Annotated in this window: 50 protein-coding genes and 1 riboswitch (2 of these 51 cut by a window edge); of the genes, 21 read left to right on the top strand and 29 right to left on the bottom strand. The window is 37.0% G+C overall.

All coding sequences use genetic code 11. From position 1 onward, the window contains the following. A protein-coding gene (locus ACP6L2_RS01715) for a hypothetical protein (protein ID WP_440507585.1) crosses the window boundary here: on the bottom strand, nucleotides 1-237 show its 5' portion. The gene continues 204 nt to the left of window position 1, outside the view; the window shows 237 of its 441 coding nt (coding positions 1-237); the start codon lies at nucleotides 235-237; the stop codon falls past the left edge of the window. 266 nt (nucleotides 238-503) lie between these two features. Here ACP6L2_RS01715 and ACP6L2_RS01710 point away from each other — a divergent pair, with 266 nt between their 5' ends. From ACP6L2_RS01710 to ACP6L2_RS01700, 3 genes are all read left to right on the top strand, one after another. Next, on the top strand, nucleotides 504-788 hold the full coding sequence (locus ACP6L2_RS01710) for a DUF7218 family protein (protein WP_440507584.1): 285 nt from the start codon (nucleotides 504-506) through the stop codon (nucleotides 786-788). Nucleotides 789-799: 11 nt separating this feature from the next. Further along, nucleotides 800-1828 carry a DNA topoisomerase IB gene (locus ACP6L2_RS01705; protein WP_440507583.1) on the top strand — a complete coding sequence of 343 codons (1029 nt, stop codon included), beginning with the start codon at nucleotides 800-802 and terminating at the stop codon, nucleotides 1826-1828. A 122-nt stretch (nucleotides 1829-1950) separates the two neighbouring features. After that, a complete protein-coding gene (locus tag ACP6L2_RS01700) occupies nucleotides 1951-2406 on the top strand; it encodes a PA2169 family four-helix-bundle protein (protein ID WP_440507582.1) in 456 nt (151 codons plus the stop codon). Nucleotides 2407-2796: 390 nt separating this feature from the next. Here ACP6L2_RS01700 and ACP6L2_RS01695 read toward each other — a convergent pair whose 3' ends face one another. Then, complete coding sequence (locus ACP6L2_RS01695) at nucleotides 2797-3483, bottom strand: DUF421 domain-containing protein (RefSeq protein WP_440507581.1); 687 nt, start codon at nucleotides 3481-3483, stop codon at nucleotides 2797-2799. Nucleotides 3484-3571: 88 nt separating this feature from the next. Here ACP6L2_RS01695 and ACP6L2_RS01690 point away from each other — a divergent pair, with 88 nt between their 5' ends. Next, the gene (locus ACP6L2_RS01690; RefSeq protein WP_440507580.1) at nucleotides 3572-4462 is read left to right on the top strand and encodes an SDR family oxidoreductase; all 891 of its coding nucleotides are present in this window, start codon (nucleotides 3572-3574) and stop codon (nucleotides 4460-4462) included. On the opposite strand, the gene ACP6L2_RS01685 is transcribed toward ACP6L2_RS01690, so the two are convergent. After that, complete coding sequence (locus tag ACP6L2_RS01685; RefSeq protein WP_440507579.1) at nucleotides 4425-4949, bottom strand: CinA family protein; 525 nt, start codon at nucleotides 4947-4949, stop codon at nucleotides 4425-4427. The two genes, ACP6L2_RS01690 and ACP6L2_RS01685, sit on opposite strands and share 38 nt — an antisense overlap. A 113-nt stretch (nucleotides 4950-5062) precedes the next feature. Here ACP6L2_RS01685 and ku point away from each other — a divergent pair, with 113 nt between their 5' ends. Then, nucleotides 5063-5818, top strand: a complete 756-nt coding sequence (ku, locus tag ACP6L2_RS01680; RefSeq protein WP_440507578.1) for a non-homologous end joining protein Ku — start codon at nucleotides 5063-5065, stop codon at nucleotides 5816-5818. A gap of 19 nt (nucleotides 5819-5837) precedes the next feature. On the opposite strand, the gene ligD is transcribed toward ku, so the two are convergent. The 3 genes from ligD to ACP6L2_RS01665 form a co-directional block, all read right to left on the bottom strand. Then, on the bottom strand, nucleotides 5838-8336 hold the full coding sequence (gene ligD / locus ACP6L2_RS01675; protein ID WP_440507577.1) for a DNA ligase D: 2499 nt from the start codon (nucleotides 8334-8336) through the stop codon (nucleotides 5838-5840). Between the two features lie 169 nt (nucleotides 8337-8505). Next, nucleotides 8506-9165, bottom strand: a complete 660-nt coding sequence (locus tag ACP6L2_RS01670) for a response regulator (protein ID WP_440507576.1) — start codon at nucleotides 9163-9165, stop codon at nucleotides 8506-8508. A gap of 2 nt (nucleotides 9166-9167) precedes the next feature. Beyond that, entirely contained in the window at nucleotides 9168-10247 is a 1080-nt protein-coding gene (locus ACP6L2_RS01665) for a sensor histidine kinase (protein ID WP_440507575.1), read from the bottom strand. 498 nt (nucleotides 10248-10745) lie between these two features. Here ACP6L2_RS01665 and ACP6L2_RS01660 point away from each other — a divergent pair, with 498 nt between their 5' ends. The 3 genes from ACP6L2_RS01660 (at nucleotide 10746) to ACP6L2_RS01650 (ending at nucleotide 12147) form a co-directional block, all read left to right on the top strand. Continuing rightward, nucleotides 10746-11243: an RNA polymerase sigma factor gene (locus tag ACP6L2_RS01660; protein ID WP_440507574.1), complete on the top strand. Its 498-nt coding sequence runs from the start codon at nucleotides 10746-10748 to the stop codon at nucleotides 11241-11243. A gap of 241 nt (nucleotides 11244-11484) precedes the next feature. After that, entirely contained in the window at nucleotides 11485-11703 is a 219-nt protein-coding gene (locus ACP6L2_RS01655) for a hypothetical protein (protein WP_440507573.1), read from the top strand. A 105-nt stretch (nucleotides 11704-11808) separates the two neighbouring features. Continuing rightward, nucleotides 11809-12147 carry a HopJ type III effector protein gene (locus tag ACP6L2_RS01650; RefSeq protein WP_440507572.1) on the top strand — a complete coding sequence of 113 codons (339 nt, stop codon included), beginning with the start codon at nucleotides 11809-11811 and terminating at the stop codon, nucleotides 12145-12147. A gap of 4 nt (nucleotides 12148-12151) precedes the next feature. Here the strand turns inward: ACP6L2_RS01650 and ACP6L2_RS01645 are convergent, their stop codons facing one another. Together ACP6L2_RS01645 and ACP6L2_RS01640 are read right to left on the bottom strand one after the other, a co-directional pair. Continuing rightward, a complete protein-coding gene (locus tag ACP6L2_RS01645) occupies nucleotides 12152-13105 on the bottom strand; it encodes a Dyp-type peroxidase (protein ID WP_440507571.1) in 954 nt (317 codons plus the stop codon). A 66-nt stretch (nucleotides 13106-13171) separates the two neighbouring features. Next, nucleotides 13172-13939 (bottom strand): phosphatase PAP2 family protein, encoded by a 768-nt coding sequence (locus ACP6L2_RS01640; protein WP_440507570.1) that lies wholly within the window; start codon nucleotides 13937-13939, stop codon nucleotides 13172-13174. A 398-nt stretch (nucleotides 13940-14337) separates the two neighbouring features. Here ACP6L2_RS01640 and ACP6L2_RS01635 point away from each other — a divergent pair, with 398 nt between their 5' ends. The 4 genes from ACP6L2_RS01635 to ACP6L2_RS01620 all read left to right on the top strand — a co-directional run bounded on the left by ACP6L2_RS01635 (nucleotide 14338) and on the right by ACP6L2_RS01620 (nucleotide 16407). Then, nucleotides 14338-15144 carry a hypothetical protein gene (locus tag ACP6L2_RS01635; RefSeq protein ID WP_440507569.1) on the top strand — a complete coding sequence of 269 codons (807 nt, stop codon included), beginning with the start codon at nucleotides 14338-14340 and terminating at the stop codon, nucleotides 15142-15144. 20 nt (nucleotides 15145-15164) lie between these two features. Beyond that, nucleotides 15165-15674, top strand: a complete 510-nt coding sequence (locus tag ACP6L2_RS01630) for an STM3941 family protein (protein ID WP_440507568.1) — start codon at nucleotides 15165-15167, stop codon at nucleotides 15672-15674. 173 nt (nucleotides 15675-15847) lie between these two features. Then, nucleotides 15848-16096: an AbrB/MazE/SpoVT family DNA-binding domain-containing protein gene (locus ACP6L2_RS01625; protein WP_440507567.1), complete on the top strand. Its 249-nt coding sequence runs from the start codon at nucleotides 15848-15850 to the stop codon at nucleotides 16094-16096. Then, the gene (locus ACP6L2_RS01620; RefSeq protein ID WP_440507566.1) at nucleotides 16090-16407 is read left to right on the top strand and encodes a type II toxin-antitoxin system PemK/MazF family toxin; all 318 of its coding nucleotides are present in this window, start codon (nucleotides 16090-16092) and stop codon (nucleotides 16405-16407) included. The genes ACP6L2_RS01625 and ACP6L2_RS01620 overlap by 7 nt, the downstream gene beginning before the upstream one ends. Nucleotides 16408-16487: 80 nt before the next feature. On the opposite strand, the gene ACP6L2_RS01615 is transcribed toward ACP6L2_RS01620, so the two are convergent. The 5 genes from ACP6L2_RS01615 to ACP6L2_RS01595 form a co-directional block, all read right to left on the bottom strand. Beyond that, a complete protein-coding gene (locus tag ACP6L2_RS01615; RefSeq protein ID WP_440507565.1) occupies nucleotides 16488-18797 on the bottom strand; it encodes a GH92 family glycosyl hydrolase in 2310 nt (769 codons plus the stop codon). Between the two features lie 1106 nt (nucleotides 18798-19903). Next, nucleotides 19904-20707 carry a sulfite exporter TauE/SafE family protein gene (locus ACP6L2_RS01610; RefSeq protein ID WP_440507564.1) on the bottom strand — a complete coding sequence of 268 codons (804 nt, stop codon included), beginning with the start codon at nucleotides 20705-20707 and terminating at the stop codon, nucleotides 19904-19906. A gap of 138 nt (nucleotides 20708-20845) precedes the next feature. Next, entirely contained in the window at nucleotides 20846-22063 is a 1218-nt protein-coding gene (locus ACP6L2_RS01605) for a carboxypeptidase-like regulatory domain-containing protein (protein WP_440507563.1), read from the bottom strand. Nucleotides 22064-22302: 239 nt separating this feature from the next. Beyond that, entirely contained in the window at nucleotides 22303-23361 is a 1059-nt protein-coding gene (locus ACP6L2_RS01600) for a TolB family protein (protein WP_440507562.1), read from the bottom strand. 57 nt (nucleotides 23362-23418) lie between these two features. Then, nucleotides 23419-24099: a hypothetical protein gene (locus ACP6L2_RS01595; protein ID WP_440507561.1), complete on the bottom strand. Its 681-nt coding sequence runs from the start codon at nucleotides 24097-24099 to the stop codon at nucleotides 23419-23421. A 233-nt stretch (nucleotides 24100-24332) separates the two neighbouring features. Here ACP6L2_RS01595 and ACP6L2_RS01590 point away from each other — a divergent pair, with 233 nt between their 5' ends. Next, nucleotides 24333-26177 (top strand): tetratricopeptide repeat-containing sensor histidine kinase, encoded by a 1845-nt coding sequence (locus tag ACP6L2_RS01590; RefSeq protein WP_440507560.1) that lies wholly within the window; start codon nucleotides 24333-24335, stop codon nucleotides 26175-26177. 4 nt (nucleotides 26178-26181) lie between these two features. Next, on the top strand, nucleotides 26182-26808 hold the full coding sequence (locus ACP6L2_RS01585; RefSeq protein ID WP_440507559.1) for a response regulator transcription factor: 627 nt from the start codon (nucleotides 26182-26184) through the stop codon (nucleotides 26806-26808). 109 nt (nucleotides 26809-26917) lie between these two features. Here ACP6L2_RS01585 and ACP6L2_RS01580 read toward each other — a convergent pair whose 3' ends face one another. After that, nucleotides 26918-27136, bottom strand: coding sequence for a hypothetical protein (locus ACP6L2_RS01580; protein WP_440507558.1), 219 nt, complete (start codon nucleotides 27134-27136; stop codon nucleotides 26918-26920). A gap of 126 nt (nucleotides 27137-27262) precedes the next feature. Between ACP6L2_RS01580 and ACP6L2_RS01575 the strand changes: the two genes are divergently transcribed. From ACP6L2_RS01575 to ACP6L2_RS01560, 4 genes are all read left to right on the top strand, one after another. Then, nucleotides 27263-28093: a helix-turn-helix domain-containing protein gene (locus ACP6L2_RS01575; RefSeq protein ID WP_440507557.1), complete on the top strand. Its 831-nt coding sequence runs from the start codon at nucleotides 27263-27265 to the stop codon at nucleotides 28091-28093. Between the two features lie 102 nt (nucleotides 28094-28195). Then, entirely contained in the window at nucleotides 28196-29080 is an 885-nt protein-coding gene (gene ygiD / locus ACP6L2_RS01570; protein WP_440507556.1) for a 4,5-DOPA dioxygenase extradiol, read from the top strand. A 296-nt stretch (nucleotides 29081-29376) separates the two neighbouring features. Continuing rightward, on the top strand, nucleotides 29377-29817 hold the full coding sequence (locus ACP6L2_RS01565; protein ID WP_440507555.1) for a nuclear transport factor 2 family protein: 441 nt from the start codon (nucleotides 29377-29379) through the stop codon (nucleotides 29815-29817). A 216-nt stretch (nucleotides 29818-30033) separates the two neighbouring features. After that, a complete protein-coding gene (locus ACP6L2_RS01560; protein ID WP_440507554.1) occupies nucleotides 30034-30906 on the top strand; it encodes a DUF72 domain-containing protein in 873 nt (290 codons plus the stop codon). Nucleotides 30907-30938: 32 nt separating this feature from the next. Here the strand turns inward: ACP6L2_RS01560 and ACP6L2_RS01555 are convergent, their stop codons facing one another. From ACP6L2_RS01555 to ACP6L2_RS01530, 6 genes are all read right to left on the bottom strand, one after another. Next, nucleotides 30939-32600 carry a PNGase F N-terminal domain-containing protein gene (locus tag ACP6L2_RS01555; RefSeq protein ID WP_440507553.1) on the bottom strand — a complete coding sequence of 554 codons (1662 nt, stop codon included), beginning with the start codon at nucleotides 32598-32600 and terminating at the stop codon, nucleotides 30939-30941. Between the two features lie 12 nt (nucleotides 32601-32612). Next, nucleotides 32613-33656, bottom strand: a complete 1044-nt coding sequence (locus tag ACP6L2_RS01550; protein WP_440507552.1) for a 2Fe-2S iron-sulfur cluster-binding protein — start codon at nucleotides 33654-33656, stop codon at nucleotides 32613-32615. A gap of 119 nt (nucleotides 33657-33775) precedes the next feature. Continuing rightward, the gene (gene infB / locus ACP6L2_RS01545) at nucleotides 33776-36751 is read right to left on the bottom strand and encodes a translation initiation factor IF-2 (RefSeq protein WP_440507551.1); all 2976 of its coding nucleotides are present in this window, start codon (nucleotides 36749-36751) and stop codon (nucleotides 33776-33778) included. A gap of 100 nt (nucleotides 36752-36851) precedes the next feature. Beyond that, a complete protein-coding gene (nusA, locus tag ACP6L2_RS01540) occupies nucleotides 36852-38090 on the bottom strand; it encodes a transcription termination factor NusA (protein ID WP_344674327.1) in 1239 nt (412 codons plus the stop codon). A 2-nt stretch (nucleotides 38091-38092) separates the two neighbouring features. Next, on the bottom strand, nucleotides 38093-38557 hold the full coding sequence (gene rimP, locus ACP6L2_RS01535; RefSeq protein WP_440507550.1) for a ribosome assembly cofactor RimP: 465 nt from the start codon (nucleotides 38555-38557) through the stop codon (nucleotides 38093-38095). A gap of 206 nt (nucleotides 38558-38763) precedes the next feature. Next, nucleotides 38764-39537: an XRE family transcriptional regulator gene (locus ACP6L2_RS01530; RefSeq protein ID WP_440507549.1), complete on the bottom strand. Its 774-nt coding sequence runs from the start codon at nucleotides 39535-39537 to the stop codon at nucleotides 38764-38766. Between the two features lie 105 nt (nucleotides 39538-39642). Between ACP6L2_RS01530 and ACP6L2_RS01525 the strand changes: the two genes are divergently transcribed. Beyond that, complete coding sequence (locus tag ACP6L2_RS01525; protein ID WP_440507548.1) at nucleotides 39643-39966, top strand: hypothetical protein; 324 nt, start codon at nucleotides 39643-39645, stop codon at nucleotides 39964-39966. 52 nt (nucleotides 39967-40018) lie between these two features. Here the strand turns inward: ACP6L2_RS01525 and ACP6L2_RS01520 are convergent, their stop codons facing one another. Further along, entirely contained in the window at nucleotides 40019-43144 is a 3126-nt protein-coding gene (locus ACP6L2_RS01520) for a DPP IV N-terminal domain-containing protein (RefSeq protein WP_440507547.1), read from the bottom strand. A 48-nt stretch (nucleotides 43145-43192) separates the two neighbouring features. After that, the gene (locus ACP6L2_RS01515; protein ID WP_440507546.1) at nucleotides 43193-45514 is read right to left on the bottom strand and encodes a penicillin-binding protein 1A; all 2322 of its coding nucleotides are present in this window, start codon (nucleotides 45512-45514) and stop codon (nucleotides 43193-43195) included. Nucleotides 45515-45742: 228 nt separating this feature from the next. Between ACP6L2_RS01515 and rpoN the strand changes: the two genes are divergently transcribed. Further along, nucleotides 45743-47206 (top strand): RNA polymerase factor sigma-54, encoded by a 1464-nt coding sequence (rpoN, locus tag ACP6L2_RS01510; RefSeq protein ID WP_344674333.1) that lies wholly within the window; start codon nucleotides 45743-45745, stop codon nucleotides 47204-47206. 826 nt (nucleotides 47207-48032) lie between these two features. On the opposite strand, the gene ACP6L2_RS01505 is transcribed toward rpoN, so the two are convergent. Both ACP6L2_RS01505 and ACP6L2_RS01500 read right to left on the bottom strand, forming a co-directional pair. Then, a complete protein-coding gene (locus ACP6L2_RS01505) occupies nucleotides 48033-49088 on the bottom strand; it encodes a threonine aldolase family protein (protein ID WP_440507545.1) in 1056 nt (351 codons plus the stop codon). Nucleotides 49089-49204: 116 nt separating this feature from the next. Continuing rightward, entirely contained in the window at nucleotides 49205-49882 is a 678-nt protein-coding gene (locus ACP6L2_RS01500; RefSeq protein WP_440507544.1) for a DUF937 domain-containing protein, read from the bottom strand. Between the two features lie 66 nt (nucleotides 49883-49948). On the opposite strand from ACP6L2_RS01500, the gene ACP6L2_RS01495 reads away from it, so the two are divergent. After that, nucleotides 49949-51049 (top strand): DUF2891 domain-containing protein, encoded by a 1101-nt coding sequence (locus ACP6L2_RS01495; RefSeq protein ID WP_440507543.1) that lies wholly within the window; start codon nucleotides 49949-49951, stop codon nucleotides 51047-51049. A 109-nt stretch (nucleotides 51050-51158) separates the two neighbouring features. Here ACP6L2_RS01495 and ACP6L2_RS01490 read toward each other — a convergent pair whose 3' ends face one another. The 5 genes from ACP6L2_RS01490 to ACP6L2_RS01470 form a co-directional block, all read right to left on the bottom strand. Next, on the bottom strand, nucleotides 51159-51419 hold the full coding sequence (locus ACP6L2_RS01490; protein WP_344674337.1) for a 5-oxoprolinase: 261 nt from the start codon (nucleotides 51417-51419) through the stop codon (nucleotides 51159-51161). A gap of 61 nt (nucleotides 51420-51480) precedes the next feature. After that, nucleotides 51481-51575: riboswitch (SAM-I-IV-variant riboswitch) on the bottom strand. Nucleotides 51576-51795: 220 nt separating this feature from the next. Further along, the gene (locus ACP6L2_RS01485) at nucleotides 51796-52260 is read right to left on the bottom strand and encodes a hypothetical protein (RefSeq protein ID WP_440507542.1); all 465 of its coding nucleotides are present in this window, start codon (nucleotides 52258-52260) and stop codon (nucleotides 51796-51798) included. A 108-nt stretch (nucleotides 52261-52368) separates the two neighbouring features. Then, nucleotides 52369-53049, bottom strand: a complete 681-nt coding sequence (locus tag ACP6L2_RS01480) for a hypothetical protein (protein ID WP_440507541.1) — start codon at nucleotides 53047-53049, stop codon at nucleotides 52369-52371. A 169-nt stretch (nucleotides 53050-53218) separates the two neighbouring features. Further along, nucleotides 53219-54961: a helix-turn-helix domain-containing protein gene (locus ACP6L2_RS01475; RefSeq protein WP_440507540.1), complete on the bottom strand. Its 1743-nt coding sequence runs from the start codon at nucleotides 54959-54961 to the stop codon at nucleotides 53219-53221. A gap of 282 nt (nucleotides 54962-55243) precedes the next feature. Further along, nucleotides 55244-57671, bottom strand: the 3' portion of a protein-coding gene (locus ACP6L2_RS01470; RefSeq protein ID WP_440507539.1) for a phosphatidylglycerol lysyltransferase domain-containing protein. Its footprint extends 176 nt past the window's final position; 2428 of the gene's 2604 nt are visible here — the last part of the coding sequence; the start codon falls outside the window, past its right edge; its stop codon occupies nucleotides 55244-55246.

Raw genomic sequence — 57671 nt, 5'->3', positions numbered from 1 at the left:
ATGTTGAGTAAAAATACCCTTCGGAATATATCTTTTTTTGAACTGAAAAAAACCCTCTTTGCGGTCAATTTTCTCAATAAAAAAATCATTTTGCAAAGCAAATTCCCTAAGACCTGCATTCACCTCATCATAGGTAATATTATTGATGATCAGATGTTTTTCACCGGATTGGGCATACGAAGAAATAGTAATGAAGGAGAATAATAAAAAGAGTAACAGTTTTTTACTGAGTTTCATAATTAAGTATTTGTTAGTATATAATATAAGACTTACCCATTAAGGAAATAATAGGGTTGTTCGTAATTATGGACTTCGGATAGAAAGCAAAGTTTAACGGTAGGGAAAATTATTTTTCGAGTACCACAAATCAGATTATTGGACTAAATAGCAACTCTTCCCATAACGAAGTACATCAGTATAAGTTAGCAAAGACCTATATACATATATTTTAAATTCAAAATCAGGTACTTATACGGGTAACAAATAGTAAAATGAACTGTTCAATGCATACATTCACAAATAAAGAATTGGAGGATATGATGACAAAAGATCATGGAAGCAGCATTAAGAATGATGCAAAGTATGAAGCATTAAGAAAAGAAGGCATGTCGAAAGAAAAGGCAGCTAGAATTTCTAATGATCCTAACTCGAGCAAGAAAGGTGGCAAAGCGAGTGATTTAGGAGATCGGTCAAAGACTGAATTATTGGAAGAAGCAAAAAATATCGGCATTAAAGGTAGACACGATATGAATAAAGAAGAATTAATTGATGCCATTAGAAATCATTAAGGAGATTTCATATGATGGATGCTGCAGAGCTTCTTAAAAACAATAAAGCGCTTAATTTAATTTATGTAGATTGTAATGATCCAGGATATAAGCGTAAAGCTCTAAAATCTGGTTTTGTTTATCTCAATAGCCAAAACCAGATCATCAAGAATTCAAAGATCTTGGATCGCATTAAGGCTTTAGTAATTCCACCAAATTGGTCAGAAGTCTGGATATGTCCACATGAAAATGGACATATCCAAGCTACTGGTATGGATCAGAAATCCAGAAAACAATACCTTTATCATAGCTCTTGGTCAACTTTTCGCTCCAGCAGCAAATTCCATCTATTAAGCAATTTTGGCAAAACACTTCCACTGTTTAGAAAGAAGTTGAAAAGAGATATCCAAAGAAAAAATTTAGACTTAACAAAAGTTTGTGCTATTGCGCTTTGGGTAATGGATGAAACATCCATTAGGTCAGGTAATAGTTTCTATTGTAAACAAAATGGCTCTTATGGTTTAACGACCTTACTCAATAAGCAAGTTAAAATAGAAACCGATAAAATATTCTTTAAATATGTTGGAAAAAAAGGTGTACTCCAACAAAAATACCTAAAAGAAAAACGCCTTGCCAAGCTTTTGAAAACTATTAAAGATCTACCTGGTCAACAACTTTTTCAATATTATGATGAGAAAAAGGAGATTCGCCCATTAGAAGCGGTAGACTTGAACAATTACTTGCAAGAAATATTCGATTCTGAGATCACTTGTAAGACCTTTCGTACTTGGAATGCTTGTTTCTATTTTTTAGATTTTGTTGTCAACCATGAAATCCCTTCTCCGGATAAAGAAAGAAAAGAATTACTTATATCAGCAATCGATTATGTCGCTAAGCAATTGGGGAACAGTAGAGCAGTAACCCGAAAACATTATATTGATCCAAAACTAATTCAATCCTATGAAAGTAAAGAACTCGATAAATGGATCTCATCCACATCTTCAAAAACTGCAATAGAACAAGAAAAATCAATCCATCGTAAACTATTACAACTATTATAAGTCGGTTTCTCCATTCTTTGCATATTGAAAATCAACTTACTGAAAACCAATAAATTCCCAAATTCAAAATAGTTTCAACTATTTAAGTCTCCAAGCTGTTCATCCAACAAAAACATCATATCATGGAAAATACAGATAAAAAAGTCAATGTGGTTAATTCAGCAATTGAAATTAATAATGACCGCATTGCAGGTTATGAAAAAGCCATCGAGATTGTAAGTGGAGGCGACATGCAAGATTTAGTACCCATATTTCAAAAGTATAAAGAGCAATCCATAACATTCAAATCAGAGCTAACACCCTATGTACTACAATATGGGGAACAACCAGAAGAAGGCACTAATATGAGTGGTAAATTGTTCCGCATGTGGATGGATATAAAATCATTAGTAGCACCTTATACTGCCCAAACGGTATTAGATAGTTGTGAACGCGGTGAAGATGAATTTAGAGATGCTTATAAAGATATACTAAATGATGCATTAGAAGATTATTCCGGAATCGTGGATTTATTACAAACACAATTAAGCGATCAACAAGTCGCTCATCAACATATTCGTGAATTAAGAGATCGATAAATTACTTGTCCCAAATATCCATATGATTACAGGTAAGCGAAAACCCCAATTTCCTTACCTGTTTTTTATGCGATAAATACGTTTTTTATCATGTCAAATACGTCTTTTCAATATAAAACCCAACTAAAATCAAGGTTGATTGTTCTAAATAATAGGTAACAATAAAATTTTTGACAGCATGTTTTTATCTATATTTTTAGGCGTAATAGTGATTTTAGTCATAGGCTTTACGGTAAATAATATCCGGGCTTCTCATAAGAAAAAAACAAATTCAAATGATTTATAGTCCTACAAATCCATATTTCTAAAAAAATATTTTTTTATACAACCATACACCCCTAATCCCTGACATCGCTTTGTTAGGGATTTCCTTTTTTAGGACAACATAATTTAATGATATAGACTGTTGATGGCATAAGTCCATTTTTCCTTATGGCATTTACAACATTTCTTATCCTGTGGAATTTCTTTTTCAATATTACCGCAGAACATACAGGCAACAGGTCCTTTCCCTTTTTCAATTGTCTTAATTTCCTTATAATGATCAGGAAATAACGGGAGTCCATATTTTACTTCATCATCCGCATAACGTAATACACTTAAAGAACCATCAATTTCTAATACCGCCATCCTTACTTGTCCCAAATGTTCAATAGATGCATTCCTCAATTCCGAGAAGAACTCCATCTTTGTAAATGTTGTTTTATTTTCCGAAGTAACCGCAAATTCACCATCTCGAACGATGATAAATATCTCCCCTTCTAACAGACGATTAACAAAATCAAAACGTGCGGCCAACCATGTGATCAATTTATAAAATAGAATTACGGTGATAAAAACCATTACTGCATGTGCTAAGGGAAAATCATCTTGAAACATGGGATCCCCAGCTGCTGAACCCAATCCTAAAATAATGGCCACTTCAAACAATGTCAATTGCCTAACCCCTCGCCTCCCAGAAATTCGTAACATCACTAAGATTAAAACAAACATAAATAGGGATCGAAGAATGATTTCTAGAAGAAATGAAGGCTCTACACCATCAAATATCATGGTATATAAGGTATTTCCGTCCATAGGTGTTTTTTTTATTATTGAACGATTATCCCCTTAAATTGTTTAGAAGTAAACAAGTTGCATTGAATTTTAAAATAATTCAAATACTATGGAAACTAGAACAGAAGGAAATCCGAAGAATTTATATCCTAAACCACCTTTCAAAAAACAAGATCAAGAACCTCCTGGTGAAACTAAGCGTATGGACCCTCGTCCTGATCATGGTGAACTGAGCTACGAAGGCAATAATCTTCTACGAGGTAAAACAGCCATAATAACTGGTGCAGATTCTGGTATTGGCAAGGCTACTGCCATTGCTATGGCAAGAGAAGGTGCAGACATACTGATTGCCTATAAGGACAGTATCGAAGATGAAGATGCAAATGACACCCTGGATTGGGTAACTAAAGCTGGAAGGAAAGCTGTTCTTTTCAAAGGTGATATCAGGTCTGAAGATACCTGCAAGTCCTTAATAGATCTTGCTGTTCAAGAATTTAAACATATTGATATTTTGGTAAACAATGCTGCTTATCAGATGTCTTACAAAACTATTGAGGAGATTTCGGCGGAGGAATGGAATAAGACTTTCGAAGTTAACCTTTCTGCCATGTTCTATATGGTGAAACATGCTTTACCACACATGCGCGCAGGATCAAGTATCATCAATACTACTTCGGTAAATGCCTATGATCCCAATCCTACCCTCATTCCCTATGCAGCAAGCAAGGCCGCCATTCAAAATTTCACCTCCAACTTGGCGCAAAAATTCCTCGAAGACAACAAGGGAATTCGTGTCAATGCAGTTGCTCCAGGACCTGTATGGACACCTTTGATTCCTAGTACCATTCCTGAACATGAACACTTTGGGGATAATACACCGATAGGAAGACCAGGTCAACCTGCAGAAATTGCTCCTGTATATGTATTTCTAGCCAGTGCAGCTGCCTCATATATCTCTGGTGCTACGATTCCTGCAACGGGTGGTCGTATAACCATTTAAGATGTAATAGCTCCTCTAAAACATTCAAACTGGCATTGAAGGTCTCTATATAAATATCAGCAGCATTTTCATTTGCTATATAGAGCCTTTGTTGAATTATATGTTCTTCACACGAACATATTAAAAAAACCTCACCTTCCGCTGTGTGTGGATTAGGTTCATCTCCTTCATACGCCCTGCCGGTGATAGAAAAATAAATATCAGCATCTATTAATTTCTTCAAACCAGCTAACATTGCCATAGTCACTTCCATGGATTCTGCAGTGAATTGTTCAATTAACGTTTCGGAAACCTTTAATAAATCGGTCTTAACTGATTCATGAAAACATACTATACCACCCTTTAAACACGCTCCTGCATCCACTTGCAAACTCCATACACTGCTCATAAATCCAGCGGTCATACTCTCCACAAATGCTAAACTTAATCCTCTTTCCTGCAATTGATTTCCTAGTTCGTTTAATTGCTTATGATTTATCTGACGCATGATTTCTCCCTTTTTGGTTAAACATTCTTCCGCGTAAATCGTTTTCTATTTGAAGGAACAGCTTGTAAAGAACTTAATGAGCTGACAATTGTTTACTATAAAAAGATAATATTATGAGAGCTATTTGGACAGGTGCTATTGGTTTTGGATTGGTAAATATTCCAATAAAAATTTATTCCGCAACACAAAGTTCTAGCTTAGATTTTGATATGCTTGACCGAAAGGATCAGGCTAATATCAAATATAAACGCGTCAATGAAAATACGGGTAAAGAAGTAGAATGGGATAACATTGTCAAAGGATTCATGCTCAAGGATAAATATATTGTGCTGGAGGATGCTGACTTTGAAGAAGCCATGCCAGAAAAAACAAAAATGATTAGCTTACAATCTTTTGTCAAGTTAGAGGAAATTGATAGTATTTACTTTGATACCCCTTATTATTTAGAACCTCAAAAATCAGGTGAAAAAGCCTACCAATTACTTTTAAAAGCACTTCAGAAAAGTAAAACAGCGGGGCTTGGAACCTTTGTTATGCGAAATGTAGAAAACCTGGCTATTATAAAAGCAAGTGATCAAGTCCTTGTTTTAAATAAATTAAGGTTTGATGAAGAAATTCGAAATCCCGAAGAGTTAAAAATTCCTAGTTCAGCTAAAATCTCCAAAGCAGAGATGGATATGGCTTTACAATTGATAAAAATGAACAGCAATGAATTTGACATATCCCAGTACAAGAATGAATACAGTAAAGAATTACTAAAAATCATCAATCAGAAAAGCAAAGGAAAACGGGCTACTATCCGTAAAATCAATGTTGAAAACACCAAAGCAACCGATTTATTGGAAAAGCTGAAAGCAAGTTTGGCTTAATTGAAAGCTGTCCATTTCATTAAAGCATGGCTAAAGCCTTCTTTAAATCTACGGTATCTTTCCAAATAGTAGACCAGGGGTCATTCACCTTGGCCCGCTCAACCATATTAAATATATCGAAATCTTTGATATCCAATTTATCATTGATTTCCTTCCATGCTAATGGTGCACTTACCGTCGCACCGGGCTTTGGTCTTACTGAATATGGGGCTGCTATAGTCTGACCTTGATTGTTCTGAAGGTAATCCAAATAAATTAATCCCTTCCGCTTCTTAGGATCACGAATTAGACTGGTTGTATTTTCATGTTTTTGCTGTGCCAATTCAGCTATCAACTGTACAAAGTCTCGTACAATATCATAATCGTACTTTTGATTGACATTGAAATAAATGTGAAGACCCGTTGACCCAGAGGTTTTAATATATCCTGGAAGATTAATTTTATCGATAATAGCCTTTACGGTAAGTGCTACCGCTTTAACCTCAGTAAAATCTGCTCCATTAGGATCCAAATCCAATACAGCAAATTGAGGTTTGTCTGGAACTTTATAAGTTGATAACCAAGGATTAATTTCTATTGATCCCAAATTAGCAATATACAATAAGCTTGCTTCATCATTGCATAGCATATAATCAATATGCTTATCGGTACTTTTAGAATAAACTTCAGTGGTCTTTATCCATTCCGGTAATTGATCAGGCTCCACATCCTTCTGAAAGAAACTTTGTTGGTCGATTCCATTTGGAAAACGATGCATGGAAATTGGCTTATCTTTTAAGTAGGGCAAGATATAGGGGGCTATAGTCTCATAATAATTCAACATATCCCCTTTGCTTATCTTTTCTTCTGGCCAATAAATCTTCTGTAAATTCGTAAGACTAACTTTTTTCTTGCCGAAAGTTAATTCTTTTTGTTTTTCCTTTTGCTCATCATTTTCCATAGCCAATTCATTTTTTGTTTCGATTTCAACTTGATCTGCTTTTTTATCTGTTCGGAGGCCTTTAAATACGGGATGCCTTAAGTGTTGATCAGCTGTCCATTCTGAATAATAAACATCACAAACCAATTCAGGTTTGAGCCAAGTAACTTGTGCTTCCTTAGCTACCTTTTCTTCTTTGGGAAATGGTTTTGTTTTACTGACAATTTTTGAAAATTCAGCATGAAGATCCTTTAGCATCCCCTCATTAAATCCGGTACCACAATTTCCAATATAATGTAGGCCATCTGGCTTATTTATCCCTAGGACTAAAGCACCAAACTTTGACCGTCCACCCTGAGGTTCTGTATAACCACAAATAATGGCCTCTTGAGTCTGTCTTAATTTCACCTTAAGCCATGCACTGCTTCTTTTCCCTGCTTGATAGGTACTATCAGCCCGTTTAGCCATAATTCCTTCCCAATGTAATTTTTCCGCATGGGCTATTAATTTATTGGCTTCTAAGCTTAATGGTTCGACTAATTGTATTTGCTCTGACTCTATCTTTTTGAATAATAAGTGAAGTATTTCTTTGCGTTCCAGTAAACTGTAGGATTGTAATTCTACGCCATTCAAAAACAAAGCATCAAATACATAATAGACTAGATTTAACTTCTTATCTATTGGTTCACCTGATGCTAATAATTGAAAATTAGGATTATTCTGTTTATCCTCGATCACGATTTCACCATCCAAAACAACATCTTGAGAAATAGCTTTTAATGCCTTTATTAAACTTGGGTATTTCTTGGTTAGCTTATTCCCATTTCTGGAAATCAATTCTACTTTTCCATTTTTTATGGAACAAATAGCACGAAAACCATCAAACTTCTTTTCATACAACCAGCCCTCCTCTAAGGGTAAATCAGTAGCTAGTTTACTGAGCATGGGTGATTGCACCTCTTGCTCCTGCTCGTCTATTATTTTAGTGTTTTCACTTTTTTTTGTCGGGGCTTTTTTTTTAAAATCTTGTCCCGCTTGCTTCACCCCCTTTGCCACTAAATTTTCTGCATCAAAGGATTGGTCTGTTGCATAGTTATCCTTATGCTTTATGAGCAACCATTGGTTTTCTTCGTCATTTTTCATGCGTACTAAAGCGAATTCCCCTTTGAATATTTTCCCATTTAGTGAAAACTTAATAGAACCAGCTTCCAAGTTTTTCAGAAATTCCTTTTCATCCTTTGCCTCTAGAAAATCGTATGTTCCATGATCAAAGACGATCACTGTCCCTGCTCCGTAATTTCCCTTTGGAATGGTTCCTTCAAAATCAGCATAATCTAAGGGATGATCTTCTACTTGTACAGCCAATCTACGATCTTTGGGATTCAAAGACGGTCCTTTAGGCACAGCCCATGATTTTAAAACGCCATCGACCTCCAACCTAAAATCATAATGTAAGCGCGTGGCATGGTGCCTTTGTATAGTAAATATCAATTTCTTCTTTTTCCCCTTCAAACTTTTGCTTGTCGATTTATCCTCAGCCGAAGGTTCCGATGTTTTAGAGAAATCACGCTTCTTTTGATATGTTCCTAATTTTGCCATTGACCTTTTTCCTAATGAACAAGATTGTCCCGAGAAGGTTTATAGAAAGTCTAAAATAAAAATGCGGAAAAAGTGCTTAAACTTTTTCCGCATCATGATCAACCTAATAATAAGGTTTCACAGGCTTTTATGATGAATATAAATTCATCAACACTATAGATCGAACCATTTATTTTAACAACCCATTCAAAACAGCAAATTTTATTAACGCTGCAGTGTTCTTAGAACCTGTCTTATCGATTAAATTCTGCCTATGCCCTTCCACAGTACGCTTACTTAAAAAGAGCTTCTTTGAAATTTCCAGGTTAGTATAACCTTCACCTAGCAATTCCAAAACTTCCAATTCCCTAGAGGATAAATCAATATCCATTTTACCCTCCTCTTGGTTAGATGCTTTATTCTTTTCAATTAGCTTTTTGACAAAAATCAAAGAGATCTCCTCACATATATATTTCCCACCTGCAACAATATGATTAATGGAAAATATCATCTCGTCAGTTGCCACATTTTTCACTAGATATCCATCCACTCCTGATTCAAAAGCTTTTGCTACATGTTGGTCGCAATTCAACATTGTTAACACGATCTTTTTAATTTCTGGAAATTTCAATGAAACTTCCTCAATTAATTGCAAACCATCCATTACCTCCATATTTAAGTCGGTGAGAATGGCATCGCAATCTAGTCCTGCGTATAATAAATCTAAGGCCTCCTTTCCATTTCCGACATCCGCTACAACCTCAAAATTTTCTTGTGAATTCAACAGTAATTTAATTCCGTTTCTCACGACCGAATGATCTTCGACCAACATTATTTTTATCCTAGTCATATTTATATTGTGCGTAATACGATCTGTATGCTTGTACCTGTCGAGGAACTATTAATGTTCATCTCGCCATTGTATAACTCCGCCATATTTTTGATCGTTTTAAGTCCTGTTCCTTTATCAAAACTTTCTTTAGTATCTTCCTTAAATCCAGTACCATTGTCCATTACAATAACCTGAATTTCTTCCTGATATGTCGTTATGGAAACTTTTATTTCAGAGCCATCCGTATGCTTCATCGAGTTGTTCAATAATTCTTGTACAATCCGATAAATAACCAATTGTATTTCCTTATTTAATTGATTAACCTGGTCTGGAATCTGACATGTAATTTTAAAATCGATGGTAGAAAAGCGTTCAGCCATAGTTATGATAGCAGTTTTCAATCCAAAATCATGTAAAACAGCCGGAACGAGATCAACCGATATATGACGAACTTGATGAATAGCATCATTCAACAACCTTTTTAAAGGCATAACCTCATGATATAAATCCTTATTCTTAATCACCAAGTGCTGAATGTTTAAACGAATGGCATATAATAATTGTGCAACACTATCGTGTAGCTGTTGTCCTATTCGTTGTCGCTCTTGTTCTTGTGTATCTATTATTGCTTGGTAGATTTCATGATTGTGGGAAAGCCAATCAGAGTCTGGGCAAAATTCCTTGTCAAACATTAATAATCCATAATTGGACTCCCCAAATGAATTGCAAAACTTCTTTACAAAGGTGTCTACTGGAATAGGTTGCCCCATATTTTTTATAAATCCCAATTTTATCAATAAAGGAGATTGTCCATGATGTCGATTTTGAAAAGTATGCTTTAATTTAATGGCATCTTCACTATGTAAGAAGGTAAATATGCTCCTTCCCATCATCTGTGAATTATCTTTACCAAAGAATGATTTTATCCGATCATTAACTTTACTAATTTGAAAAAACTTATCCAATATTATAATCGCAAATGGCCCCTCTTTAAAAAAGAGATCATAACTTAAAGCTTCTAAATCTGCGCGCTCGTCAAATAAGGAATATTGATTCCTTTTTTGAGAATCGTCCAATGATTCATTTTCTGCTGATTTCATAATAATAAACTTTTTAAAGTTTAATTAGGTAGTAATGAAATACTTTTCTAAGTCGATGTAATTTTCGTTAAGATGCATTTAAACTCTTCATCCCAGTAAGCCCTTTCTTAACTACCTTCAAATTTATAGAATAAATTTATTTCTTATTACATCTTATATCCCAATTAAGCTGAATACCGTATTTTTAAATTATTTCAGGTATTTAACACCACAAATCAACCTATATTTTCCTTTTAATTCCCATGGATTAGAAGATAATGGAAAAATACCTTTTTTTACTTCGCTTTAATAACTTATAAATTAGGCTATTGTTTTAATTTTACGGTAATAATACCCAACCATGACAGGAAAACTCCATATTTAGCCCTTTGGGCAAAATACGTCAAGACCTGTATAAATACGCGTTTTTACATATATCCTAACCTCAACAAAACATCCTGTAATACAATACGTTATAATAATACACTTTTAACATCGCTTACTTAAATTACGGATATTATGAAAACTGCAATAGAAACGACCATCCTTGAGAATTCTCACATTTTAAAAAGATTGGCAAGTAACTTCACCACAGATCCTTTTGAAAAAGATGATCTTGTTCAGGAAACTTTTGTCCGTTCATTAAAATCATTGGAGAAATTTATACATCACCCAAAATTAGTTTCTTGGCTGTATGTCATCATGAAAAACATCTATCTAAACCGTTATCGACGAGAGGCTATACATCGTGTTGCTGAAAAAGAAATCTCATCCAATATGCAATACAATGGGAACTCTTATAATTCCGCAGAATCTAAGTTTGTCATTTCCGATATTCAGAATAGTATAAACAGCCTTTCAGATGAAAATTATCAGATATTCAATATGTATCTGGAAGGATTTAAATACTACGAAATTGCGGAGTATATGAATATAAAGGAAGGAACAATAAAAACACGCATCCATACTGCTCGTAAAATCTTAAAAAAGAAACTTCAGGTCTATAAGCCAAAATAAGCTATCAAATAGACCTATCTATCAACAATGACCAATATTGGTCATCCATATATAGAAAAGCTGCTAATTGAACAATTAGCAGCTTTTTAATAAAATAATCGTTTTGGCAAGAAGCATTATTGTTCTTTCACAGAACTTAAGGTTATTGACTGAAAATACCTCCAGTTGATAAAAATACATGTACAAACATTTTATATTATAGATTGTTAAACATCATAATATAAACCAAAACATGATGACTATGAAAAACAATCTAATTCTAAAAATGCGTCCAATGGCTATTTTAATGTTTCTATTTTTGTCTTTACAAACATTCGCACAAGAAAAAGACCTTGACATCAATGTAGATATTGACAAAGGAGAAGACAATTTCTTCGCCAAACCTTGGGTATGGGTCGTTGGGGGAGCCGTATTCATTCTTTTATTAGTAGCCTTGCTAAGAGGTGGAGGAAAGAAATAATTTTAGATTTTTCAAATTAATATTCAAGCCTTTTTCTATACGGGAAAAGGCTGTTTTTATTTCATTCCTTATTTCTACATTTCTCGCGAAAGGATATCTTTGTGTATGACAATTTCACAATTATTATCCGATCTGAACAATCAACAGGCTCAATTTAAAGACGTATTAGCTTTCATCGAGGAGCATTATCATTATCAAGCTTCAGCTTTTAAAAATGGTAAACAGGAAAATTACAACAACGAAAATCAAGGCTCAGCCAAAGTATTGTATTTTGCTAAACTTGAAAACCTAGGTCAAGAGGAAACCTTATCCTTATTTGCGGAGCATTACCAAGCGGTATTGGATCATCCTCAAGGTGAGGATCACCAAAACATCCGGCAATTTATGGAAAACGGTTGGAATGGGGTTTCTTTCGAATCGAACGTATTAGTTCCTAAAGGCTAAAAACCTAGCCTGCCCAATCGGAAAGCATATCCATGGAAGGCACAAAAAACAATGCCCCTGTTTTTGCTGTACTAAAATCTAATATCCGATCGTAATTCCCTTTCGGATTCCCAATGAACATATGTTCCAGCATCTTTTTTACGGTACTAAAGGTGCTGGCATAACATAGAAAATAAGTCCCCATTTCATTGCTTGACACATTTCCAAAGGGCATATTATCTCGAACAATTTTAAAATCATCTCCTATGTTCGCTAAGGCGCTATGGGAATTTTTAGGCTTTACTGCATCGCTCATCTCGATATCGTTCGTTTTTGATCGCCCAATTACATTTTCTTGATCGCTTACGCCAATAGCATCCCAAGCTTGTAAGTCATGAATGTATTTCTGTACAAACAAATAACTCCCTCCCTTATATTTTGGATCTTGTTCGTCTATTATGGCAAAGTATTCCCGGGCAGCACCATGCGGATTCTCTGTTCCATCTACAAAGCCCAAGATGGAACGACTGTCCCAGTATCGAAATCCCTGAACCTCAACCACACATTCAGCAAAAGAAGTTAGACAGGTCGATAATTCAGCGGCCATATCATAAGCAAAACTATGCTTATCAGCACGAATATGCAGATGTAGGTCTCCCTTAGTACTTACAGCAGTATGTTTGACTCCTTTGATCGCAATAAAGTTTTCCAACTCCTTTGGTAATGGCGTAGGAAGAGCCAACTTTAACCAAGCATCATGACCGATCCCCAAAGTACAACTCGCCTTAGAATCTGGAAATCTATTTAATGCAGAGTGATTTAGGTTCATCACTAATGCATATAAGCCTTTCATCTTTTCTTGTAATTCCTCCACAGGCAAGTCTTCTTTTAGGTTCCATGTTAAAAAGAAGGTGTTATTATTGGGATAATCCAATACATTTTGTGGATTAGTAGTTTTTGTTAGTGTGTGCTTATCCATTAATTAAAAATAACCCTAATTGCCCAATTCACAAAATTAGATTTGATGAATGAGGTTAATTCTAATTTAGAGTTTCACAAACAGGCTTAATTGTGTGTACTCCCCGTTGTACGAAGGTACTAATGAATAATTCTTAGGTAGTTTGAGACATTTACTCTCAAAGGAAGGCAGCAGCCAATAAGCGATTTTCGTACTCATGATACCAATCCCTGCCCCCATTGCTACATCCGAAAACCAATGTTTGTTATTGTGCATCCGAAAGAAGCCCGTTCCTGTAGCCACAGCATATCCTGCAACTCCATACCATATGTTCTTCTCATAATATTCTTGCCATAACAATTCGGCACCCACAAATGCAGTAGCCGTATGTCCGGAAGGGAAGGAATTATCTGCTGAACCATCAGGACGCATAATCGGCACAGTTTTCTTCATCAAATTAACCACAGAAGCCATAATGGCATGAGAAACCAAACCTGTAAACAATCGCTGTTGAATGGGATGTTTCGCTCGAACGCCAAGCGCATCCAAACTTAAAAAAGCAGCTTGAGAGGCGTATTGTGTATAATCGTCAAGATGAATACGCATGGGATTTCGCTCTTGTATACTTTGTTTGAAATATTGATTTTGGGCTTGAAGCAATGGATTCTTGATAGCTGTTAAACCGTAAGTCAATAATATGCTCGGCGCTAAATAACATTTTCTAAAAACTTGAGATGGTATGGATTGCCTATAGGTTTCTTGAGAATATAGCAAACTATCCTGTTGACCAAAACATGGATTCTTTGTCAAAAAGACATAAACAATTAATAAGAAACAAAGTAATTTAATACACATCGATACGATTTTTGGCTATCTTGATTTTATCTCAATAAATTTCAATGTGGTGCATTAACTATGCTCACAACAAAACAACCCTAAGTTAAACTAAACACCATTATTCAAATATAAATCCTTTAAAGAAACAGACATATACCCAAAATAGGGTATTTTCAACTTTGTAGATTATATTCGAATAATTGCAGAACCTTCATTTGAAAGGTATTTTAAAAGATTGATCCTTAATTAATTTTAAGATTATCCCACAAATGTTTACCTCCTGAATTTCAGTGACAGGATAACATCCACTGAATTTCTAGGGAAAGTTTCCATTAATTATATAATTACAATAAGCTAATGGCTAATTCAGCTAGGATTAAACTAACTCTAATCTTAATTTAGCGAATATGAGCAACATGAAAACCTATCTATTCGCTATTATAATTTTATGGAGTATGCAATCTTGTGCACAGAAAAACATTTCAGAAAATCAAACTATCCGCGTCTTAGAAAAACTGGGGGTAATCAAGGATTTTCAAGAGGCAGTTAAAGAGTTTACCCCTGAAGCCTTAGTAAACAAAAATGCAAAAATTGACAGCAATAGTCTAGCAAGCTATAAGGCCAAATATTTTGAACCCGATCTAAGTTATGTCCTTGCAAAACAAATGGAATCTATATACAGCAAGGAAGAGATAGACATGATAGAGCCGTTGGATCCTGAGGCTATGATTTCACATGACCCTAACAAATACAAAAGCTTTGAGGATCGCTTAGAGAAATTGTATGATGATATTTACATCGATGCCAACAAACTACTTTCTGGCATTCAGGAGACTGGTCAAGCGAACCCAGAGAGGCCTTTTGAATTCTTTACGATAAAACGCCCAAATGGCATTTATCTGGTTGAAGCCTATGATAGTTATTTACCACAAAACTCGAAGATCGCTGCCAACGCCTTAATCGATGCCAAAAACTTTATTGATCCTCAATTCGAAGAGATTAGTATGGCCTCCTACGGTATTTTATTCCAGTTGAAGGAAAGCGATCAAAAACTATTGGAAGAATTGTTAAACAAGGACCCCAAAACTATTGTTGCTTTAATAGTAAATGAAAAAATGGTGAGTCTTCGCCAGATTGATTTAATCAAATCTGATCACGGTTACCAATGGTTCGCCCCCTGGTCTGAAGAAGAAATCAAAACCTTTATAAGTGCAATAAAATAATAAAATTAAGTCCTTAAGATATGGAAACTACAACTATCAAATACGGAGCAGGCGGACAACGAAAAACAGCTTTATTGTTTTTAGGTATTGGCATAATAGGCCTTGCTTTTATTTATTATTCCTGGTTCATGAAAAATGACGGTGTTATTTTTGGGAGATATACATCCATTTTCATAACCTTATTAGGTTTCGGAGCATTTCTCAAACTAATTATTTGGCCCAAAAAAGCTGATGCTGCTGCAATGATCATCAGTCAAGATGGAATATCTGGCTTTACCACGCCAATTGCGAGGGCTATAGGGCTTGTTGCGTGGGATGACATACAATTCATTCATTTGGAGAGGAACATGCTTCATATCATCCTACATGACCCGAAAAAGTATAGCGAAAAAATCAAAAACTTCTTTGTAAGAGATACCTTCCTAAAAACAAAAGAAGGTGCCATCCCTGTATCCATCCTAGAAATAGATAGTACAGCCGAAGAATTGACAGATATACTTCGAAAATACCCTGTCAGGCTTAATAGATAAGCTATTTAGTGAAAATGGTTAAACGACTCAATCGCTAATACAGTATCAGAAACAAAATTTAAAGCCAAATAGCATTCACTATTTGGCTTTTATGATTCCGAAAACAAAAATCTTTAAAAATTTGTTGTTGAATAAGTTTAATTTTGTTATAACATTGTTGTAACCTTAGTTCTATGAAAACGAAGATTAGAAAAATCGGAAATTCTTTTGGAATTATCATAGGAAAGAAAATTCTGGAGCAAATTGACGTTACTGACGAAGTCTCTTTGACCGTAAAAGATTCCAAAATCATTATTGAAGCAGTTAAATCAAGACCTCGTAAAGATTGGGAGGAAAAGTTAATAAAAGCTAACTCTTTACAAAATATAGAGCCTTTAGAATATTTTGATAATGATTTCGATAAAACAGATTGGACATGGTAAAAAGATTTGAAGTTTATTTTATTGATCTTAATCCTACTATTGGAAGTAAAAATAATAAAATACGTCCTGCTGTTATTGTTTCTCCAAATGAAATGAATAATGGTTTAAATACGGTTATTATTGCGCCGCTAACATCAACTTTTAAACCTTTCCCAATGCGTGTCAATTGTTATGTGGATGGAAAACAAGGGCAGATTGCTTTAGACCATATCAGATCTGTTGATAAGACAAGACTAAAGGCTAAACTAGGAGAAATTGAGCATACTACACAGATTGAAGTGGTTAAAATATTATTAGAAATGTTCTCTTAGATCAAATCAAAAAAGCATACTAAACCATCTTTATTCCAAACTATTTAGCCAGACAGTGAAAAGCCCAATCTTCCCTACTATTATATCTTCGGTTTCGAAGACATATAGAACACCAGGTCTCCTCCGGAAACTAAGTCTGCATGCCCAATCTTAAAGCCCAAAATCTCTTTCCCGTTTAGAGTCACTTTATTGACATATTTGTTTTTTTCAGATTGGTTCTTAGCTTGAATATGCAATGTTTTACCATTTTCTAAGTTGATTTTTGCCGTTTTCACCAATGGACTTCCCAACCAATACACGGCACTACCTGGAGAAACCGGATAAAAACCTAATGAATTGAACAAATACCAGGCACTCATTTGCCCGCAATCATCATTACCACCTAGACCAGCTGGTCCATTGTGGTATTGATTTCGTAAAATCTGACGAATGCGCTCTTCTGCCTTCCATCCTTTACCGGTCCAATGGTATAAATAGGCAATATGATGTGAAGGCTCATTGCCATGTACATAATTTCCTATGATGCCTTCTCGAGTAATATCTTCCGTCTGCTCAAAATACTTATCTGGTAAATGCATTTCAAATAAGGAATCTAGGTAAACCTCCATTTTCTTCTGCCCACCCATCATTTCCATAAGGGCCTCTGGTTCGTGGGGTACATACAGTGAATAGTTCCATGTATTTCCTTCGATAAATCCTTGTCCATGCGTATCCAATGGATCAAATTTAGCTCTGAAATTACCTTTACTATCTTTCGGACGCATAAAACCGATACGACTATCGTATAAATTCTTCCAATTATGTGATCGTTTTGTAAACTCTTCTTCAACTGCTTGATCGCCTAGAAAATTTGCCAATTGGGCAATACACCAATCATCGTAAGCATATTCTAATGTATTGGAAACAGAGGTTCCATTGACATCATCAGGTACATATCCTAAATCCATGTATTCCCCGATTCCCTCATATCGTCTAGTTTTTGCCGTTTGAACGCAAGCAGCTAAGGCAGCTTTGGCATCGCCCTGATAAACGCCCTTTATAATCGCGTCTGCTATGACCGAAACGGAATGATAACCGCTCATACACCAGTTCTCATTGGCATAATGTGACCAAATAGGAAGCATGTTCATGACCGATTGATCATAATGCGCCATCATTGATGATACAATATCTGCATTGCGCTTAGGATTAACCAAATTCATCCAGGGATGGAATGCACGGAAGGTATCCCAAAGTGAAAAGGAAGTATAATTGGTAAAGCCCTTCGCTTGATGTATTTCCTGATCTAAGCCTTTGTATTCGCCATTGACGTCCATATAAACGGTAGGCATAAGACTAGCATGGTAAACGGAGGTATAAAAATTAATCAAATCCTCTTTGTTCATCATTTCAACCTCAATCTTCCCAAGCTCCTTTTCCCAAGCCTGTTTCCCTTGTGCAACCACCGCATCAAATGCCCAGTTCGGCACTTCCTCTTCCATGTTTGTCAAAGCATTACGCATGCTAACCGGGCTCAATGCTACTTTCATCATAAGCTCCTCCCCTTCTTGGGTATCAAAGTCCAAGTGCATTTTGATATTATGTGCAGCTAAATCTGGAAAGTTATCCGTCTGATCAAATTTTCGCCAAAAACCCTTGTATTGTACATTACTGTCAAAATATTTGGCGCCATAATTTTTGAAAGCCTTGGAAGTTTTTATCGCAAAGTAAACTGTTCTAGTTCTCGCCCATCCGTTCGTTTGTCTGAATCCTGTAATAGTGGAATCATTGAGCACTCGAACAACAGTCCACACATTTTTCCCATCGTAATTGTAGATTCCTGCCGTTAAATCCAAAATTAAATGTGCCTGATCTGATTTTGGAAAGGTATAACGGTGCATGCCTACTCGAGTACTTGTTGTAAGCTCGGCGGTAATCTGATGATCATCCAATTTTACCTTGTAATAATTAGGCTCTGCCAATTCATTATCATGGCTGTATTTTGATCGGTATCCATCTTGAGGGCGGTCTGCTGTCCCTGGATTCAATTGAACTTTCCCTGTAGTAGGCATCACCAAAATATCCCCTAGATCGGAATGACCAGTACCACTAAAATGGGTATGGGAAAACCCAACGATGGTCGGATCATCATATTGATAGCCGGCACAATAACGGTAGACATCGCCGGTGTAAACGCCCTTAACGGCATAAGGAATAGTATCCGTATCAGGACTCAATTGAACAGCACCAAAGGGTACAGTAGCACCAGGAAAAGTATGTCCCATCTTGGCCGTTCCAATTAAAGGCTTAACGTACTGACCTAAATTTCGCTCTTGAGCATTTAAGCGCAACATTGCTACCGATAAAAAAACTAAGCTGATTAAGAATATGAATTTATTGAACCTCTTCATTTGTTATACGTTTTTGGCTGATTGCTCTATCCTTTCGTTCCAGATAACCAGCGAGTTTGCGATTGATCAGTTTTCTTTCCATTATTCGATCCAATTGTTTACACAAGCAACTAAATCGAATTTGTTTACCCAAAGATATTTATTTTTGAGTATTGATTTGAATTCATTTCCTATCAAATGATGCCAATTTAACTTATGATTTGACCAAATAGTTCTATTTCATAGTGTAAAGACATTTATCCCATTAAGTTTTTAATGCTTCAACAACCTTTCAGGTCAACAATCAATTAGATAAACATACTTCATACATAGCTTTGTTTCTCACTCTTCTTTCCCCTGGGTTTCCCTTAAGTTTCCTTCGACACTCTTAGGGAATTTCTTAGGATCTGATAGGGATCTTGTTCGGATCTCGTTCGCTTCTAACCGAACGAGATCCGAAGGAGATCCGAACAAGTTCCGAAGGAGATCCGAAAGAGTCTCGAAGCAAACCCCTAGGAAACCCTTGGGAAAGACATGGGAAAGACATGGGAAACACGCGGGAAAAACAGAAGGAAATTGAAACAGAAATGGCTAGAAAAAAAAAGAAAACAACAATAATAGATTAACATTTTTTCTTGTAAGCATAAATCAAAACAATTCATTCGAAATTTTAAGATTAAACCCCATAGAAATTAGTTTTTACAGCATATTAAGAACAACAAATTATATTTTAAAACTACTTTTTTAATTTTATGTTATTTTTCTGAATATTTTTATTTAATTTTACAACAATAAATTTATCAAATAGTTGAAATGACCGGTATGAGTAATGAAAAAAACATCAGAAAGTTTAGAAACGAGCAACAAAAGTGATAAGATAAAACAGAAGAAAAATTCGTTGGTCGGGCTAATTAGCTTGCCACATAAAATATTAAAGAGTCCATGTATATAGATTATATTTCGTTGGTATAGTCTAGCTTTAAACTGTGAGTAGAGAAGGATTGTACGTCCTATTAATTATCTGTAACTAATTTTAAAACGAGCCATATCTGGCAACAATCCTCTCGAAAACAGAAGTTCCAATCTAGATAAGCATGGTAGAAAAATAAGGTGTATTGAAGGTTGTGTTAAGTTAGAAACAATTCTTTCAACAGAATATAAACACCAATAACCAATATAACATAGCCAAAAGCTACTTTTAGGAATTTATTACTTACACGATTCGCGAAGGCAAATCCTATAAAAATTCCAATCACCGTTCCGGCCGTATATATACTAATCAGATTCCAATCGAATAATTGGATTTTTTCCAAATCACCTAATAAGCCAAAACAAGAGTTTATAGTAATGATGATAAGAGAAGTTGCCACCGCCTTTTTCATCGGTAAGAAATAGAAATTCACCAAGGCTGGAATGATCAAAAATCCGCCTCCAGCCCCTACCAATCCAGTGATCAACCCGACAAATGCTCCTTGTAGAACAATCAATTCTAAAGGCACACGATGTGCTGTTTTAGGTGTTTCTAGACCAATCTGTGCGGTACGTATCATGCTTATTGAGGAGGCCAACATCACTAAAGCAAACAGCAACATTAAGGCTACCTGTTGCGGAATAGACCAAGGTCCAATATGGATTACTTCAGGAACTAAGGGAAGAATATAAGATCGGGTAATGAACACCACAATCAAAGAAGGCAATCCAAAACTAAAGACTTTCTTGATATCTGCCTCCTTATTGACAATTCCTCGAATTCCCCCGATCAAAGATGTGACACCAATAGCAAATAAAGAATAGGTGGTTGCTAAAATAGGATCGACAGCCATGACATAGACCAAGATAGGAACGGTTAAGATTGTTCCGCCGCTCCCAATCATCCCAAGCGTTATTCCAACGATTACAGCCAGTAAAAAGCCAATGATTAATATGCTCATAATTTATTGTCGCTTGAATGGCGATTATTAGTGCCGATCTCTGTTAAAGCTAAACAAAAAAGAGGAATTATTAAGAATCAGAGATCATGAAATTGAGGCACTATGGTTGATGATGTGCAATACCAAATCTAATATATTTTAATTTATCGGGGGGACATAATCTAAGGGAAGCAGGAAAGCGAGTCTGGAATAATTAACTCCGTAACCAATCAGCATGAGGTTTTCTGTTGGAAAATAGGCACCTGAGGGATCGACCATGATACCATTAGGATGGGTAAGTGTTAATTCAGTAACCTGGCTAGCTGCCGCCTTCAACATTTTATTTTTACTCTTGGCAAGGCGTGAAGGATAAATGATATACAGAAAATCCTGGAACTGCAATTGTTTGAATTTATCCTTTCTCGGTTCCTTATTAAATAGTTCTGCGGGAGTTAGGGTGCCCATTAAATAAGCAATCTCAGGTGCTTCCCTACTTTGTGTTCGCCATGCTTGAACATGGGTAGGAAGAATTTCTTTTTGGGAAGCATAGTACGCATTCCAGTTACCTTGGAAAGATTTTACCACAATGCTCGTAACTTCTTTCAACTTAGTAATAGCGACTTTACGGGTTTCATTTTCTTTCTTTACCATTTTCCGTACTACATAGCCCTCTTTTTCCCAGGTATTTAAATAGGCACTTTGTAAGAACTTGGCCAATGACAATTCATAGGTATCTCTTCGTGTATTTTTATATTTTGAACGTCCTCTTCCCTTATCTTTAAAATAAGCATATCCCGCAAAATAAATGTAATTATCAGCGAAAGCAGATCGAAATTCCTTAAGATCATATTCGATATCATAGCCTAATGCGTCATTGGAGATTTTTATAGGCTCTAAGGCGTATGCCCGAAGTATTCTTGCCTTTTCTTCATATTGAAATCGAATAACCTCTGGATTGATAATTTTTGTTTTTTCGGCATTATACCCTATGCCAATAAGTGTTTCTGTAAAGTATTTACCCCATTTTTTCCAACCGTCCTTTACTATTCCCGTGATCACAACCTCTTCTATTTCTGTCGATCTTTCCTGAAGTGAAATTTCAACTGATTTTGTATCTGGGATTTTCACTTGAGTAGACGATCCATGATAGCCCATAGCCGATACCACCAATTCGTAGACCGAAGATTGGGAAATAGAGAGCCTGAACATACCTGTTTTATCCGTACTGGTTCCTATGGATGAATTGTTGATATAAACCGTCGCCCCTGCGACTGCCTCTTTTGTTTTTGCATTATAAACCCTTCCTTGCAGCAGATGTTGTGCCTGTAACTGAAATACCAGCAGTAAAATCAAACTTGAAAGAATAGCTTTAATCATATCTACTATTTTTTCGTAAATATAGATAATAATAAGCCAATATTTTCACCTATCCTAAAAAAAGCTTGGTTGTTTCCAATCAGTCAGAATATTAAGATGTCTATCCTTAATTAGGTTTTAAGAAAAAAGGAATTATTCCATTCACAAAAAAAATACTGTCCTAATGGATATAGAATTATTTTGAAATTCTAAACCCAAATAGGCAGTATTTCGAATGCAAAGGAATTAAAAACTATCTTCTAGCGCCAAATTAATCTCCCACTAGTTGGAATACCTGTATAGTCTTGGTCAGGTTTTTTCAGGAATATAGAACCACCATCCTTCTGATCCAAATCATATAATTTTCCATCAGCAGGCACAATGATTATATAACCATACTTACCCCCTACAGATGCTACCCAAGAGCCATCTGCATAGTCGTGGTCTGACCAAGGCGTACCATTACGTGTGGAGCCTGAAAAGGCGATATATTTACCATCGGGAGAAAATGTAGGGCTACTTTCACCATCATAACTGATGATATCAGAAGTGTAACCTGTAGTAATCTGCTGTAGGTTGCTACCATCGATATCACACATCCAAATATGTTTATTCTTTCGAAAGGCAAACTTGGTCCCTTGTGGATTAACCGTTAGGTAACCAATACCTTTCATGGTCAACACGTTTTTTATAGATTGGTAACCATCATTAGGCGAACATACATAAACAGAATTACCCATCCGGCAATAGAGGGTATTATCAGCTGTCCAAATCGGACTGCTATATTCCAAATAGCTAAGCCCTTTTACTCTCCATGCGCTAACATATTCTCCTGTTTTCGCATCGATTATCGTCATCGGCATCTCTGCAAAATGCTGAGCATCTAAAGCGATATATTTCTCATTTGGAGAGATATGTGCCTCGGTAATGCCTATATGATCCCATTCATAGGTAATATCAAAAAGATTATTCCCATCTCTTATATCGGAGGAATTAAACCTGTCGGCTTTATTACGCATCACAAATCGTCGCTCATCAAAATTGAAAGCACCTTCTACATCCAGTGCAACTAATGTTTTCTTGTTGTCCCAAGAAATATCATAGCTATCCAGATTGGAGGATCCTGGCCCTACACTCATCATACGCATGGTAAATTTTCCAGAGGAAAAATCTAGGTAACCAACATCACCTGAAAAAGACCAGTAAATAGTTCCAGGAAGCTTTTTTACCGCTGCATCCTCATTGTCCAAAGAATTGTCTTTGCTACATGCCAGGCAAGAAATTAATAATGCGCTCAGGGCTAAATAAAGTAATCTCATGATTTTCATTGTATCGGAATTTAAGTTAGAAATCGAAAAATAGGATCTTGTTCATTCTTAATTAGAAGCATACATTCGCACATAGTCATATTCCACCTCAGTAACAGTACTACCCATGTTTTCCCATTGCGCAGCACCTAGACTAATGGCCTCTAAAGTGTTGATCCCAGGGTTGTTCAAACTATAGATCTCTGAACCATTGACAAATAACTTTAAGGTATTATTTTCCAAAACTGCTTGGAATTTTGCATGCTTAGATATATCAATTGCTTTATTTATTTGCCAAGTAGCTAGAATTTCGTTTTGATTGTTTTTGGCTCTATATACAGTAAAAGTATCCTTTAAAGAAAGGTAAACACCGATATAGTCTATAGGCTGATTTGGACCTGCAGTTTTAGCTCCTAAACAAAGAAATACAGCTCCTGAGCCTTGGTTTATCTTTACGGATGTTTCAAAAATATATTTTTTGGGGTTTTCCGTTAGGATAATATTAGGATAGAAAAATTGATTGGAGATATAATTACTGATCCGAATGACGTATTTCCCATCTTTTAAAGAGGAATTTGCAGTGCCATTCAAAAATGTGCCAGTACCCCAATTCGTTTTTGATCCATTGAAATCGTCCTCAAAGACCAACTTGACATCTTCTGGAGTACCCTCCAGCTCTTCTTTGCTACAGCTTACAACGAAAAGACTAAGTAAAAAGAAGATTATGCTTAATTTTTTATAGTTTAACAAAGTATTAATTTTAGATGATTATGAATTGAATGTTATTTTAATAGTGCTTACTCAAAGTTAAAAGCTCTAAAAAAACAGGTCAATACCGTAAATTGTCTAATTCTTACTACTTGTTTTCAGGTAGAAATACTTTTTATTTAACTTTAGAAACATCAACAACTATTAATTTTCCTATGGCAAATCTTAAAGCCTTTATAGCTGTCCTTTTACTCCTTTTTTGGAGTGCTATAACTATGGCTCAAGATTTAAAGTCACTTACGAAGAACTTGGATAATGCTAAGAATGAGGAAGAACGTTTCGAAGCCTTAGTGAAGCTTTCGGATTACTGGTCGTATCAGGACACGCTAAAAGCCATCAATATCCTAAAAGAGGCAAAGCCATTGATCAAAAACAATGCTTATTTCAAAGGGATATATTTGTTTTACGAAGCAGGGATATATTATGGCTATGACAATCCCAAAAGTCAAAGACTCTATATGGAAGCGGAATCTTATTTGAAAAAGTTCACTACCCCAGAGGCATATGATTATCGAGCGAGACTATGGCATAATTACGGTTCATTGGAACAGCAGTCTGATAATGACAAAATATTTTTAGATATCACGCTAAATCATTGTATTCCTTATGCCTTAAAATCCGGAAACAATGATCTTCTAATGAGTTATTTCACCGATGTGGGTATGATCTTTTATAACCATAAAGATTATTCCAAAGCACTCGAATATTACGATAAAGCAATAGCCCTAGTCAAAAAACCAGATCAAGAAACGGAGAACCTTTTGTGGACCTACCTAAATTTATTTGAAGTTTACCTCTATACTGGGGATGGAAAAAGCGCGGAAAAGGTATTAAGTAAAGCTGAAGATTTATTGAATAGAATACCTGAAAAGAAGTTGTCCGGAGTTTTCTATAAAAACAAAGCAAAATACTTGAGTAGCCAGGGTAAGTATGAAGAGGCATTAAAAAGTACACAAGAAGGTTTAGAAATTATAAAAAGGTATAACTTCCAATTTGATTATATCTCCTTAATCTATGAACAGGCACAGATTTATAAAGCAATGGGTAATTGGTCTGCTGCAAAAGCCTTGTTAGAGGAAATTTTAAATGGACCTAAGGGTGATGCAATGAGCAAAAGCAGGCTAGCTATGATCAATGAGCTAGCTGAGGTGGAAGCAAATTCAGGCAATTATGCAAAAGCATATGATCTAATCCGTGGACATAAATTACTCAGCGACAGCCTTGCAGGATTGGGTTTCAAGAAGCAATTAGCAGAACTAGAAACCAAATACCGAACGAAAGAAAAAGAACAGGCAATAGTTCTGTTGGAAAATAGAAATCTATTGAACCGTACCTTGATGATTGGAGGCTTGATATTGATCTCTCTAACAAGTTTGGGGATTTGGTATGCTTGGAATGCTCGGAAAAAGCGTATGAAGAATGAGCTCATTCTACAAAGTCAACAACGCGAGATTGAGGTTAGCACCGCCTTGATAGCAGGTGAAGAGCAAGAAAGAACGCGATTAGCCCGTGAATTGCACGATGGATTGGTCAGTCGGGTAACCGGATTGAAGATGAATGTAGAACGGTTGGCGCGTGACCATCAGCAAGCAGAATTAGCCGATGTAGCACTGGACTTGGAATCTGTAATTACCGAATTACGCCATACTGCTCATAATTTAGAACCATCGATACTCAAGAATTATGGTTTGGAAGAGGCCATTCAACAGTTTTGCTTGAAAATGGAATCACCTGAAACCAAAATTTCCTTTTATTCCAACGGTCTTTCAGGTTTAACCGATAAAAACATACAACTCTCCGTTTTCAGGATTGTGCAAGAATTGATTGGCAATGCTATTAGACACGCAAAGGCATCGAACATTTTGTTGCAAGGCAGCTTAGAAAATAAGCTATTAATACTAGAAATGGAAGATAATGGTGTGGGATTTGATATATCATCTGTAAATAAAGGCATGGGTTTGAATAACCTGGAGGCACGCGTAAATTCCATTCAGGGAACTTTAAAAATAGAGAGTACAGCCGGAATGGGAACACATATTTATATTGAATGTCATTTATAGACCTATGATACGAACCGTGATTTGTGATGACCATCCATTGATTACTCAAGGATTAACAAGCTATTTGGCTTCGCATGAAAGCATAGAAATTATAGCTACAGCTTCTTCTAGCAAAGAACTAGTAAGCTTGTTGGATGTTGTTCAACCGGATGTGCTGTTATTGGATATTCAACTACCTGATGGCAGCGGACTTGACCTATGTGGTCAGATCAAATTACAATATCCAAACATTCATATCTTAGGCTTAAGCAATTTAGATGACAGGCAAATTATCCTGCAGATGTTATCCCAAGGTGCGTCGGGTTATGTGCTTAAAAGTGCCCCTTTAGAGGAGATTGAGCAGGCTATCTTGCACATTGCTTCTGCTGGCGTTTATTTAGGCACTGGGGCACAGAAAACATTAGCTAACACATGCATCACCCCGCAAGACGAAATTCCACAAATCACGAGACGAGAAAAGGAAGTTTTAAATTATCTATCAAAAGGATTAAGTTCAGTTCAAATCGCTGAATTAATGTTTGTTAGTCACTTGACCGTCGATGTTCATCGGAGAAATCTTCTTCAAAAATTCAAGGTGAATAAAACCGTGAACCTATTACAAAAGGTTAAGGATTTAAACCTATTGGATTAAAAGTTCGATTATTAAGCTAATACTACTTAATCACCTAAAATTGAAAAAGCCCGAATGGCTTAAATCACTCAGGCTTTTCAGACTAACAAAAATATAAAAGAATGATTTTTTACTGTGCGGAATCAATATTGACAGAGTCCATATTGGTGGAATCCATATTGATTAAATCTTCGTCAGGAGCATTAATATTATAGCGAGTAGGATCATTTCCCTCTACCGGAGTCAAATCCTCTCCAACATCTTCCTGTTTCTTTTCTTGATTACAACTCACTAGGAATAATAGGCCGAAGGCAAATAAACTACTGATAATAGATTTCTTAAAATTCATATGTTGACTTGTTGTTCTTATTAGCTGAACAAGGGAAGCACAAAAAGGTTTGTTATAATCGTAAAAAAGCAAATTACGATTTAGTATATTTATGGAAAGGACATCCATTAACACTAGCTTTACGGCATGAACACGCTATTTAAGATTTATCAACTTGATGAGGAAGAAGCATTGCGCATTCAGAATACGACAAATGAGGCTCACCAACATGAATTTGAGGAACTGATTATCGGTGTAGCAGGTAGTATAGAGCATTTTATTGATTATAAAACCCATGTATATGAATCTCCCTTTGTCTGTTTTGTTAGTCGTGGGAAATTTCACCGTGTAGTTCCTTTACTAAAAGATGGAGCATGCAAATATTGGGTATTACGTTTTCGTTCTGAATTTATTGCGGAGACGACTTTTCATCTGTATGGCAGTTATCATGAAAATGCCAATCTTCTATTTCAAAAAGGCCGTTGTTTTAATCGCTTGTTGACCGTCTGCGAATTGATATCTGATGAGATGAAGCAAGAAAAGCCGGAGCTTGCCATTGTGAGGGAGCTCCTGAGCAGCTTATTCATTATGATTGAGGCAGAGCGTTATCAGCAAAATCCCGAGAACCTGCAGCTTTATAAAAATCAAGATATCACTTTTAAGAATTTCCTGAGAATACTGGAAGAGAACTATCGAAGACCTGAAGGCGTTCAATATTATGCTGAAAAACTGTTCATGAGTGCCCGAAATTTAAATTCGGTAACCCAACATATCCTTCAACAAACTGTTTCGGAAATCATCGAAACACGCAAATTGATCGAAGCTAAGAATTTGTTAATGACAACCAATAAGACCGTTTCAGAAATAGGTTTTGAGATCGGCTACACGGATAAGGCTTACTTTACCAGTGTTTTTAAAAAGAAATCGGGGCAAACACCAACGGAGTTTCGGGATGCTATGAAAAAGCTAATTTCCTAATTTCCATATCTTTTCTCCAAATCTTCATACCCCCTACTTCCTTACTTTTAGGACCTTTGTCTGTATAATTTACAAATAGAAAGGATCAAGTAGATGGATGATATGAATAGAAAACAATTCTTAGCAGCTGCAGCAAGCTTACCTTTAACAGGAATAGCTGCGAAGCTGAATAGTTTAAATAAATTTATTGACGGGTTAAACAATAGCCCAAAAATGCCCGTGCTTTTTCTTGGTCATGGAAGTCCTATGAATGCTATTGAGGATAATGAGTTTGTTCAAGGCTTTAAAAAAATTAGCCATGAAATAGAGAAACCCACTGCTATTTTAGTGATCTCAGCGCATTGGGAAACACGAGGAACCTATGTGACCGCGATGGAAAATCCGGTTACCATACATGATTTTGGCGGATTTCCACAAGCATTATTCTATGTACAGTATCCTGCTCCTGGATCACCAGAGTTAGCTGATGCCGTTCAAAAGATCGTATCCAGCAAAGATGTGCATTTGGATGAAAAATGGGGACTAGATCATGGATCTTGGTCTGTCGTAAAACACCTGTATCCAAATGCGGATGTGCCTATTATTCAAATGAGCATCGACTATACTATGCCTGCCTCAGAACACTATGCGCTAGCTAAAGAATTGGCTTCCTTGAGAAATAAAGGGGTGCTTATTATTGGGTCTGGGAATAATGTTCACAATTTGAGAATGGTATCCTGGCAAAATTTAAATACCGTGGGTTATGGTTATGATTGGGCTATCGAAGCAAATGAGATGATGAAAGGATATATCCGTTCAGGAAATCACAAGCCTTTGATTGAATTTCATAAGCAAGGGAGAGAGTTTGAATTGGCCATCCCTACACCTGAGCATTACTTGCCTATGATCTATGCATTAGCCTTACAAGAAGATAAAGAGGAATTGCAGATTTTCAATGATGCTGCTGTAGCAGGAGCATTAACTATGACATCATTTAAAATTGGCTAAAGCCAAAACGACTTTCATACTACCTATAAATTGTTATCAATTATTCGGGACGAGGGTTTTTTCCTTGTCCCGATTAGCTTCTTCCCATTAAGTTTACCTGCATTTCATATTAATAAAATATAAAGTAAAAGGATTTCACCGAGACTTTCTTTTACCGAAATATTTTCACCGATTTTTTTCAGTCATTCACCGAATTTACCGCCTCTTACGCCTAAAGAGACTGTTTGCGCCTTTGTTTTCAATATACCTTTGAATCAAACAATTAGGAAATATAACCACAAAAAAATTGAAAAGATATGAAAACGCTAATCGCTCTAATCGTAACCACCGTAATGACATTCTTGTCAACAGCACTTTTTGCAAACGAAAAAAATGCTCCGGTAAAATTCTTGAAAGTAGAAACCATCATTGATCATTATATCGATGCTAGTTTAAATGGAAACACGGAATTGGTAGACCACCTATTCAGTGAAGACTTCTACTATTCTACTCCAAACAATCGCAGTACAGAAACCATCAAAAGACGTGCTTTAATCAAACACCTGAAATCATTGAAAGGTGTGAAAATCGACTCTCAAAGCGAATATCAATTCGTAGAAAAGAATGAGGACTGCAGTATTGTACGAATTACTACCACCTTTGAAACCTTCCAAAGACACGATTATGTGACGCTTTGCAACAGCAAAGATGGTTGGAAAATAAGCAATGTCGTTGTGACCTACCCCGTAAAATATTAATTCAATCATATATATAATTTATCGACGTTTAAGGCAGCCCGAGAGGGCTGCCTTATTTTGTTTGAAGGGTTTCAAAGCAAAAGAAGTGGTTGAATTAGTTTTCCTTTCATTCCTAATCTATTGAAAAAGAGTGTAAGGCTTAGTATTAAATTTTAGTGAAATAAGCTGTAATTTGCGGAATCAATATTGGAATGCATTTTAATACCTGGAAATAACATGAAGTTTGGAAGAGTGGATGATCCTTCGGTAATTGATTTTCAACTGCCGGATATAAACGAGAAAGAACTGCGTTTTTTAGAGAAGTATAAATCTGATGAGCCTTTTCAGCTTTATGTTGGCTATCCAAAATGGTCTAAAGCAGACCTAAAGAGTTTCTATCCTAGAGGCACGAAAGATGCCATGCATGCCTATTCAGAACATTTCAACGCCTTAGAATTCAATGGTCCATTTTATCGAATGCCAAACAAAGATCAGGTCATTCAATGGAAGGATAGAACTGTAGAAGACTTTAAATTCTGTCCCAAAATAACCAATTCCATATCGCATTATTCCCGATTAATCAATACCGATGAAAAGGTAATGGCTTTTGTAGATGCAACTGTATTCTTTGAAGAGAAGCTTGGAATGGCATTCTTACAAATGCCTGAAAACTTTAAGCCTAAAAATATCGATCGTCTAGCTGATTTCTTAACCAGATTCCCCAAAGGCTATCCTTTAGCTGTGGAGGTCAGACACGAGGAATGGTTTGCCGATCAGCAAATCTTACAAGAGTTGCATCAAATACTTAGAGATACCCATAAAACCGGAATTATAGTGGATACACCCGGTAGACGAGACTTGTTGAAAATGCAATTGACCTCTCCTACTGCTTTTATCCGCTTTGTATCCAGTAATCCTACAATAGATCAAATACGTCTTAAAGATTGGACACAGCGCTTAAGGGAATGGAAAGAAGCCGGATTACAAGAAGCTTACTTTTTTATTCATCAAAAAGTAGATGCGGAGACTAGTTTTTTATCAAGCGCGTTTGTGGAGGAATTAAATGAAATATTAGGTACGGAATTACCAATTGCAACAAAGGCTCCATAAAAGATGGAGCCTTTGTGCTGAATATGTTTCGCTTACTGATAGACTAAAGTACCACTGGTATTCCAGAAGCTTTTACTAGTGCCTTCAGCAGCTCCTTGAGGGATATGAATCTTAATTTTATGCTTTCCTGCTTTTAAATCACCAAGATCAATATACACAGGATTGGTAATTGTGCCTGGGCACCAGTTGGATCGACTAAGGTCAGAGGATGATAAACCATTCTCAAAATTCCCACTCACAGGATTGTATAGTCGGTAACTACCGCAGTCTATACGCCAAGGGGTAAATTGGATAACCTTATTCCCATCAAGAAATATGGTATTAGGTTTAGGGTTGAATTCATCTCCATTGCCCCAACCACCATGACCCGTACTGATATAACGCAACTTCACGTTCTTCATATCGGCAGGGACATTAAATTCGAATTCTAATCCTTTCTCATGTCCATACATGGTTGGGTATTCCTGTCCCGCCATTTCCAAAATATTAGTGGTATTGAATAAAGACATCACCTTGGTACCTTCAGGGTAAATCGACCTTCCAGGATGTATGGTTAATTCCAAACTTACTTTATGGCCTCCCTTATCGTAATTACCGATATATGTTCCGATATAGACTTCCTTGCCAGCTAATTCAGGTAGAAATTCAGAGATTTCTTGTCTATACATCGCACTGTCTTGCCAAGTTTTTCCTTTTAATTTCACACGATCATTAAAGTGCTTCACACCAAATGGCGTAAAGAATCGCATAAGTTCATATACTGGAGAAAAGCCTTCGGTACGTATCATTCCTGGGAATACCTGCCCATTTCCATCCAAATACTTGGGTAGTACATTTACGCTATCTTTCATTCCATCCAAGAAACTCTGTTTTTGATCTTCAGCAATCAGGAATACAGAACCTGTGCGGTCATAGGCATCGCCATTAGAAGTCTGAACCAACTCAATGAAAGCTTGGCTATTTAACGGAACGGAAGGAATCTTTACTTTCTTTAGAATCACCGTTCCTTCTGCAAAACGCATAATGGAATCAGATGCAATATCAGGTTGAAAACAGATCTGTTGGTTTTGGAAAATTGGGATCTGTATAAATTTACGCTTCCAGATGATGTCCTTGTAAGACAACTCATCCTGTAAAACACTATTCTTTGGTAATTGAGCCTCTGCAGGCAAGCTTTTCAGCTTCTCTATGCTAGCCGCTCTTAATCCGGAGCTTCCATTTACCTTGTATTCTAATACTAAGCCTAAGGATTGCCCAACATCATTTGGCGCAGCCTGAATACCTAGATCGGTAGTATAAATAATCTCTATGCTATTGGAATTTAATGAAGTCTTTGCTTTAAGTGTTTTATACCCCAGCATATTTCCTTGATCAGGTAGCTTCTCATAGCTGTATCGCTTAAGGGAAGTGGTATCTTTCATGGAAATCACTTGGTTTGCTGTTAACAAGGTATATCGAGTAACCGTATTTTTAGCATAATCATATTGAGACATTTCCGCTGGATATCGGGTTTGTCCTGATATTTGAGATAGTCTGCTGTTTATAGATGATCCCTTTTGTGCAAAAACCACTACCGGATCCTGTTTGATCATCGCACCTTCCCGAAAGTAATGATAGGTTATTTTATAAGTTTCTTGTGCTGATACAGCTAGACATAGCAGCAAAACAGGCAGTAATAATAAGGTTCTTTTCATCTATTCAATTGGTTAATACACTTCAATGGTGGTCCCATTCTCCAAAGGATGCGAAGTACAGATCAAACAACGACCGTTTGCAACTTCTGTATCGGTCAATACTTCGTTATAATCCATACGGACAGAACCTTCAGTTACTTGAGAAATACAGGTACTGCACATTCCAGATTTACAGGAATAAGGCAATTTTATTTTATGTTCCAATCCGACATCTAAAATAGTTTTATCATATGGAATGGTTAATGGATAATCTTGTCCTTGGAATCGAAGATTAACCTCGTAGCTACTCATATCTACTGGTTCCTCATCCTTCTCATCATCGTCCTCTTCCTCCTCCGGGAAATGGAAGGTTTCCTTTTTAATATCTTCATCTGGAAAGCCCATACCCAATAGCGTAAATCGAACCAAATCCATATAGAACAAGGGTCCACACATATAGAATATTGCCGACTCTCCTGCATTTAGATGCGCTTTAACCAACTCATAGATATATTCACGGTTCAACCTTGCTTTGAGAAGATTCTTCACATTAGACCAAATGAATTCTATATGTAGTCGATTAGGATATTTAGCTTGCCATTCCAACAATTCCTCATAGAATATGGTTTGTTCCTTAGAACTGTTACTATAGACTAAGACAACTTTGCTATTGCTCTCAGCAGTTAATGCTGTTTTAAGAATAGAAAACAAAGGCGTAATCCCAACACCAGCTCCAAAAAGAAATATAGTTTGATGATTACTTTCCGCAGGTTCATAAGTAAATAGACCTTGAGGTTCCATCACCTCAATAGTATCACCTACCTTGGTTCTATGGTGTAATAAACGCGATATCTCTCCATTATCAACACGCTTAACGGTAATCTCATAAGGCTCCTCCAAAACGGGTGAACTGCTAAATGAATAGGAACGACGAACCTCACGATCCCCAAATTGGAAATTCAAAGTTAGAAACTGTCCCGATTTATAATCTGGAAAATCACCAGAAAGATCTTCAAATTGAATGGAAATATTCTGATTCGGCTGATGGATAATATCGGATACACGGAATTTAAACATGGGTTAAAGATAGCATCTATAGCCTATTTTATCAAATAGAAAGCAACGATAGGCTATTGTTAACAGCAATAAAAAATCCCGACCATTACTGATCGGGATTACTATTTTTAAATAAGCTATTAGAGCTTACGTTTTACTTCTACTTGCTCGAATGCTTCCACAATATCGCCAACTTGGATATCGTTGAAACGATCGATGTTCAAACCACATTCGTAACCCTGTGCTACTTCTTTCACGTCATCTTTGAAACGTTTCAAGGAAGCTAACTTACCAGTATGGATAACAACTCCTTCACGGATTAAGCGGATATCGTTGTTACGGTTGATTTTACCTTCCAATACCATACATCCTGCAATCGTACCCACTTTGGAAATCTTAAAGGTCTCACGGATCTGTACCTCAGCAACAATTTTCTCTTCGAATTTCGGAGCCAACATACCTTCCATTGCCGATTTGATTTCCTCAATCGCATCATAAATTATGGAGTATAGACGGATGTCAATCTGCTCGTTCTCAGCAAGCTTACGCGCACCTTGAGTAGGACGAACCTGGAAACCAATGATGATCGCATCAGATGCAGATGCTAATAATACATCGGATTCTGAAATTGCACCCACCGATTTGTGAATGATATTCACTTGGATCTCATCCGTTGATAATTTCAACAAGGAGTCAGATAATGCTTCGATAGAACCATCCACATCACCTTTAACGATAATATTAAGTTCTTTAAAGTTACCAATAGCCAAACGACGACCAATTTCATCCAAGGTAATGTGTTTCGTTGCACGCATACCTTGCTCTCTTTGTAATTGAAGACGTTTGTTAGCTACTTGACGAGCTTCAGATTCAGATTCTAATACATAAAGCTTATCACCTGCAGTAGGTGCGCCAGACATACCTAAAATCTGTACCGGTACTGATGGTCCTGCCTCTTTAACACGTTCTCCACGCTCATTGGTTAAAGCTTTCACTTTACCAGAGTAAGAACCCGCTAAGATTGGGTCACCAATACGTAAAGTACCACCCTGTACTAAAACAGTCGTTACAATACCTCTACCTTTATCTAAAGCAGCCTCAATAACTGAACCTACAGCACGTTTCTTAGGATCGGCTTTCAATTCTAACATCTCTGCTTCCAATAGAACTTTCTCTAATAGAAGATCGACATTTTCACCAGTTTTAGCAGAAATCTCTTGAGCTTGGTATTTACCACCCCAATCTTCTACTAAGATATTCATTGCAGATAATTGCTCACGAATACGGTCAGGATTTGCACCAGGCTTATCTACCTTCGTAAAGGCGAAGATAATAGGAACACCTGCAGCCATTGCGTGGTTGATTGCTTCTTTTGTTTGAGGCATTACTGCATCATCCGCTGCAACCACAATAATTACAATATCGGTTACTTTAGCACCACGAGCACGCATTGCTGTAAAGGCTTCGTGACCCGGTGTATCTAAGAATGTTAATTTTTTACCATCTTCCAATTGTACAGCATATGCACCGATGTGCTGAGTAATACCCCCAGCTTCACCTTTGGTTACATTTGCTTTACGGATATAATCCAATAAGGAAGTTTTACCGTGGTCAACGTGTCCCATTACTGTAACAATAGGTGCACGAGGAACCAAGTTTGCTTCTGAATCAGCTTCTTCCAATTCAGCTACTTCCTCATCTTCTGGTTTAATGAATTCGATTTGGTAACCAAATTCATCAGCTACGATGGCTAATGTCTCTGCATCTAAACGTTGGTTGATCGACACGAACATACCTAGGCTCATACAGGTACCAATTACCTGAGTTACCGGAACGTCCATTAAATTCGCCAACTCGTTCGCTGTAACGAATTCTGTAACGCGTAGTACTTTTGACATTAATTCTTGCTCCATTGCTGCTTCTTCAGCAGATAAAGCTATATCATCACGTTTTTGACGACGTAATTTCGCACGTTGTGCAAATTTTCCAGACTTCCCTGCACCACTTAAGCGTGCAAGAGTTGCCTTGATTTGATCTTGGATTTCCTTTTCTGATGGTTCCTCTTTCGCAACCTCCGGTTTTCTATGGCGATCGTTACGTCCGCCTTGACCATGACGATTTTGATTAGGGTGATTACCACCTTTATGGTGTCTATTGCCACCTTGACCTTGGTTCTGACCACCACCTTGATGTGGAGGACGGTTTCCACCATCTTGTCTGTTTTGACCTTGTTGGTTGTTATCACCAGAACCTACTGGACCATTTGGCTTATTCGTACGCTTGCGCTTACGTTTGTTATCATTATTCCCTGCGTTGTTCGATGAAGAAGCAACTGGTTTGTGTGGTTTAGAAACAGGCAATTGGATTTTACCAACTACTTTAGGACCACTTAAGGTTTCTGAACGAGCACGAATTACATCGTCTTGTCCTTCAGGTTTTGCTGCTGTAGGTGCTGCAGGCTTAGCTGCTGGCTCCTCTTTTTTCACAGGAGGCACTACAGGCGCCTTAACTGGTTCTTCTTTTTTCACTTCCACTTTTGGTTGTTCTTGAACTTTCGGAGGTTCTGGTTTTTTAACCTCTTCTTGGACTTTTGCGACAGGCTTCTCTTCCTGCTTCACTTTAACCGGCTCTTTCACAGGAGTAGGCTCAACTTTCTCTACCTTTGGCTCCTCTTTTGGTGCAGGCTTAGATCCGCGTTTTAGGCTATCTAAATCAATCTTGCCAACTACTTTAAGAGCAGAATGAGACTCTTCCTCTTTCTTCTCCACTTCTTTAGCTGGCGCATTCTCAGGTGAAGTATTCTTAATCAGAATTTCTTTTACTTCTGTAGGTCCTTCACGTTCTTCAGTAGATTCAGATGCAGGTGTCGCGTTGCCTACTGCAGGACCTTCTTCACGGCGAATCTTGCCAATAACAATTTGCTTTGCCTCGTCTTTAACAATCTTATCACCCTGAAATTCTTTCAAAAGAACACCATACATCTCTGGGCTCAGCTTTGTGTTCGGCTTAGAATCTACCTCAAATCCCTTCTTCACCAAGTATTCCACCGCCGTACCAATCCCAATGTTGAGTTCTTTTGCTGCTTTTAGCAAGTTTATGCTTTTACCTTCTGACATCTACTATCTATAAAATGTGTTTCAATTACAAAAATATGTTTTTTTACATGGATTCAACAATTTATTGAAAATTGTTGAATCCGAAATCAATCGCTATTTTCTATTCGAATTCTGCCTGAAGAATACGAAGGATCTCTCGAATCGTATCTTCTTCCAAGTCAGTTCTACGAACTAACTCTTCTTCATTCAAGGATAATACCGATTTCGCAGTATCTAGACCAACGCGTTTTAATTCGTCGATGATCCAGCTTTCAATTTCATCTGCGAATTCTTCGATATCCACATCCTCCTCTTCTTCATCATTCTCACGATAAACGTCGATTTCGTAACCAGTTAATTTACCGGCCAATTTAATATTGTGTCCACCACGGCCAATTGCCAATGAAACCTGATCTGGTTTCAAGTAAACCGCAGCAGTTTTATTCTCTTCATCAATCTTGATGGAAGTAATACGAGCAGGGCTTAATGCACGTGTAATGTATAATGAGTGATTGGTTGTGAAGTTGATCACGTCAATATTCTCATTACGCAATTCACGAACGATACCATGGATACGCGATCCTTTCATACCCACACAGGCTCCAACTGGATCGATACGGTCATCATAAGACTCTACCGCAACTTTAGCACGCTCTCCTGGTTCACGAACAATTTTCTTGATCGTAATCAATCCATCAAAAATCTCAGGAACTTCTAGCTCGAATAAACGTTGTAAGAATTCAGGTGCTGTACGAGAGATAATGATTTTTGGATTACTGTTCATCATATCTACTTTATGAACAACGGCACGAATGCTATCGCCTTTCTTAAAGTAGTCAGCAGGAATCTGTTCTGTTTTAGGAAGAATCAATTCGTTTCCATCCTCATCCAAAACCAAGATTTCTTTTTTCCAGATCTGGTAAACCTCACCAATTACTAATTCACCTTCACGATCTTTATATTTCTTGAATACTTCATCTTTCTCCAATTCCAAGATTTTCGAAACCAAGGTTTGGCGAGCAGCAAGAATCGCACGGCGACCAAAGCTCTCTAAGGTAATTTGCTCGATAAAGTCATCTCCAACTTCTAAATCCGCGTCATGTTTATGTGCTTCTTCAAGTTCGATCTCTAGATCGTCATCTTCTGAAAAACCATCTTCCATTACTACGCGCGTACGCCAGATCTCTAAGTCTCCGTTATCAGGGTTAACAATAACGTCAACATTCTCATCCGTCCCAAAACGCTTACGGATCATACTGCGGAATACTTCTTCCAGAACCGTAATTACCGTTGGACGGTCAATGTTCTTGAAATCTTTGAACTCCTGAAAAGAGTCAATCAAGTTTATATTACTACTCATTTCTATTTAAATGAAATTAACACCTTAGTTTCCTTTATTTGTTCTAATGGAATCTCAGCAGGTACTGCTACCGCCTTTTTCCCTTTTTCTTTTACAATTTCTTCAATCGTTACGGCAGCGTCAGAAACAGCAACTAGTTTGCCCTCTCTTTTACTCCCGTCGTTCATCTTCAATTTCACGTTTCGACCGATGTTCTTTTGGTATTGTCTTGGAAGAACCAATGCCGAATCAACACCCGGAGAAGAAACTTCTAGTCGATATGCATGATCAACTACATTTTCTTCTTCTAAATGAAATCCAACATGGCGGCTAACTTTTACACAGTCATCAATGGAAATACCATTATCACCATCCAATAAGATTTCCAAAACACCGTTCTTAAGCATTCTCACACTAACGATGAACAAGTCATCTCTGTCAGCAATCTTCTCCTCTATAAGCTCTATTACGCGATCCTCAACCTGCATATTTTAACAATTGAATTAAAAAAGGGGGCATACCATGCCCCCTTCCTTTCAGATGAGACAAAGATAGAAAAAATATTTTACAAAAAGAAACATATAACCTAAATGCATTTACAGCCATAAAAAGTCGTTAATCTCCATCAAATATTATTCAACCACATCAGTCATTATTCATTTAAAAAAAGCCGAGTACAAACTCGGCTCTATCCTTAATTTTTATCTACTACAGAATTAATCGTTTTCTGCATTTGTGCCATCATAGCGGACAAACCTTCTAAGGTAGGCTCAGGACTAGGCTCAGGCAATTCCATACTGATAAATGCCTTTGCTTTCCAAATTTCTAATATATCTGCCGCATCAACCCAATAAGGCTCATAAGTCTTATTATCAGAAACCAATTTCAAACCCTTATCCTCTTTAAATTTTTGTCCAATTCTTTTATACACCACCCCATCATTAGCCGAAACGACTACATAGGTGCTTCCAGACTTGACATCATGCCAATTCTCCACGTACTCTGCTATAATAATAGAACCAGATGGCAATGGCAACATCGAGTCACCTTTAATCTCAAAAGCTCGATAGCTACCTTGTTTCATAAATGGCAATGAAAACCTTGGCAATTCTTTTACAAACTCCGGATCGCCATATCCATTTAAATAACCTGCACTAGCCTTCACCGGAACCAACTCAATGTTTTCCCTATCTTCTGAATCTACCGTCACACTAAGTACACGTAAATTTGAAGCATTACTCTTCGCAACAGGCTTCCATTTCTCATCAATCACATCATTCGCCAATTCATCCATTGTCAATTCATAATACTCCGCTATCTTTTTTAGCAATTCGTATTTAGGCTCCGCACGATCTTCTTCGTACGCGCCTACTGAAGCTCTTTTAATCTCCATTAAATCAGCAAACTGTTGCTGTGTTAATCCTTTTTTCTTACGTAAGAACTTCAGGTTAGATGAAATATTTGACATAAATAATTTTCAATTAATTTTTGGATTACTAATATTATTAGTATTATTGTGCCAATAAAATTAGCAAAACATATTTAAATAACCAAATAATTTAGCTAAAACAACATGAATAACTACTATATATACATCAGCACAGACGCCAATAGAAGGTTTTTACAACCGGGAATGAGTAACGATATCAGCCAAATCTTTCAACAGATTAATAATCCTGATGCAAGCAGCTTCATGAGCCAAGCCGTTCTTAACCGTATAGTTTATCTAGAGCAATTTAGTTCTGAAGAAGAAGCTATGCGTAAATATCAAGAACTTCAGCAATTTGGCCGTATTGTACGCGAGCGATTAATCCGTAAGCAAAACCCAAATTGGTTGAGTTTGGCTCTTCCGATGAATCATTTTTCTACAAACAAAAAAGCCGTTGTTTATGCATAAGCAACAAACAACGGCCTTAACAACCTTACTAGCTCTCTAGTAGCAATTTAGACTACCATCCCGGTGCAAAGTTTAATCCGAATGTACCAAACTTAGAACGCGTCGGATTATTCAACTGAATAGCATAATAAGGTTCTAATATCATTGCCCCAAACAGGTTAATACGTAACGATACCCCAGCACTGAAAACTGGCATAGTCAAGTTATCAGGATATACAGAATATGGTTGTCCACCTGGGGCTGTTATTTCCACTTTATCGGCTTCTGTTTTTTGCCAAGTTATTTTCGACCCATTTCGCCAAGCTAAACCAGCATCCACAAATAGGTTCAAATCCGAGAACAAGAAACCAGAAGGCAACACAGCTAATTTCTCTGGTCCAGTGAATGGCAAACGAACTTCAAAGTTACCCACTACCATCTTAGAACCCGAGAGGTCATTGAAACCAATCTTTGAGTTCGGACCGAAGGAATTACTTTCAAAACCACGAACCAAATACGGATAACCAATATAGATGTTGTATAAACGGTCTGCATCATTACCCAAGCGCATATAAGAATATAAACGAGCAGCAATGGTAAATGGTTTCATGCGGTGGTACTTACGTAAATCCACATTCACTGCAGAAAATTGAAATGTCCCAAAATATTGTTCAACACCTAAGCGGTATCTAAAACCTTGCAATGGTGCAGCAACCCCAAACACAGCCTTATCCCCTACAAAACCAGCATTTACTTGCATCAAGTTAAATGGATCTAGATTTCCTACACCCAAAGCACGAGCAGCAGTATCATTCGGCACTCGCTCACGTGTACCATAGTAATTATAATAACTCTGCGTAAAGCGGTCTACACGGTAAGAGTTATACGATGCGGCTCCCCCCATTTCAAAACGGTGATGCCTACTGAATGGATAAGCAACAAAGGCATCTATTTGCGATTGGAATGAACGAACCAAATATTGATCGATAACCGGCTCTGTTCCATTTCCTAAATCACGCATCGCATAGTCATAGAAACCAAAACGATAAGGTATATGAGAAAGTGAACCACCCCAGTTCCAACGGCTACGTTGGTTGATATAGGCAATCTGCCCTCCAAAATCGTAAATCTCACCATTGATATTCGCAGCAGCAAAAATCTGATTATATCCTAAGATATCCGAGAACATCCCTTGAATACCTGATGCGATTCCCGCACCATAACGTGAACCCACTGACATACCCACACCAGAATTCGCCAAGTAATCTAACTTGAACTTCGGTTTGTATGGAATATTCTTAATTTGCGAATCAGAAATACGTCCATAAGCATTAAAATTCTGCAAATTGGTATTTACAACATTTACACCATAGCTTTTCACCGGCGGCAACATCGCAGCCTCAAAATTCACAGCTCCCGGATCTACAGGTACTGGTTCAAATTCAGAACTCTTTGCCTTATAAACTGTATAAGCATTATCCTTGAAATAAGAATAAACAATATCATCATTGGCAGAGATACTCATTGCTGGTGAATACTCGGTAATACCTGAAATACCTGTAAAGAAATCCGTCATTCGATCCAATGCACCCGTTTCTATATTATAGCGGAACATATTACGGAAACCATCGCTGTTCGACAGGAAGTAAATCTCCTTACTATTGGATGAGAAATGCGGATTTAAGTTATTTGCCCCTGGGAATATCGGCAGATTCTTAATTTCCTTAGTTTGAAGATCAATAGTTGCCAAACTCATTGGAATATCGACCGTTCTAGAACCAGACTCCAAGGATACTCGATCTGTGGAGAACACGATGTATTTTCCATCCCTAGAAAAACTTGGCTGGAAGTCAGAGTATTTATCATTGGTCAATTGAACCAATTCCTTTGTACTCAAATTATACGTATAGATATCAGAAAAACCATTCTTTAATCCCGAGAAAGCGACCAGATCACCTTGTGGAGCCCAGGTTATATTGGTAAACTCGGTGGTTTCACCCATCGCTTGCAAAGCAACAGTTTTCCCGGATTCTACATCCAGAATCATCAGCTTATTCTTCCCTTCACTAAACACACTGAAGGCAAATTTCTTGCTATCTGGCGAGAAGGTCCCTGCTGATTCTATAAAACTAAATTCATCGATATCATTGTTCGTCGTTCGACTACCCAGCTTTCGCAAGACCTTCCCTGTATTGGCATCAGCCAAAAACAAATCAATGCCAAACAGGTCTAATTCCGAAAGGAAAGCGACATATTTACCATCAGGTGAAATAGCTGGCGCTACGTTCATCCGTCCTGCATTCTTTTTTGATAATAGCAACTGGCCAATAGGTCTAGAAGTCGTATCCTTTCCCAACCCACGATAGGTATTCTCCATGCTGCTACGCCATAAAGTCGACATGGTCTGCGCATCATAACCAAATACCCGACGAATCGCCCCCTCATACCCGTATTTTGCTGTTTCGATAAACAATGGCATAATAACCGTATCTCCATAAGTCGAACCTACATAGGACCAGAATGCTTGACCATAACGGTATGGAAAATATTTGTTCATATTTTCCGTCATCTGTCCTAAACTAGGAATATCGTTTCTTGCATAGGCATCGCGCATCCACATAGAGGTAAATGCATCTTTCTTACCAATCGAAAAATACTCGGCCATACCTTCAACCATCCATAACGGAATATTAGCCACACTTTCTAAGCGGGTTGAATCTCCACCTTCTATCAATACACGGTATTGAAAAGCATGGACCATCTCGTGTCCTAATACGTGACGAGTCTGCTGATTTATTTGCATAACCGGCATCACCACACGTTGCTTAAATGCTTCCGTTACACCACCAGTTCCTACTGAAATCTCACCAGAAATGGCTGTTGTTTGCTGAAACTCCGGGTGGTTATTATATAAAATGATGGGATTTTTACGCAAGAAAGTATCTTGAAATACCTGTTGGTGCAGCTCATACCATACTTCCGATTCCTTGGCAAGCCAATTCATCATGGAATCATTCTGCAAATAATAGTAAATATTGAAGTGAGGTGTATCAAATACTTTGAAATCCAACTTCTTATAGCGCATTTTATTCTGGCCAAAGTATTGTGCATTTCCTTGTTGTGGCATTAGTGCCATAAACATCAGCAATACGAGCTGAATTGACAATAATTTGGTAATAAAGGTAGCTTTCGATCTCATAATCAACAATTAATAGTTAAAAATAAGAATTCTCATTAGAATTCTTTATTAATTATTCTCAGGTTCTTCTTCTCGATTAATATCTGGCAAAGTTAGCCTTGGCAACTCTACTTCCTCTTCAACTGCTGTTGAATCTGAAGATGATGGGCTGCTCTCCACCCGAATTCTTGGTCCAGGACAATTGTATTTTTTGGTAATCTCCACAGTAGGCTCTGGGAATTTCCCAAGTGTTACGCCCAGCTCCGGATGCTTATACAATTCCTCCATAAATACCGCATAGATTGGTAATGCTGTTTTAGAACCTTCCCCAGTACCTGAACTATTAAAGTGTATACTTTGTTCATCACAACCGACCCATACGCCAGTAACCAAATCTTTAGTGACACCCATGTACCATCCATCAACATAATCCGAGGATGTACCGGTTTTTCCACCAATCTCGTTTTCCTTTTCAAACAGATCCCACTCCCATAATGCCTGCGATGTACCCCCAGACTCCTCAATCGTTCCACGCAACATATAGGTCATTAACCAAGCATCTTGCGGACTGATCACCTGTTCTTGTTCGGTTTTAAAAGTCGCTAAAACTCGACCATCTTTATCTTCTATTCTGGAAACCAATATAGGTTCTGTCTTCTTTCCTTGATTCATAAAAGTTCCATAGGCACGCACCATTTCAAACACAGTGACTTCATTAGAGCCTAATCCTACTGAAGGAACAGATTCTAACTTGCTATCGATACCACATTTTTTGGCCATAGCAACCACTTTGTCCCAACCTACCTCTTCCGTAATTTGAGCGGTCACACTATTCAATGAACGAGCCATCGCATGTCTTAGCGACAGGGAGCGGTGAGAAAAATTCCAATCTGCATTTTTAGGCTCCCAAATTTCATGCTCACCCTTATTATTCACAAACTCAATTTTCACCGGTTTATCTTCATAAGTATCACATGGTGCTTTACCTGCATCCAATGCTGCCGCATAAGCAAAAGGTTTAAATGTAGACCCTGGTTGACGCTTAGCTTGGTTTACGTGGTCAAATTTGTAATAATCGTGGTTTATCCCCCCTACCCAAACTTTAATCTCACCAGAGTATGGATCCATAGCCATAACACCAGTATTTAACATGGTCAAGTAATGCTTCAAGGAATCCATGGTCGAGTAATTCTCCTTTTCCATACCATCCCAAGTAAAAACCTCCATATCACGCTTTTTGTTTAGCTCTTCGAAAACTTTTGCCTCATCCTTATATTTCTCCATTAAACTGGTATAGATAGGCAGTTTTCGCGCATGATCCTCCAAGAAATTAGGGATAACATTACCCTCTTTATCTCTCCACGGCTCTTGACCACGCCACACATTATCCAAACGACGTTGCAATTCCTTCATCTTCTCATGCACAGACTCCTCTGCAATCTTCTGCATCCGCGAATCAATCGTTGTATATATTTTTAATCCACTGGTATAAATATCGATTTCATTATCAGTAGCCCATTTCTCTAACCATTTCTCTACTGCTGTACGCAAATAGGAATCATTGGAGTTACGTTGCTCTTGATTATTCAAGTTCAACCCTAAGGAATCTTTAGAAAGAGTGGTAACTTCCTTAGCACTCAGGAATCCTTCCTTTTGCATTTGGCCCAATACCGTATTGCGGCGAGTTAAGGCATTTTTAGGATTGCGAATAGGGTTATAAAGTGTAGTTCCTTTCAACATCCCTATCAATACAGCTGCCTCATTAACGCTCAATTCACTTGGTAATTTATCGAAATAACGAACTGAGGCCGATTTAATACCATAGGCATTATTGCTAAAAGACACTGTATTCAAATACATCGTCAAAATCTCTTCTTTGCTGTATTTACTTTCCAGTTTGAAAGCAGTCATCCATTCCTTGTATTTGGTCACCACAAGACCTACCCCTGGAATCTTACCCAATAAACCCTGGGCATCCTTATAACGTGTTCTGTATAAATTTTTAGCTAATTGTTGTGTAATGGTACTGGCACCACGATCACTACCACTAATGGTAGAGACCACCCCGCCGAATAAACCAATAAAATCAACCCCATGATGTTTGAAGAATCGAACATCTTCAGTAGCCACCAAGGCATTGATTACATTTTTAGAAATACTATCGTAAGGAACTGGGTCGCGATCTTGTTTATAATATCTTCCGATGAGCACGGAATCAGCTGTATAAAGTTCAGAAGATACATTTAGGCTAGGCAATAAAATTTCTTTCTTTGTTGGCGAAGAACCAAACAAGCCTAAAAAGTTAATTTGAACCGCACAGGTAAATAAAATAACGAAATATATAAGTATCAGCGTAATACGCAAAAATTTGTTTCTGACCCGTCTAAACATAGGGTAAATATGGAGAAAACTTTGGAATTTACTACTGCAATTATGGCAAAAAGTTTACAGTCCGTAAAAATTAACGTAATTTAACAAAACAAACTTTTTGCTTAATCCGCTATTGGGAATCAAGCAATAACGTCCACAAAAACTGTACCCAAATCTATAATAATCCGAAAATTAACTGTTGTATTAAATTTAAATCACTATTTTTACCATGACTTATTAATCGGGGACATGTTAAAACAAACCTTACAACAAAAATTACTTCAAAAGCTTTCACCTCAACAAATACAATTCATCAAATTGCTACAGGTACCTACTGTATCATTAGATGCGCGTATTAAAGAGGAATTGGAGGAAAATCCAGCTCTGGAAGACGGAAGTTTAGCCAACATGAATGATCCCGTGGAGGAATATCCTGACAAGGATCCAGAGGATGATTTTAATGCGGAAGATAATAACTACGAGGAAGAATTTAGTGTAGATGAATATATACAAGAAGATGATTACCGAGATTATGGCGGTGGTTATGATAGCGACGACGACGATAACCGTAAGGAAATCCCCGTGGCCATCCAATCTTCTTTTTTTGAAAACCTACAAAGCCAATTAGACTTATTGGCTTTATCTGATCGAGATTTTTTAATTGGTCAACAGATCATCGGCTCATTAGATGACGATGGTTACTTACGCAGACCAATCCCTTCATTAATAGACGATTTAGCCTTTTCACAAAACGTAATCGTTGAAGAGAAAGAAGTCGAAGATATGCTGAAAATCATTCAAGAATTTGACCCGCATGGAATTGGCGCAAGAAATCTTCAAGAGTGCTTAGCTATTCAACTTCGTAAAAAAGACCAGGACAATCCGATTGTTCGACAAGCGCAGATTGTGGTAAATGACTTTTTAGAAGAATTCACCAAAAAACATTACGACAAAATTGAACGTCAATTGGGAGTGAACTCGGAAGAATTAAAAGAGATCGTCAATGAGATTTTAAAGCTCAACCCAAAACCGGGCGATTCTGGTGCTGCAGCAGGAAAGCAACTGCATATCATTCCTGATTTTCACATCAGCAATAATGATGGTACGCTACACCTTACCTTGAACAGCAGAAATGCTCCCGAATTAAGAGTCTCTCGTTCCTATCAGGAAATGTTTGAGCATTACGAAAAAGCAGAGAAGAACGATAAGAAGATGAAAGAGGCTGTTCAATTTGTCAAGCAAAAATTAGATTCTGCCAAGTGGTTCATTGACGCCATTAAACAACGTCAACAGACCTTATTAAAAACCATGAATGCCATTATGGAATATCAATATGACTATTTCCTAACGGGCGATGATCGTATGCTGAAGCCCATGATCTTAAAGGATATTGCCGACAAGATCGAAATGGACATTTCTACGGTTTCCCGTGTAGCAAACTCCAAATATGTACAAACCGAATTTGGAACATACCTACTAAAATCCTTTTTCTCTGAGGCTATTCAAACCGAATCTGGTGAGGAAGTATCCAACAAAGAAGTGAAAAAGATCCTTGAGGAATGTATCGCTAATGAGGACAAACGCAAACCACTAGCTGATGAGAAACTAACGGACATCCTTAAAGAAAAAGGCTATTCCATTGCCCGTCGTACAGTAGCAAAATACAGAGAAGCCATGAATATTCCAGTTGCACGTCTGCGAAAAGAATTATAATCCGCAGGAAATTTAACACGTAAATAAGAAAGGATAGTCAATTCGGCTATCCTTTTTATTTTTTGCTGTAGATTTTCGAACATTCTACCTTGTTATAAGCTTGTATTTCCTTCGATATGGATTCGATACTCCAAAGGAATTTCTAGGGATCTGATATGGATCTCCTTCGGATCTCGTTCGGTCGGAACCGAACGAGATCCGAAGGAGATCCGAACAAGTTCCGAAGGAGATCCGAAGGAGTCTCGAATCCAACCCCTAGTAAACCCCTAGGAAAGACGATGAGACTACAGACAAAAGACAACAGATTTTGGTCAGATAGTGTAATCAAATGTTAGTAATATTTCTACTTATTTCCGTCTATTTTTCATGTAGGTTTCTGGAAATGCTACGAGAAGGGGTCTCCGCTACCTGATTCTGTTAAAGATTCAACTTTCACATGCTTGATAATATTTTAATCCCTATAAAGTGGCTTAATATTTTTCGTAAAAGCGATTCATTTTAGCCTTTTTGATCTCGACAAAACTTAATAATTTCTATTGGATTTGGCTTCTGAATTTCAAAATGAGTATCCTCATAATTTTTCACTAGAATTGTTAGAATTTCTAATTCATCGGACTCTTTAGAATCAATTTTTAAATCTGTTTGCATTAAGAAATAAATTCTTTCCAAATAACTTTCGTACTGTTTTTCAGATTTAATCAGTTTTAACCTAATCAATTTTTTTAGGTTTTATTTTATCATACTCCATTGGAGTTCTAAAGAAAAAGATTAGCGTTCCTTTAAATATAAAAATCAAAGTTTAAAAGGGATAACAATTTTTTTGGTTTTAGTTTTTACTAAGCTCATTTACAAACCCCTTTACCGCTTCATCTGTAGTTGCCCAAGAAGTAACAATCCGGCAGACTGCTTTGTTATCCTCCAATTTCTCCCAAACGAAAAAGTCAAAATGGGTCTGCAAGGCTTCAATGACAGGATTTGGCAAAATAGGAAAGAGCTGATTAGTTTCTGGCGGACAGGCAAATTCATAACCTTTTTGAATCAATGCATCAGCAATTCGCATGGCTAATTGATTGGCTCGTTTTGCTAATTGAAAAAATAAATCATCGGTAAATAAAGCTAAGAATTGTGCTCCTATTAATCTTCCCTTCGCTAGTAAAGCCCCCTTTTGCTTCAACGCATATGGAAAATCAATCGCTAGGTCGGGATGGTTAAAAACGATGGCCTCTCCTAGTAAACCGCCATTCTTGGTGGCACCAATATAAAACACGTCACAAAGCTTGCTCAGGTCTGCAAGGCTAAGGTCATTTTTATCCCCTGTCAAGCTGACACCTAAGCGTGCACCATCGATGAATAATTTTAAATTCTTCTCTTGACAGTAGGCATACAGCTCCTGCATTTCTTTCTTAGAATAAATACTTCCTATTTCTGTACTCTGAGAGATGTAAACCATGCCAGGTTTAACCATATGATGATCTTGATGCGTGTTTAAAATGCTTTCAACCGCAGCAACATTTAGTTTGCCAAGTGCATTAGGAACAACATTTACCTTATGTCCTGTATTTTCAATTGCTCCAGTTTCATGAACGGCAATATGACCTGTATCAGCAGCTATAACAGATTCATAGGGCTTTAACAGGTGACTAATGACTAAGAGATTTGCTTGTGTCCCTCCTGATACGAAATAGATGTCGGCAAGATCATTCTGCAGGTAGGATTTTATCTTTTGTTTAGCCAACTCACTTATATGATCTGCACCATAGCCTGGCTCCTGCTGCATATTGGTATCCATAAGCAATTGTAAAATCGCCGGATGAGCACCTTCACTATAATCGTTTCTGAAACTGATTTTTCTAGACATATCCAAAGTTATAAATTCATCCATAATCAAGAACTCAATACCTATTATTTTTACAAATTGTTCATGAAGTAAAGCATAAAGAAAGGGGTTGGAAATTTACATTTCCAACCCCTTTATCATATCTTATATTTTAAAATGATCTATTTCCCAAACATTCCCGCCAAGCTATCCAAAATATTGCCTTTAGCCTTGCTGTCATTTTTTTGATTAAAGAATTCCCCAACCAAATCCCCTAAACCACCTGAAACATTCGGTTGAGAAGACTGTGTATTTGAAGAACCTCCTCCTAGCACCGAACCAATAAGATCACCAATCCCACCAGAACCGCCAGACTGCGATGCTCCACCACCTAAAATACTTCCTAGTAAATCACCTATACCACCGGAACCACCTTGCTCGTCTTGACCTTGTTTTTTCTTTCCTAAATAACCCATTACCAATGGTGCTAATAAAGCTAAAATACCAGCAATCTTACCCATGCTGATACCCGATTTCTCTGAAAGTGATTGTTTTACATTTTCTGTATTCTTACCGAAGATGTGGTTTACGATTTTGTCCTCATCTTCTGTAGGTCCATTAGAAAAAAGACTTCCCAAGTTATCGAAAATGCTACCATTATGCTTGCTTGCTAAGGCTTGTTGAATACCATTAGCTTGCTCTGGGCTCTTTTGTGCATTGTAATTTAATGCAGACATCATCAAAGGAATTGCGGCAGAAACAACCCACTGCGTTTGATTTTTGTCAAGTCCCAGTTTTTCAGAAATCCCTTCTGTTGCTTGGGAGCCAATGCTGCCTGAAATTAGATCTGTAAAATTCATGTTTTGGTTTATTTTAATTATTAAATATTAAATTTACGAATCAAATATAGAGCCAAATACATTATTATGAAGAATATAGCCCTTAGCCTATTTTCATGTTGTACACTTTTGTTTACAGCATGTAATAGTACGGATAAAAAAACAGCGCCAAAACCAATAGAAGAAGTCAAATTAACAGCCGATATTGCCAAATCTATATTCGCCCTTCCAACCCACTGTTTAGAGGTAGAATATCCGAATAAACTGGGACAAGTGCTTGGCTCAGATGCCGATTTAAAGTCTCCAAAAGCCTTAAGACCTGTTTTTTATGGTTGCTTCGATTGGCACTCCTCCGTTCATGGCTATTGGTCCATTATAAAATTGATGAAACAATTCCCAGAATTGGATACGGATGGTAAAATCCGTGCTCTTTTGAACCAACATATTACGCCAGAAAACGTTGAAATTGAAAAAGCTTTTTTTGAGGATCCCAATAATTTGAGTTTCGAACGAACCTATGGTTGGGCTTGGCTATTTAAATTGCAGGAGGAGTTACACACTTGGGAGGATGCTGATGCTAAACGTTGGCAAACAGCATTGAAGCCATTAGTGGATTTATTGGTGAAAAGATATCAAGAATACCTGCCTAAACTCGTCTACCCTATTCGCGCAGGCCAACATGATAACTCTGCCTTTGGTTTATCACTTTCTTTGGATTATGCTAGAACAATGAAAGATCAATCATTCATCAAAAGCATAGAAGATAATTCTAAAAGGTTGTTTGCAAAAGATAACCTATGCAACTTAGCTTATGAACCTTCAGGTTATGACTTTCTATCACCATGTTTAGAAGAGGCATTTTTAATGAGTAAAGTATTGGAACCAGGACGCTACGATGCTTGGTTGAAAGCATTTTTACCGAGTCTATATGAGTCTGGATTTCATTTAGAACCAGCAATCGTTAAAGACCGTACCGATGGCAAATTGGTACATCTGGATGGATTAAACTACAGTCGTGCAGCTTGTTTATATGGAATTGCTAAAGCTGTTCCTTCATTAAATCATTTAAAAGATTTGGCGAATGAGCATCTGGCATTTTCTATCAATAATATTAGTTCCCAAGATGATTACATGGGTACACATTGGCTTGGAACATTTGCCCTATATGCACTATCAGAAAAACATTAAAAATTCGATTTAACATTTTAATGGAAAGAACCCATTAAGGTTCTTCAAAAACGGTATTTCTAAAAATAGCGGCAGTTAGATATAATCCTACTGCCGCAGATAGAACATTTTAATCCAACGGTACAAGTTTATTTGCTTCGAGGCGAACAGCAATACGTTGAATCTGAGTAAAACCATCTAGGCTATGAATAATAGCCGAGAGATCAATGCCTCGATTGGAGAGAGTCGATAACAAGGCATTCCGGAAAGCAGTCTTGCTACTCCCCCAGTTGGAACGCACAAGCTCATTGTTTAAAATGACCAATTCTTGTGTAGAGTAATGATGAAATTGCTCTACTAAATGTTGTTGAAAATCTTTTGTGTGTGACATACAATTCTTGTTTATTTAATTAAACCATCATTGCATCCAGAAAAGAAGGGTATTGTTCCTATTATATTCGTTTATTTTGGCAGGAAACCCGTATTAATTTACCACCGCGGTGCCGACACTCGGTTGGTATTGCTTGCGCAATTCTGAATACTCTACAAACTTAGTAGATTATTTTTGAATTGACAAATAGAAAAACAATCTTTTTTTGATTTATGCTTGAAAGGAGAATATAAAAAGTGGATTTTATAAAGTAAAAAGGTGTATCAACAGGCAGCTATGAAGCCTAAAAATCAAGCAATTAAACTTAGCTCCTACTGTATATCTGTTAAAAAAACGATTACAGAACATTAATAAATAAAATAATAAAAATGGCTATTTACCAAAACTCGGCGATGGGTAATTTATAAAATGTGGTATCTTTTGTTGATTGCCAAGGTGCCAAACCAAAAGACCAAGTCTTTTCTTCTTTATCTAATAAGCGTGCGAAAGATTGATCACCCCAGCTATATTCTACTTTATAAGTTTGACCAGTATCTTGAAGCTCACCGAACATCCTGGGAGTTGAGGTACCTGAAACGCCATTGGTATACATAATCACCTTATCAAACTGCAGACTCGTACCCTCTGGTATTTTTTTAATCAGTTTCACCTCCGGATTTTGCAATTTTATTCGGTCATGATACCACTGAAAAGAAGGATTAAGGCTATCTAGAAGTACCAGAGGATATTTAGAATCTACTGGTTCCTTCTCTTGAAAAAGCCATACTGTTCTTTGAAGATTTAACTTATCCCCTATATAAGTAGCAAAGGGTTGCATCTCACTAATATTCCGCGTTTTCATTTTGATCGTGCTATACAGTAAGAATCCAAATAGCAGCAAGCTAACTGTTATCACCAAGATCAAGATTCGAATAGCTTTCTTTCTTTTTTGCGCCATTAGTTCAGTCAGTTATTTTTTTTCCGTGAAGTACATTTCCGTTAATTTGTCAGAAGATATCAAATTTAATTGAAATGATTCTTGTGAACTAATATTGGCATCTATTGTCTGCTCTTCATAATCCGTAGAATTCAATTCCTGACTTGGTTTATGATGGGAACTCATATTTCTATTCATTGCGACCTTTAGCTGGCCTTGGTTATTTTCAATCACCTTAAACCATCCAAAACCTACCTTTGAAGCAACTCGCTCACCAGGCTTCATCGTTTCAAATCTTCCAAAGTACATATCTCCTGCTTTTGGAGTTTCTTGAATTGGTGTTACCTGATCGGCATATGAAGGTTTAGGACGTAATGAATCATACGTTAAATAAGCAAAGAAACCGATAAAAAAGAGCGTCATGATATATCCGACAATGGTCAGTTTAAATCGATAGGGTGCTGCAGGAACTTCATGCTCCTTTTGTTTGACCAAGGCATGCATTTCTCCAGTCCATTTCCGCTTTGGAATGGTTTTATTGGTTGTTAAATCCCAATATAATGGAGCAGCATTTTTATTATATATTCTGAAGAACGCGGTCCAAGCATAGTTTCGGTAGAAGCCTAAAACCATATCAGCATGAGGGTTTATAGGATTTTCCAATTGATCTACTGAAAAGACCTTTTCTTCAATTCTTTTGGTGTAAAAAAACATAAGCAGTTTTGTTATATTTCAAATAAGTTGATGGCAAATAACAACCCTAATTATCGATAGGGACTTAGCAATCATGCTTATCAAAAATAGTGGCTGTCCATGTCTCAACCTAATTTTTCCCTTGTCCTATTATATAAATTGAGCAACATAAAAAGGTTTATTTCTACACTTATCGTGTGTCTTCTTTAAGAAAATCCAAGAATTGAGATGGCGTGACACCTGTACTTTTCTTAAAGGCTTTACTAAATATACTATGGGACGAAAAACCACTTACTTCCGCTAAATAGCTTATTTTATATTGTTCAAATTTAGGCTCATTCTTTATTTTCTCAATGATAAAACGAATGCGCAATCCGTTGATATAATCATTGAAATTCATTTCCTTATAGGTGTTTATGATTTTAGACAAGGTGATTGTGTTGGTACCCAAGTAACTTGCCAGGTAGGATAAACTCATTTTACTATCGGTGTACAAGTCGCTGGATTCAAACTCTTCCAATTTATCCAAAATCTTAACGGTCTTATCATCTGGCTGAGCAGGCGTATCAGAATTCGTCTCAGCATTAGCTTTGTTTATCCTACGCTCTTCTTGTTTGGCTTTCTCTGCCTTATCAGACTCTTCCAGATTGTGCATAAATTCACGAATCTTCTCTTTATTGCGTTTATTCTCTCGAATTTGATAAACTGTGAATAAAACCAATATGATAATAAGAATTGCTAGCCCTATTAGACTATAGCGCAGAACATAATTGGATTTGGTTTTTGCAATGAGGTCATTTTCCAATTGACTAACCTCCATATTATTCAAGATACTGTTGATAAAGTTTGATCGTTTGGTATCTTTTAGGGCTTCATCTTGTTCCAAAAACTTCTGCGAATATTGCATGGCCTTGTCAGAAAGCCCCAATTCCTTACTTGCCAAATAGGCATAACGCATTGCCTCAACTTCATAATCAATATAATCAGCAATAGGAATGGCATGGTTCATTGCCGACTCAGAAAAGGCTAAAGACTGCTTATAATCCCCCAATTGATAATAAGCAATGGATGCCATGACACGAGCCACATATTGGAAATCCCCAAAATTCTCAGAATCCCCTAGCTTATTGACCTCTTGAAAATAAGGAATAGCCATTTTGAAATCTTTCTTAAAGAAATAAAATTCACCCTTTGTAAGTTTCTGCTGTACAGCAGTTGTGGTTATTTTGTTATGAAATCGTTCTTTGAGAATTTTATCGCTGTATTTTAGTTCTTCTTCTGCCTTGCTGAAATCTTCGTTCATTAAATAGGCTTTCGTCAAATAAACTGAAACCGTCGCTTTAGACATTTCCAGGTAGTCCATATCTTCAGCTACTACTTTCCCCTGTTCACCTAAATCAATCAACTCCCTTTTTATCCCCTCCAATTCTTTGGAATAACGCTCAAATTGACCATTTAAATAATAGAAATAAACATATTCAGCCTTTGCAAGTGACCTTTGTATACCTTCAGGGAACTCAGCAACGAAAGGGTGAGCAGACTCAAATGATTCTTTACTTGCCGGATAGTTCTTTTGACGATAATAAACTTCCCCAATGCTCAATTTGGAAACGAACTGATAAAATGGATCCTTTAAAATCTTTGCCACACTATCTAAGCGTTCGAAATATTGTCTGGAACGATCCATAATCCCCTCATTGATCAAGATGTTTCCATGCATGTACAATACATTCGCTAATTCTTCTGTTGAAAGATCCTTTTTCTCCAAGTAATTGAGGTACACGGAATCCTTTGTAACCTCTGCTTTACCCATGAGCTCTAGAATGGAATACTTAGCCAAACTATCTTGTGTGGATTGCAAATTAATTAAATTCGCACTTGCCGAAAGATTGGTAAAGAGGAGAATGGTAAGTAGTCTTAGCAAATAGTTCATAGGTTGAGTTCAATTTATTCAAGCCTCTCCTTTTTCAATAAAAAATACAATATCTGAAATTCCTATAGTCAAAAAGAGAGCATAGTCAGCAATTAATTGGCTGTAACGAAAGTTTAAGAGCGAATATAATGCCACTACTGAAACAAAATCATGCATTTATCCAAATATCTTTCTTTTAGAAGAAGTTTAGCCTACTACAAAATAGAAAATATTGCTTTAAAAACTAAAGAAACGACAAAAAAAGCATTAAAACTGTTTAATAAATTAATATAAACTATTACTTTAAGAACGTCCATTAAAGGGTTTCATAATCTTTCTTATGACAATCGGTAATTGAAAAAGATCAATATCGTGATCAAAGACCAGGTATCGGTTTTCCCAACGTTTTGTAAACTTCTCTTTATATTCTCGTTGGGATTTAAAGACTTTAAAGTTTGGCATTTTTTGGGATATAAATTTCATGATTTTCTCCGCCGGATTATCAGCTGTGTCCAATCCGGATAATGCAACCATACCTATATTGAGGTATCGATAGCCCTTCTCCTTGGCATAGGCTATTAGTTTAATAATTAATCCATCCATAGCCGCGCCTGGAGCATCAGCAGTCTTTCGGATTAAATCATAAGTACATTCTTCATAAGCAAAATCAGGGATGATATTTAGGAATGCCTTAGCCGATCCTTCAGCATCACGAAGAATAATAAGGTCATGATGCCTTATATCTTCACGATTGAACCAACCTTGAGAGAACCCCATTTCCTTTTTCTCAAAAACATGCAACCATTCATTGGATACAGCCTCTAGTTCCATGAGGATTTCATCTGGTTGAGGGGATAGACTTATGAAAGCTTCATAGCCATTTTTCTGCAAGTTATTCAAACCATTACGCAAAGATTTCTTTTCCTTTCCTTCCAGTGTAAACTCCCTTAAATCTACAATAGCCTCTTGCCCAATTAATAATTTCTTCTTCTTATTGGCTTGGAAATACATCAAACTATCTTCTTCTACACGATAATATATAGCTGCCCAACCTCTTTTTTTACAGAAACGTTCAAACTCCAAAATTAGATCTTCCTTATCGCGTAATGAACATACGGGCTCTTCCAATACAACGGCATAATGATTGGCGACTCGGTAGGCTGTAAATCCATCTGCCACCTCAGAGAAAAACAATTCCTTGTCGATCGCATATTTAAAATAATCCAAGGATGAACGTCCATGGTTTTTGACATGTAATTTGGCCAAACTTTGCTCATCCTGATCTTGAATGGAGACACTGTATTTTTTAGGCACTAAAAGCGCATAGAAAAAGATTAACCAACATAAGAAGCCTAATATTTGACAAATACGGAGGAATTCCTTCGCAAAGGTCGTCTTAGGTTCTAAGTCGGTATCTGCAAAGAATAGAAAGCAATTTATGGACTGCATCAGGGATTGTTTCAAATTGAACTCCATTCCAAAATGTCGGTAATCAATAAAATAAAAGCCGACAGCAGAGAAGATACAAACGGCAATAAACATGGTTATAAATGTTCCGAAACCAATTCGGAGCCACTTGATACTAGACTTTACACGGTATTCCTTTTGGCTTGTAAGTAAAAGAACTAGAATGATGAGAGCAAGCACTGCCTCTTCATAATCAAAGGCTTTCAATAAATGGCCGATAATGGAAAGAAAACAGAAGGTAATGGCAGCCCAATAAGCTGACCTGAAGCCCTTTATCAGATAGGCCGAAACCAATATTAAAGCAACCCCTAAGACGATAATAAGCATCTTGGAGGAATACATCGTCTGGGAATTTATATAGAATTTCTCCCACTTCATACGTTCCGCAAATGGTGGGGTGAGCACGGAACAAAGATTGACCATTCCCAGAAAAAAAATCAATAAGGCAGGACCAAGTCTTGTCACCAACTGCTTTCCTCGCCATGCAAAGGCTAATAATCCTAAAAACAAGGGAAGCCAGAACTCAAAAATCCGATAAAGCAAGGTAATTCCAAGGCCTGCAACGTTGGTATAACCATATTGTTGGAAAATATACAACATAGAGAATTCAACAGCTCCTAACCCCCTTAAAAAGGGCGAGACGATCATTAAAATCACGGAAACAGTATACGAAACTACCGCAGCCTCAAAAGAATGATGTATATCCAAGGCATACATAGCAATGTAAACATGTATGATCCCACACAATTCAATCATTAAGGAATAGAAAATAGTGTAGTATAAGGACCCCTTCCTCACATTGGCAGAACAGATATTCTCAAGGTTATTGGCAAAAGCAGGAAAATAACGCTCAGCAAGCCTATATAACCAAGATCGTTTTCTGAAACTATAAAATAGAAAATAGATTAATCCCAAAAAACCGCCTAATATGAGCAGGGATGCCCAAGCACTTCCTAAAGTTTGATTGTGGATGAAAGAATAGAATAAAACTGGTATAGCGACCAAAAACACCGTTAGCAGACCTATAAATCCATATAATGCCCCTGCTTGATGGATTTGCATCTTGTTTAGATTCCTTCTTCTCAATTGAGTACTGGTATAAGCCAAAGAACTGATTCCCCCTGCAGGCAAAAAAACCGAAAGGAAATTTCGCTTCAGAAATAGCTCAACTGCAATTCCGAGATTAATATCCAATGACAATGCTTTGAAGCTTGCTTTATACATCATTCCCTGAAAATAGACATATAGGAAGGTGACCAATAAA

Origin of the sequence: Sphingobacterium lactis (genome assembly GCF_051951495.1) — a bacterium.
Taxonomy (GTDB): domain Bacteria; phylum Bacteroidota; class Bacteroidia; order Sphingobacteriales; family Sphingobacteriaceae; genus Sphingobacterium; species Sphingobacterium lactis_A.
The sequence above is the reverse complement of the archived record's forward strand: the minus strand, read 5'-3'. Positions and strand labels throughout refer to the sequence as shown.

Bases quoted from the DNA above. Each gene is read 5' to 3' on its own strand.
- ACP6L2_RS01665 (WP_440507575.1), bottom strand. From the start codon at position 10,247: ATGAAATCAGCAGAAAATGAATCATTGGACGATTCTCAAAAAAGGAAT.
- rimP (WP_440507550.1), bottom strand. From the start codon at position 38,557: ATGCAGGTTGAGGATCGCGTAATAGAGCTTATAGAGGAGAAGATTGCT.
- ACP6L2_RS01590 (WP_440507560.1), top strand. From the start codon at position 24,333: ATGGCTCAAGATTTAAAGTCACTTACGAAGAACTTGGATAATGCTAAG.
- ACP6L2_RS01515 (WP_440507546.1), bottom strand. From the start codon at position 45,514: ATGTTTAGACGGGTCAGAAACAAATTTTTGCGTATTACGCTGATACTT.
- ACP6L2_RS01640 (WP_440507570.1), bottom strand. From the start codon at position 13,939: ATGTGTATTAAATTACTTTGTTTCTTATTAATTGTTTATGTCTTTTTG.
- ACP6L2_RS01690 (WP_440507580.1), top strand. From the start codon at position 3,572: ATGGAAACTAGAACAGAAGGAAATCCGAAGAATTTATATCCTAAACCA.
- ACP6L2_RS01580 (WP_440507558.1), bottom strand. From the start codon at position 27,136: ATGAATTTTAAGAAATCTATTATCAGTAGTTTATTTGCCTTCGGCCTA.
- ACP6L2_RS01520 (WP_440507547.1), bottom strand. From the start codon at position 43,144: ATGAGATCGAAAGCTACCTTTATTACCAAATTATTGTCAATTCAGCTC.
- ACP6L2_RS01615 (WP_440507565.1), bottom strand. From the start codon at position 18,797: ATGAAGAGGTTCAATAAATTCATATTCTTAATCAGCTTAGTTTTTTTA.
- ACP6L2_RS01660 (WP_440507574.1), top strand. From the start codon at position 10,746: ATGAAAACTGCAATAGAAACGACCATCCTTGAGAATTCTCACATTTTA.
- ACP6L2_RS01560 (WP_440507554.1), top strand. From the start codon at position 30,034: ATGAAGTTTGGAAGAGTGGATGATCCTTCGGTAATTGATTTTCAACTG.
- ACP6L2_RS01670 (WP_440507576.1), bottom strand. From the start codon at position 9,165: ATGACTAGGATAAAAATAATGTTGGTCGAAGATCATTCGGTCGTGAGA.
- ACP6L2_RS01710 (WP_440507584.1), top strand. From the start codon at position 504: ATGCATACATTCACAAATAAAGAATTGGAGGATATGATGACAAAAGAT.
- ACP6L2_RS01655 (WP_440507573.1), top strand. From the start codon at position 11,485: ATGAAAAACAATCTAATTCTAAAAATGCGTCCAATGGCTATTTTAATG.
- ACP6L2_RS01685 (WP_440507579.1), bottom strand. From the start codon at position 4,949: ATGCGTCAGATAAATCATAAGCAATTAAACGAACTAGGAAATCAATTG.
- ACP6L2_RS01500 (WP_440507544.1), bottom strand. From the start codon at position 49,882: ATGAATTTTACAGATCTAATTTCAGGCAGCATTGGCTCCCAAGCAACA.
- ACP6L2_RS01600 (WP_440507562.1), bottom strand. From the start codon at position 23,361: ATGAGATTACTTTATTTAGCCCTGAGCGCATTATTAATTTCTTGCCTG.
- ACP6L2_RS01480 (WP_440507541.1), bottom strand. From the start codon at position 53,049: ATGTTTTTTTACACCAAAAGAATTGAAGAAAAGGTCTTTTCAGTAGAT.
- ACP6L2_RS01605 (WP_440507563.1), bottom strand. From the start codon at position 22,063: ATGATTAAAGCTATTCTTTCAAGTTTGATTTTACTGCTGGTATTTCAG.
- ACP6L2_RS01525 (WP_440507548.1), top strand. From the start codon at position 39,643: ATGAATAACTACTATATATACATCAGCACAGACGCCAATAGAAGGTTT.
- ACP6L2_RS01475 (WP_440507540.1), bottom strand. From the start codon at position 54,961: ATGAACTATTTGCTAAGACTACTTACCATTCTCCTCTTTACCAATCTT.
- nusA (WP_344674327.1), bottom strand. From the start codon at position 38,090: ATGAGTAGTAATATAAACTTGATTGACTCTTTTCAGGAGTTCAAAGAT.
- infB (WP_440507551.1), bottom strand. From the start codon at position 36,751: ATGTCAGAAGGTAAAAGCATAAACTTGCTAAAAGCAGCAAAAGAACTC.
- ACP6L2_RS01695 (WP_440507581.1), bottom strand. From the start codon at position 3,483: ATGGACGGAAATACCTTATATACCATGATATTTGATGGTGTAGAGCCT.
- ACP6L2_RS01610 (WP_440507564.1), bottom strand. From the start codon at position 20,707: ATGAGCATATTAATCATTGGCTTTTTACTGGCTGTAATCGTTGGAATA.
- ACP6L2_RS01550 (WP_440507552.1), bottom strand. From the start codon at position 33,656: ATGTTTAAATTCCGTGTATCCGATATTATCCATCAGCCGAATCAGAAT.
- ACP6L2_RS01575 (WP_440507557.1), top strand. From the start codon at position 27,263: ATGAACACGCTATTTAAGATTTATCAACTTGATGAGGAAGAAGCATTG.
- ACP6L2_RS01625 (WP_440507567.1), top strand. From the start codon at position 15,848: ATGAAAACGAAGATTAGAAAAATCGGAAATTCTTTTGGAATTATCATA.
- ACP6L2_RS01630 (WP_440507568.1), top strand. From the start codon at position 15,165: ATGGAAACTACAACTATCAAATACGGAGCAGGCGGACAACGAAAAACA.
- ACP6L2_RS01490 (WP_344674337.1), bottom strand. From the start codon at position 51,419: ATGTCACACACAAAAGATTTTCAACAACATTTAGTAGAGCAATTTCAT.
- ACP6L2_RS01505 (WP_440507545.1), bottom strand. From the start codon at position 49,088: ATGGATGAATTTATAACTTTGGATATGTCTAGAAAAATCAGTTTCAGA.
- ACP6L2_RS01495 (WP_440507543.1), top strand. From the start codon at position 49,949: ATGAAGAATATAGCCCTTAGCCTATTTTCATGTTGTACACTTTTGTTT.
- ACP6L2_RS01700 (WP_440507582.1), top strand. From the start codon at position 1,951: ATGGAAAATACAGATAAAAAAGTCAATGTGGTTAATTCAGCAATTGAA.
- ACP6L2_RS01705 (WP_440507583.1), top strand. From the start codon at position 800: ATGATGGATGCTGCAGAGCTTCTTAAAAACAATAAAGCGCTTAATTTA.
- ACP6L2_RS01555 (WP_440507553.1), bottom strand. From the start codon at position 32,600: ATGAAAAGAACCTTATTATTACTGCCTGTTTTGCTGCTATGTCTAGCT.
- ACP6L2_RS01620 (WP_440507566.1), top strand. From the start codon at position 16,090: ATGGTAAAAAGATTTGAAGTTTATTTTATTGATCTTAATCCTACTATT.
- ACP6L2_RS01650 (WP_440507572.1), top strand. From the start codon at position 11,809: ATGACAATTTCACAATTATTATCCGATCTGAACAATCAACAGGCTCAA.
- rpoN (WP_344674333.1), top strand. From the start codon at position 45,743: ATGTTAAAACAAACCTTACAACAAAAATTACTTCAAAAGCTTTCACCT.
- ACP6L2_RS01645 (WP_440507571.1), bottom strand. From the start codon at position 13,105: ATGGATAAGCACACACTAACAAAAACTACTAATCCACAAAATGTATTG.
- ACP6L2_RS01585 (WP_440507559.1), top strand. From the start codon at position 26,182: ATGATACGAACCGTGATTTGTGATGACCATCCATTGATTACTCAAGGA.
- ACP6L2_RS01635 (WP_440507569.1), top strand. From the start codon at position 14,338: ATGAAAACCTATCTATTCGCTATTATAATTTTATGGAGTATGCAATCT.
- ACP6L2_RS01565 (WP_440507555.1), top strand. From the start codon at position 29,377: ATGAAAACGCTAATCGCTCTAATCGTAACCACCGTAATGACATTCTTG.
- ACP6L2_RS01530 (WP_440507549.1), bottom strand. From the start codon at position 39,537: ATGTCAAATATTTCATCTAACCTGAAGTTCTTACGTAAGAAAAAAGGA.
- ligD (WP_440507577.1), bottom strand. From the start codon at position 8,336: ATGGCAAAATTAGGAACATATCAAAAGAAGCGTGATTTCTCTAAAACA.
- ku (WP_440507578.1), top strand. From the start codon at position 5,063: ATGAGAGCTATTTGGACAGGTGCTATTGGTTTTGGATTGGTAAATATT.
- ACP6L2_RS01485 (WP_440507542.1), bottom strand. From the start codon at position 52,260: ATGAAAACGCGGAATATTAGTGAGATGCAACCCTTTGCTACTTATATA.
- ygiD (WP_440507556.1), top strand. From the start codon at position 28,196: ATGAATAGAAAACAATTCTTAGCAGCTGCAGCAAGCTTACCTTTAACA.